The organism is Neisseria dentiae (genome assembly GCF_024580525.1).
In the GTDB taxonomy this organism is placed as follows: Bacteria; Pseudomonadota; Gammaproteobacteria; order Burkholderiales; family Neisseriaceae; genus Neisseria; species Neisseria dentiae_A.
This window is the reverse complement of the sequence record NZ_JANIKQ010000009.1, coordinates 56,171-110,994: the sequence shown is the minus strand read 5'-3', so window position 1 is coordinate 110,994 and position 54,824 is coordinate 56,171. Positions and strand designations below refer to the sequence as shown.

42 protein-coding genes (1 of these 42 cut by a window edge) are annotated in these 54,824 nt (G+C 54.4%); 23 read left to right on the top strand and 19 right to left on the bottom strand.

Going from position 1 to position 54,824, the window contains the following annotated elements:
• Positions 1-345 precede the first annotated feature (345 nt).
• From NQ012_RS07205 to NQ012_RS07185, 5 genes are all read left to right on the top strand, one after another.
• On the top strand, positions 346-741 hold the full coding sequence (locus NQ012_RS07205; protein ID WP_373566644.1) for a VOC family protein: 396 nt from the start codon (positions 346-348) through the stop codon (positions 739-741).
• A gap of 187 nt (positions 742-928) precedes the next feature.
• On the top strand, positions 929-3,535 hold the full coding sequence (gene acnD, locus NQ012_RS07200) for a Fe/S-dependent 2-methylisocitrate dehydratase AcnD (RefSeq protein ID WP_257066926.1): 2,607 nt from the start codon (positions 929-931) through the stop codon (positions 3,533-3,535).
• Positions 3,536-3,961: 426 nt separating this feature from the next.
• Positions 3,962-5,086, top strand: a complete 1,125-nt coding sequence (locus NQ012_RS07195) for an ABC transporter ATP-binding protein (RefSeq protein ID WP_085366975.1) — start codon at positions 3,962-3,964, stop codon at positions 5,084-5,086.
• A 16-nt stretch (positions 5,087-5,102) separates the two neighbouring features.
• Entirely contained in the window at positions 5,103-6,080 is a 978-nt protein-coding gene (locus tag NQ012_RS07190) for an ABC transporter permease subunit (protein WP_257066924.1), read from the top strand.
• Positions 6,080-6,970, top strand: coding sequence for an ABC transporter permease subunit (locus NQ012_RS07185; RefSeq protein ID WP_085366973.1), 891 nt, complete (start codon positions 6,080-6,082; stop codon positions 6,968-6,970). The genes NQ012_RS07190 and NQ012_RS07185 overlap by 1 nt, the downstream gene beginning before the upstream one ends.
• 419 nt (positions 6,971-7,389) lie before the next feature.
• Here NQ012_RS07185 and NQ012_RS07180 read toward each other — a convergent pair whose 3' ends face one another.
• Together NQ012_RS07180 and NQ012_RS07175 are read right to left on the bottom strand one after the other, a co-directional pair.
• Positions 7,390-8,556: an NAD(P)H-dependent flavin oxidoreductase gene (locus NQ012_RS07180; protein WP_257066923.1), complete on the bottom strand. Its 1,167-nt coding sequence runs from the start codon at positions 8,554-8,556 to the stop codon at positions 7,390-7,392.
• Between the two features lie 270 nt (positions 8,557-8,826).
• Positions 8,827-9,762, bottom strand: coding sequence for a serine hydrolase (locus tag NQ012_RS07175; RefSeq protein WP_257066922.1), 936 nt, complete (start codon positions 9,760-9,762; stop codon positions 8,827-8,829).
• Between the two features lie 375 nt (positions 9,763-10,137).
• Here NQ012_RS07175 and clpX point away from each other — a divergent pair, with 375 nt between their 5' ends.
• On the top strand, positions 10,138-11,394 hold the full coding sequence (clpX, locus tag NQ012_RS07170) for an ATP-dependent Clp protease ATP-binding subunit ClpX (RefSeq protein ID WP_257066921.1): 1,257 nt from the start codon (positions 10,138-10,140) through the stop codon (positions 11,392-11,394).
• A gap of 138 nt (positions 11,395-11,532) precedes the next feature.
• Here the strand turns inward: clpX and ybaK are convergent, their stop codons facing one another.
• Positions 11,533-12,012, bottom strand: coding sequence for a Cys-tRNA(Pro) deacylase (gene ybaK / locus NQ012_RS07165; protein ID WP_257066919.1), 480 nt, complete (start codon positions 12,010-12,012; stop codon positions 11,533-11,535).
• A gap of 140 nt (positions 12,013-12,152) precedes the next feature.
• Here ybaK and NQ012_RS07160 point away from each other — a divergent pair, with 140 nt between their 5' ends.
• The gene (locus NQ012_RS07160) at positions 12,153-12,509 is read left to right on the top strand and encodes a RidA family protein (RefSeq protein ID WP_257066918.1); all 357 of its coding nucleotides are present in this window, start codon (positions 12,153-12,155) and stop codon (positions 12,507-12,509) included.
• A 369-nt stretch (positions 12,510-12,878) separates the two neighbouring features.
• Here the strand turns inward: NQ012_RS07160 and recN are convergent, their stop codons facing one another.
• From recN to prmB, 4 genes are all read right to left on the bottom strand, one after another.
• Positions 12,879-14,540, bottom strand: coding sequence for a DNA repair protein RecN (gene recN, locus NQ012_RS07155; RefSeq protein ID WP_257066917.1), 1,662 nt, complete (start codon positions 14,538-14,540; stop codon positions 12,879-12,881).
• Between the two features lie 340 nt (positions 14,541-14,880).
• On the bottom strand, positions 14,881-17,043 hold the full coding sequence (locus tag NQ012_RS07150; RefSeq protein WP_257066916.1) for a heavy metal translocating P-type ATPase: 2,163 nt from the start codon (positions 17,041-17,043) through the stop codon (positions 14,881-14,883).
• 34 nt (positions 17,044-17,077) lie between these two features.
• Entirely contained in the window at positions 17,078-17,287 is a 210-nt protein-coding gene (locus NQ012_RS07145; RefSeq protein WP_257066915.1) for a heavy-metal-associated domain-containing protein, read from the bottom strand.
• 279 nt (positions 17,288-17,566) lie between these two features.
• Entirely contained in the window at positions 17,567-18,466 is a 900-nt protein-coding gene (gene prmB / locus NQ012_RS07140) for a 50S ribosomal protein L3 N(5)-glutamine methyltransferase (RefSeq protein WP_257066914.1), read from the bottom strand.
• Positions 18,467-18,610: 144 nt separating this feature from the next.
• Here prmB and glmM point away from each other — a divergent pair, with 144 nt between their 5' ends.
• The 3 genes from glmM to speB all read left to right on the top strand — a co-directional run bounded on the left by glmM (position 18,611) and on the right by speB (position 21,973).
• Entirely contained in the window at positions 18,611-19,972 is a 1,362-nt protein-coding gene (gene glmM / locus NQ012_RS07135; RefSeq protein ID WP_257066913.1) for a phosphoglucosamine mutase, read from the top strand.
• 191 nt (positions 19,973-20,163) lie between these two features.
• Positions 20,164-20,856, top strand: a complete 693-nt coding sequence (locus NQ012_RS07130; RefSeq protein ID WP_257066912.1) for a DedA family protein — start codon at positions 20,164-20,166, stop codon at positions 20,854-20,856.
• Between the two features lie 97 nt (positions 20,857-20,953).
• Positions 20,954-21,973 (top strand): agmatinase, encoded by a 1,020-nt coding sequence (gene speB, locus NQ012_RS07125; RefSeq protein ID WP_257066911.1) that lies wholly within the window; start codon positions 20,954-20,956, stop codon positions 21,971-21,973.
• 241 nt (positions 21,974-22,214) lie between these two features.
• Here the strand turns inward: speB and NQ012_RS07120 are convergent, their stop codons facing one another.
• Both NQ012_RS07120 and tsaE read right to left on the bottom strand, forming a co-directional pair.
• Complete coding sequence (locus NQ012_RS07120) at positions 22,215-23,516, bottom strand: N-acetylmuramoyl-L-alanine amidase (RefSeq protein ID WP_257066910.1); 1,302 nt, start codon at positions 23,514-23,516, stop codon at positions 22,215-22,217.
• Positions 23,504-23,974, bottom strand: a complete 471-nt coding sequence (gene tsaE / locus NQ012_RS07115; RefSeq protein WP_085365756.1) for a tRNA (adenosine(37)-N6)-threonylcarbamoyltransferase complex ATPase subunit type 1 TsaE — start codon at positions 23,972-23,974, stop codon at positions 23,504-23,506. Before tsaE ends, NQ012_RS07120 begins: the two co-directional genes overlap by 13 nt.
• 234 nt (positions 23,975-24,208) lie before the next feature.
• Between tsaE and murI the strand changes: the two genes are divergently transcribed.
• A complete protein-coding gene (gene murI / locus NQ012_RS07110; RefSeq protein ID WP_257066929.1) occupies positions 24,209-25,021 on the top strand; it encodes a glutamate racemase in 813 nt (270 codons plus the stop codon).
• Between the two features lie 162 nt (positions 25,022-25,183).
• On the opposite strand, the gene NQ012_RS07105 is transcribed toward murI, so the two are convergent.
• Positions 25,184-27,397: a RelA/SpoT family protein gene (locus tag NQ012_RS07105; protein ID WP_257066909.1), complete on the bottom strand. Its 2,214-nt coding sequence runs from the start codon at positions 27,395-27,397 to the stop codon at positions 25,184-25,186.
• A gap of 181 nt (positions 27,398-27,578) precedes the next feature.
• Positions 27,579-28,055, bottom strand: coding sequence for an FxsA family protein (locus tag NQ012_RS07100; RefSeq protein ID WP_257066908.1), 477 nt, complete (start codon positions 28,053-28,055; stop codon positions 27,579-27,581).
• 219 nt (positions 28,056-28,274) lie between these two features.
• Between NQ012_RS07100 and NQ012_RS07095 the strand changes: the two genes are divergently transcribed.
• A complete protein-coding gene (locus tag NQ012_RS07095; protein ID WP_257066907.1) occupies positions 28,275-28,985 on the top strand; it encodes a M23 family metallopeptidase in 711 nt (236 codons plus the stop codon).
• 468 nt (positions 28,986-29,453) lie between these two features.
• On the opposite strand, the gene NQ012_RS07090 is transcribed toward NQ012_RS07095, so the two are convergent.
• Complete coding sequence (locus NQ012_RS07090; protein ID WP_257066906.1) at positions 29,454-30,452, bottom strand: hypothetical protein; 999 nt, start codon at positions 30,450-30,452, stop codon at positions 29,454-29,456.
• Between the two features lie 391 nt (positions 30,453-30,843).
• Between NQ012_RS07090 and NQ012_RS07085 the strand changes: the two genes are divergently transcribed.
• The 3 genes from NQ012_RS07085 (at position 30,844) to NQ012_RS07075 (ending at position 34,427) form a co-directional block, all read left to right on the top strand.
• Entirely contained in the window at positions 30,844-32,190 is a 1,347-nt protein-coding gene (locus NQ012_RS07085) for a DUF2868 domain-containing protein (RefSeq protein WP_257066905.1), read from the top strand.
• Positions 32,191-32,277: 87 nt separating this feature from the next.
• Positions 32,278-33,609, top strand: a complete 1,332-nt coding sequence (locus NQ012_RS07080) for a DUF3482 domain-containing protein (protein ID WP_257066904.1) — start codon at positions 32,278-32,280, stop codon at positions 33,607-33,609.
• A 137-nt stretch (positions 33,610-33,746) separates the two neighbouring features.
• Positions 33,747-34,427 (top strand): IS1595 family transposase, encoded by a 681-nt coding sequence (locus NQ012_RS07075; protein ID WP_257066902.1) that lies wholly within the window; start codon positions 33,747-33,749, stop codon positions 34,425-34,427.
• A gap of 211 nt (positions 34,428-34,638) precedes the next feature.
• Here NQ012_RS07075 and NQ012_RS07070 read toward each other — a convergent pair whose 3' ends face one another.
• From NQ012_RS07070 to lgt, 6 genes are all read right to left on the bottom strand, one after another.
• Positions 34,639-36,030, bottom strand: coding sequence for a calcium-binding protein (locus NQ012_RS07070; protein WP_257066901.1), 1,392 nt, complete (start codon positions 36,028-36,030; stop codon positions 34,639-34,641).
• A 226-nt stretch (positions 36,031-36,256) separates the two neighbouring features.
• Entirely contained in the window at positions 36,257-37,126 is an 870-nt protein-coding gene (gene accD, locus NQ012_RS07065; RefSeq protein ID WP_257066900.1) for an acetyl-CoA carboxylase, carboxyltransferase subunit beta, read from the bottom strand.
• 26 nt (positions 37,127-37,152) lie between these two features.
• Positions 37,153-37,947: a tryptophan synthase subunit alpha gene (trpA, locus tag NQ012_RS07060; protein ID WP_257066898.1), complete on the bottom strand. Its 795-nt coding sequence runs from the start codon at positions 37,945-37,947 to the stop codon at positions 37,153-37,155.
• A 188-nt stretch (positions 37,948-38,135) separates the two neighbouring features.
• Entirely contained in the window at positions 38,136-39,167 is a 1,032-nt protein-coding gene (gene trpD, locus NQ012_RS07055; RefSeq protein WP_257066896.1) for an anthranilate phosphoribosyltransferase, read from the bottom strand.
• Between the two features lie 56 nt (positions 39,168-39,223).
• Complete coding sequence (locus NQ012_RS07050; RefSeq protein WP_257066894.1) at positions 39,224-39,808, bottom strand: aminodeoxychorismate/anthranilate synthase component II; 585 nt, start codon at positions 39,806-39,808, stop codon at positions 39,224-39,226.
• Positions 39,809-39,876: 68 nt separating this feature from the next.
• Positions 39,877-40,734 carry a prolipoprotein diacylglyceryl transferase gene (lgt, locus tag NQ012_RS07045; RefSeq protein WP_257066892.1) on the bottom strand — a complete coding sequence of 286 codons (858 nt, stop codon included), beginning with the start codon at positions 40,732-40,734 and terminating at the stop codon, positions 39,877-39,879.
• Positions 40,735-41,487: 753 nt separating this feature from the next.
• Here lgt and putP point away from each other — a divergent pair.
• Entirely contained in the window at positions 41,488-42,984 is a 1,497-nt protein-coding gene (gene putP, locus NQ012_RS07035; RefSeq protein WP_257066891.1) for a sodium/proline symporter PutP, read from the top strand.
• A 328-nt stretch (positions 42,985-43,312) separates the two neighbouring features.
• On the opposite strand, the gene NQ012_RS07030 is transcribed toward putP, so the two are convergent.
• The gene (locus NQ012_RS07030) at positions 43,313-43,969 is read right to left on the bottom strand and encodes an OmpA family protein (protein ID WP_257066890.1); all 657 of its coding nucleotides are present in this window, start codon (positions 43,967-43,969) and stop codon (positions 43,313-43,315) included.
• 306 nt (positions 43,970-44,275) lie between these two features.
• Between NQ012_RS07030 and glyQ the strand changes: the two genes are divergently transcribed.
• The 7 genes from glyQ to glyS all read left to right on the top strand — a co-directional run.
• Positions 44,276-45,181: a glycine--tRNA ligase subunit alpha gene (gene glyQ, locus NQ012_RS07025; protein ID WP_257066889.1), complete on the top strand. Its 906-nt coding sequence runs from the start codon at positions 44,276-44,278 to the stop codon at positions 45,179-45,181.
• 79 nt (positions 45,182-45,260) lie between these two features.
• Positions 45,261-47,111 carry a lipid A export permease/ATP-binding protein MsbA gene (gene msbA, locus NQ012_RS07020; RefSeq protein ID WP_257066888.1) on the top strand — a complete coding sequence of 617 codons (1,851 nt, stop codon included), beginning with the start codon at positions 45,261-45,263 and terminating at the stop codon, positions 47,109-47,111.
• 92 nt (positions 47,112-47,203) lie between these two features.
• Positions 47,204-50,791, top strand: a complete 3,588-nt coding sequence (locus NQ012_RS07015; protein ID WP_257066887.1) for a glycosyltransferase — start codon at positions 47,204-47,206, stop codon at positions 50,789-50,791.
• Between the two features lie 66 nt (positions 50,792-50,857).
• Entirely contained in the window at positions 50,858-52,222 is a 1,365-nt protein-coding gene (locus tag NQ012_RS07010) for a DUF2142 domain-containing protein (protein ID WP_257066886.1), read from the top strand.
• Positions 52,223-52,235: 13 nt separating this feature from the next.
• A complete protein-coding gene (locus NQ012_RS07005; protein ID WP_257066885.1) occupies positions 52,236-53,183 on the top strand; it encodes a glycosyltransferase in 948 nt (315 codons plus the stop codon).
• Positions 53,176-53,592 (top strand): GtrA family protein, encoded by a 417-nt coding sequence (locus tag NQ012_RS07000; protein ID WP_257066884.1) that lies wholly within the window; start codon positions 53,176-53,178, stop codon positions 53,590-53,592. The genes NQ012_RS07005 and NQ012_RS07000 overlap by 8 nt, the downstream gene beginning before the upstream one ends.
• Before the next feature lie 449 nt (positions 53,593-54,041).
• Positions 54,042-54,824: the 5' end (the start) of a glycine--tRNA ligase subunit beta gene (gene glyS / locus NQ012_RS06995; protein ID WP_257066883.1), read on the top strand. The gene runs 1,278 nt beyond the window's last position; only the first 783 of its 2,061 coding nucleotides appear in the window; the start codon lies at positions 54,042-54,044; its stop codon lies off the right edge, out of view.

Genomic DNA, 54,824 nt, shown 5'->3' with positions numbered 1-54,824 from the left:
AAGCTGCGGGAGGAGGCGACGGTGGGGGCCAAGGAGGCGAAGAAGGCGCAGCCTGCGGTGAAAAAACCGACCGCTAAGTAGTGAAGCTGCCGGCAGGCTGCGTATGGTAACAGATGCAGAGGCCGTCCGGACGTATCGTTTCGGACGGCATCTTCGCAGTTATATTTTGTATATGAGACTTTTGTGAAATTCACTCAGGCCGTCTGAAAATATCTCACTGCCGTTATTCCTGTCTATACGGGAATAACGGCAAATAAGTTTTTAGGGATATGCTCTGAGTTTGGCAATTACAATTACTTTTATCCAGCAATGATATCGTTTTTTAAGTAATGAAATTAGGAGAGGATATGGATCAGCACATCAATTTCATCACGTTGGGAGGGCGATATTCATGTTTCCCGTTGTTTTTATCGGGATGTTTTCGGTTGGGAACCAAACGAAAGTAGCAATGAGCATATTGCGTTTTATCAAACGGGTAGTGCGCTGCTTTTTGCGTTGTTCGGCAAGCATGCTTTGGCAGAAGATGCGGGGGTAAGTGCGGAAGGTAGTGGTTTTGCACGTTTCACGCTGGCGCATAATGTTAGCAGTGAAGCCGAAGTAGATGAGTTGTTTCGTACTTTTTCTAAGAAAAACGTTACGGTTGTGAAGCAGCCGCAAACAGTATTTTTTTGGGGGGGTATAGCGGCTATATTGCCGATCCGGACGGCTTTTTATGGGAAATCTGTTACAACCCGTTTTTAGAAAAGTTGCGTTAAGGCGGAATTCGGGAGAAATGATAAGTTATAAATAAAAATTTATTTACCCCTTTCGGTTGAGCATATCAGCGATTACAATACACTACATTCAAACGGCCTGAGGCCGTCTGAAAAATAACAGTTAGCTTTGAACGCTGTTTAAACAAGAAAAATATTCACAAAGGATTAAACTCATGAGCACCAACCAAATCTACCGCAAACCCCTGCCCGGCACTAATTTGGAATACTACGACGCGCGCGCGGCGTGCGAAGCCATCAAACCGGGTTCCTACGATACCTTGCCTTACACCTCGCGTATTCTGGCTGAAAACTTGGTCAACCGTGCAAGTAATGTTGACTTGGAAACACTTAATTCCTGGCTCTCGCAATTAATCGAACGCAAACAGGAAATCGATTTTCCGTGGTTCCCTGCGCGCGTGGTGTGCCACGATATTCTGGGGCAGACGGCATTGGTGGATTTGGCCGGTTTGCGTGATGCGATTGCCGAAAAAGGCGGCGATCCGAGCAAAGTCAATCCTGTTGTTCAAACCCAATTGATTGTTGACCACTCGTTGGCGGTAGAGTGCGGCGGTTACGATCCTGATGCCTTCCGCAAAAACCGCGAAATCGAAGACCGCCGTAACGAAGACCGTTTCCATTTTATCAATTGGACCAAAACCGCCTTTGAAAATGTGGACGTGATTCCGGCGGGCAACGGCATCATGCACCAAATCAATCTGGAAAAAATGTCGCCGGTGATTCAAGTGAAAAACGGCGTGGCTTTCCCCGATACCTGCGTCGGCACCGACTCGCATACGCCGCATGTGGATGCGCTGGGCGTGATTTCGGTGGGTGTGGGCGGTTTGGAGGCCGAAACCGTGATGCTCGGCCGTGCTTCGATGATGCGCCTACCCGATATCGTCGGCGTGGAGCTGACCGGCAAACGCCAGCCCGGTATTACCGCTACCGATATCGTGCTCGCGCTGACCGAATTTTTGCGCAAAGAGCGCGTAGTCGGCGCATTTGTCGAATTTTTCGGCGAAGGTGCCGACAGTTTGTCGATCGGCGACCGCGCCACCATTTCCAATATGACACCCGAATTTGGCGCCACTGCCGCGATGTTCTCCATCGACCAGCAAACCATCGACTATCTGAAACTCACCGGCCGCGACGACGAGCAAGTGAAATTGGTAGAAACTTATGCCAAAACCGCCGGTTTGTGGTCTGATGCGCTGAAAACCGCCCTCTATCCTCGCGTACTGAAGTTCGATTTATCCACCGTGGTGCGCAATATGGCCGGCCCCAGCAATCCGCACGCCCGTTTCGCCACCGCCGACTTGGCTGCCAAAGGCATTGCCGCATCTTACGAAGAGCCTTCAGACGGCCAAATGCCCGACGGCGCGGTGATTATCGCAGCGATTACCTCGTGCACCAACACTTCCAACCCGCGCAACGTGGTCGCTGCCGCCTTGCTGGCGAAAAAAGCCAACGAATTGGGCTTAACCCGCAAACCGTGGGTGAAGTCTTCATTCGCACCGGGCTCGAAAGTGGCAGAAATCTATCTGAAAGAAGCCGGTTTGCTGCCTGAATTGGAAAAACTCGGCTTCGGCATCGTTGCTTTTGCCTGCACCACGTGTAACGGTATGTCCGGCGCGTTGGATCCGAAAATCCAACAGGAAATCATCGATCGCGATTTGTACGCCACCGCGGTATTGTCGGGCAACCGCAATTTCGACGGCCGCATCCACCCCTATGCCAAACAAGCTTTCTTGGCTTCGCCGCCGCTGGTGGTGGCCTATGCGATCGCCGGCAGCATCCGCTTTGATATCGAAAACGATGTGCTGGGCGTGGCTGATGGCAAAGAAATCCGCCTGAAAGACATTTGGCCGAGCGACGAAGAAATCGACGCCATCGTGGCCGAACATGTGAAACCGCAGCAGTTCCGCGATGTGTATATCCCGATGTTCGACACCGGTGCAGCGGAAAAAGCACCGTCGCCGTTGTACGACTGGCGGCCGATGTCCACCTATATCCGCCGCCCGCCTTACTGGGAAGGCGCATTGGCGGGCGAGCGCACGCTCAAAGGCATGCGCCCGCTGGCGATTCTGCCCGACAACATCACCACCGACCACTTGTCGCCCTCCAACGCCATTTTGCCGACCAGCGCGGCCGGTGAATATTTGGCCAAAATGGGCCTGCCTGAAGAGGACTTCAACTCTTACGCCACCCACCGCGGCGACCACTTAACCGCACAACGCGCCACTTTCGCCAACCCTAAACTGTTTAACGAAATGGTGAAAAACGAAGACGGCACGGTGAAACAAGGCTCGTTGGCGCGTGTGGAGCCGGAGGGCCAAGTGATGCGGATGTGGGAAGCCATCGAAACCTATATGAACCGCAAACAGCCGCTGATTATCGTGGCCGGCGCCGATTACGGCCAAGGTTCGAGCCGTGATTGGGCCGCCAAAGGCGTGCGCCTAGCAGGTGTGGAAGCGATTGTGGCCGAAGGTTTCGAGCGCATCCACCGCACCAACCTGATCGGCATGGGCGTACTGCCCTTGCAATTCAAAGAAGGCGTGAACCGCCGCACGCTCGAACTGGACGGTACAGAAACCTACGATGTCATCGGCAAACGCGAACCGCGCTGCGACTTGACGCTGGTGATCCACCGCAAAAACGGCGAAACGGTCGAAGTGCCTGTTACCTGTCGTTTGGACACAGCCGAAGAAGTGCTGATTTACGAAGCAGGCGGCGTGCTGCAACGCTTTGCACAAGACTTCTTAGAGGGCAATGCGGCATAAAAAACCGTTTGAAAATAGTGCTATCGTGCAACATAACAGGCCGTCTGAAATGATTTCAGACGGCCTGTTGCTAATGATAAGGTGCCCAGGCTGTGGTTATGAAAAACCTTTCGTTTGTTCTTTGCCTGTATTGATCGACTGTATCAATATAAGCAGGAAGTTTTTCCAACGGTTCAAAAGCTTAATTTTGTATTGCCCCATTTAGGCATAGGCTAATATAATTACAGATTCAGGCGGGGCTGTCGGCAACCTTAACGGGTTTTCCACAGCCCTTAGAAATTTCCATGCTGCCCGTGCGCTTTTTAAAGAAAACCGTTTTGTTTGGATGCGTTTTAAAACGGTTTTCATCAGGCAATCAAACAGCTTTATTTTCACCCTTTGCGAAACCCGTTTCGCCGGTACCCGTTATCGATTGGAGTATTGCTTATGAACGCAACCACTGCGTCTTCCACCCAGCCTTATCTGCAAATTCAAGGTTTGGTGAAAAAGTTTGGTGACAATTATGCTGTCGATCACATCGACTTAGATATTGAAAAACATGAAATTTTCGCCCTGTTGGGCAGCTCGGGCAGCGGCAAGTCCACACTGTTGCGTATGCTGGCGGGCATGGAAACACCGAATCAGGGCAAAATCATTCTCGACGGCCAGGATATTACCCGCCTTGCGCCCTATGAGCGCCCGATTAATATGATGTTTCAAAGCTATGCGCTGTTTCCGCATATGACGGTGGAGCAGAACATCGCGTTCGGTTTGAAGCAGGACAAAGTGCCCAAAGGCGAAATTATCGACCGTGTCGAAGAAATGCTGCGTTTGGTGCAAATGACCAAATTCGCCAAGCGCAAGCCGCACCAGCTTTCAGGCGGCCAGCAGCAGCGCGTGGCTTTGGCGCGCAGCTTGGCCAAGCGCCCGAAAATCCTGCTGCTCGACGAACCTTTGGGCGCATTGGATAAAAAACTGCGCCAACAAACCCAGCTTGAGTTGGTTAATACGTTGGAGCAAGTGGGTGTAACCTGCATTATGGTAACGCACGACCAAGAAGAAGCCATGACCATGGCCACCCGCGTGGCGATTATGTCGGAAGGCAAGCTGCAACAAGTAGGCACGCCTAGTGATGTGTATGATTTCCCCAACAGCCGCTTTACTGCGGAGTTTATCGGGGAAACCAATATTTTCGAAGGCGTGGTTTTGGAGGACCATGCCGATTACGCCGTTATCGAATCGCCCGAATTGGAAAACAAAGTGCGCATTGACCACGGTTTGGGCGGCCGCGCCGAGCAGAATTTGTGGATCAGCATCCGCCCTGAAGACATCGACGTGCATAAAGAACAGCCGGCGGAAGAGGGCGGCTTCAACTGGGAAAAAGGCATTATCAAAGAAATCGCCTATCTGGGCAGCTTTACCATCTACCACATACAGCTGGCTAACGGCCGCGTAATCAAGAGCCAAGTGCCTGCGCCGTATTGGTATGTGCGCAATATCACGCCGCCCACTTGGGATGAAACCGTTTATGTAAGCTGGCCCGAAAACCAACCTACCCCTCTGTTCAGCTAAGTTGCAAGGATACGCGATGAAACTGAAAAAACTGAAACGCAAACTGCTGCGCCGGCCGGGGCAGCGGGCGGTGATTGCCGTACCCTATATCTGGCTGTTGGTGCTGTTTTTGGTGCCATTTGCGATTGTGCTGAAAATCAGCTTTGCCGAGCAGGAAATTGCCATTCCGCCTTATTCGCCGCTGATTACCACCGATCCCGATATGGGAAGGATGAATATCGCGCTGAGTTATCAAAACTATTCGGATATTTTCCAAAATTTCTGGAGCAGCCTGGGGCAGATGCTCAACCCGTTTGCAGCGGGAAACGGCAACAATATTTATCTGCTCACTTATTGGCTGTCGATTAAAACCGCGCTGACCACCACCTTAATCTGCCTTGCGCTCGGTTATCCGATTGCCTACGCCATTTCGCGCGCCAATCCCGCTTACCGGAACGGCCTGCTGCTGGCGATTATGCTGCCTTTCTGGACTTCGTTTCTGTTGCGTGTTTACGCTTGGATGGGGTTGTTGGGGCACAACGGCATCATCAACAACTTTTTGTTGAAATACGGCGTAATCAGCGAGCCGCTAAACCTGTTTTACAACTCGTTTTCGCTGAATCTGGTGATGGTTTACGCCTATCTGCCGTTTATGATCCTGCCGCTCTACACCCAACTGGTGAAACTTGACGGCAGGCTGCTGGAGGCCGCATCCGATTTGGGCGCGGGGCCGGTAAAAGCCTTTTTCGCGATTACCTTGCCGTTGTCGAAAACCGGCATTATCGCAGGCTCGATGCTGGTATTCGTGCCGGCGGTGGGCGAATATGTGATTCCCGAACTGGTAGGCGGCTCGGAAAACCTGATGATCGGTAAAGTGTTGTGGCAGGCGTTCTTCGATCAGAACAACTGGCCGCTGGCTTCCGCCGTTGCCGTGGTGATGGTGATTCTGCTGGTGATTCCGATTGTGCTGTTCCACCGTTATGAAAACCGTGAACTTGAAGAAGGGGCCAAATAATGTCGTCAAACAGATTGTCTTGGTTTCTCAAATTGATGCTGGGTTTGGGTTTGGCCTTCCTGTATATCCCGTTGGTGGTGTTGGTGGTTTATTCGTTTAACGAATCCAAGCTGGTAACCGTTTGGGGCGGCTTTTCAACCAAATGGTATGGTGCGCTGATGAATAACAGCACCATTCTCGAAGCGGCTTGGCTGTCGTTGCGGATTGCCGTAGTGTCGTCGTTGGCCGCCGTTGTGCTCGGTACATTGGCAGGTTATGCGCTGGCACGCATCAAGCGGTTCCGCGGCAGCACCTTGTTTGCCGGCATGGTGTCGGCGCCGATGGTGATGCCTGATGTGATTACCGGCTTATCCATGCTGCTGCTGATTATTCAGGTGCAGATGTTTTTGCAAAGCAGCGATTTGCTGAGTTGGCTTTATTTCGACCGCGGCTTTTTCACCATTTTTCTGGGGCACACCACCTTGTGTATGGCCTATATCACCGTGGTGATCCGCTCGCGTTTGATCGAGTTGGACCAATCGCTGGAAGAAGCGGCTATGGACTTGGGTGCCCGCCCGTTAAAAATCTTTTTTGTGATTACCCTGCCGCTGATTGCACCGGCCATCGCTTCGGGTTTTTTACTCGGCATTACCTTGTCGTTGGATGACTTGGTGATTACCTCGTTCCTTTCCGGTCCCGGTTCTTCCACCTTGCCGCAAGTGATTTTCTCTAAAATCAAACTCGGCCTCGATCCGCAGATGAACGTGTTGGCAACCATCATGATTACCATCGTCGGCACATTGGTGATTCTCATCAATTACTACATGATGCGCCAAGCCACCAAACGCGAACGCGAAGCCGCCGAAGCCTACCGGCAGGAGAAATTGGCTTTGGAGAAAGTGGGCCGCTGATGAGGCAAGCCTGCCTGTAATAAAAAAACCGAACCGCCTGATAAACACGGGCGGTTCGGTTTTTTTATTGAGGGGAATAAACGGGTAGGGCGGGAGCGGTATTGATTAAACTAAGCTTAAAGAGACTTTGAGCAGACCGCAGGCCGTCTGAAAATATTTTGCAGCTTTATAGTGTTTGAGCCAAATTTATTTTCAAACAGCCTGAGACCTTTGCAAAATTCAAATTGCTATCTAAAAAATCTGAACTCCGTCATTCCCGCGTAGGCGGGAATCCAGACGCTTGGCATCCAAGTATTTGTTTTAATCAATGCTTCAATATTTCCATCTGGATTCCCGCCTACGCGGGAATGACGGTATTTAAGCATTTCAGACGGCCTTAAGGGTATTTTTGCAAAGGTCTCGGCCTGTATTGACACGGCTTAACCTTGCTGTACGGGGTGGCCTTGCAACAGATATTGAATGGTTTCGCGCACGCTTTTGATGGCATTGCCGAAAGGAAGCGGGTCTTTGCCTCTGAAGAACAAACCCTTATCGACTTCGCCGCGCCAAGCGGCGGCCAGTTGGATGTCGATGCAGAACTGGCCTACTTTTTCCAAGCCGTCGCGCAAGCCGCATACCGACAAGCAATTGATACCCTGCGTGCAACGGCGGGGGTCGGCTTTGGCATTGGCCTGAAGTTTGGCTTCACGCTTGATGTAGCTGTCGAGAAATTTGGTGCGCACACCGCGCGCAGGCAGGCCCGCCACCGACATAAATTCCACCACTTGCTCTATCGGCGCGCCCGCAAGCGTTTGTTTGAAGTTCAGATGGGCGTCGCCTTCTTCGGTAACGGCGAAAGCGGTGCCGATTTGCACGGCGGAAGCGCCCCAGCTTTTCAGCGCTGTGGTGATTTTTTCAAAATTAGCCATGCCGCCGGCCAGCACCAACGGGATTTTTTCGCTTTCCAAACCGAGTTTCTTAAACACTTCAAACGTTTCTTCGATCACGCGCTTAAACTCGAATTTTTCATCGTTTACACCATCTACCGTCATCGCGCCCAAGTGCCCGGCGGCGTGGGCAGGGTGTTCGATAACGATGGCATCGGGCAGAATGCCTTTTTTCATCCAGCGTTTCAACACGATGTTGATGCCGCGCGATTCGGAAAGAATCGGCAGCAGGGCAACGTTTTGGTGGTAGCCCTCGGTCATTTCGGGTAAGTCGAGCGGCAGCCCGGCGCCCATCACAATGGCATCGGCACCCGACTCGCAGGCTTGGCGCACCAAACGCTGGTGGTCTTTCACCGCTTTCATCACATTCACGGCAATCATGCCTTTGCCTTGCGCATCTGCTTTGGCTTTTTGAATTTCACGGTCGAGCGCAATGTGGTTGAGCTTGGCGTATTTTTCTTCGGAAGGATTGATTTTGGATTCGGCCAGCAGATCGTCGTGCAGGTGGCGCAAGTCCACGCTGGCGATGGTGCCCAAGCCGTTTTCCCGAGCCACGGCGCTGGATAATTTGGATGCGGATACGCCTACGCCCATGCCGCCCTGTACGATCGGAATCAGCGATTTGCCGCGGATAACCAAAGGGTCGAAGCTGTGCTGCATATATATTTCCTTAGTTGTTCAATGTGTTGCATAAACTTGAGCAGTTGTTTGCCGTTGGCCGGCAGTGCAACGCATCAATGTGTGCGTATGATGTTTAGGCATTATACTCTAGCTTTGCCTAAAATTAGAGTAAAACTATAGTTATTTTATTGCAAGTTGCAGTAAAAACGCTTTGTTTAAATAAAACAAAGGCTTTGTTGTGGTATGCGCACAAAGGCCGTCTGAAATATTTCAGACGGCCTTTGTTTGGCGGGCAGATTTGCATTGTGCTTAAGAGCGGCGCTGCAACATCCACGATTCGATTTTGCGCGCATCGTTTACGCGGCTGAGGGAGGAGGGTGCATTCAGCAAAACGATGGTAACCGGCTGGTTTTGCACATTGGCGCGCACCACCATCGAGCGGCCTGCTTCGCGGATATAGCCGGTTTTCTGCAATTCGATATTCCAGCCGCCTTCGCGCACCAGCGAATTACTGTTTTTATAGCTGGTTTGGCCGCGGTTGGTGTAAACCGAGCGGTAGTTGGAAGTGCTGTCGCGGCGGATAACCGGATATTTGCTGGCGGCCTGCACCAGTTTGTTCAAATCGTTGGCGGTGGAAACGTTGCGGAAATCCAAGCCGGTCGGCTCGTAAAAACGGGTGTTGGTCATGCCGAGACTTTGGGCTTTGCGGTTCATGGCGCTCACAAATGCGCCCATCCCGCCGGGATAGCTGCGGCCGAGTGCGTGGGTGGCGCGGTTTTCACTGCTCATCAGGCTCAGGTGCAGCATTTCGGCGCGCGTCAGCGTGGTGCCCACGGTTAAGCGGCTGCCGGTGCCTTTGAGACGGTCGATTTCGGCTTCGGTGATGGTGATGCGCTCGCTCATGTTTTGGTCGGCATCAAGCACCACCATTGCCGACATCAGTTTGGAAATCGAAGCGATGGGCATCACGCGGTTGGGGTTTTTCTGAAACAGAATTTCGCCGGTTTTGTTGTTCACGATCAGTGCCGACTGCGAAGCGAGCAGCGGGCCGGCATAAGCGGCTTGCGCTTCCACCTGTTCGGCGGCATTCATGGCGGCAAACGCGCCTATCGGATCGCTTTCTACCGGAAAGTTTTGTTCCAAAAACTGGCCGAGCACATCCAAATCATCGGCGGCGGCAGGCAGGGAAAACGCGGCCAAACCGATGCTCAGGCAGGCGGCGGCGATTTTTTTGCTGAAATTCATTTTGCAGGATTCCGTATGTGTTTCGTGGAAAGGTTCGAAAGCAAACAGCGGCGGTCGTGCCCGAAAAATATGTGCGGCGCAATCGGCGGCGGGGTGCGGGTTTATGACAAATCGGCGCTGTTTTGAAATGATTGACGGATTATCGTGGAGCGGGGAATGCTTGTAAAGTAAATAAAGTATATTTTTCATTAGTTTGCGCCATTTTTTACGTTTCCGTTGCATTTTTTTATGCAAAAAAGGCCGTCTGAACGGTTTAAAAGGCAAATTAAGCGGCGCGGTTTGATAAACGGGCGGATAGTATTTATACTAAACCGTTTTGGGGCGGTCTGCACCGGCAGGCGGCTCCGCATACAGTTAATGGTTGAAGAATAGAATATGTCTGACGAAAAACGTTATTGCTCGTTTTGCGGCAAGCCCGAGCATGAAGTAAAAAACCTGATTGAAGGCGAACACGCCTACATCTGCAACGAATGTGTGGAAACCTGCGGCATCATGCTGCAAAACCCTAACGATGATTTTATGCAGGAAGCGGGTGCGGGGGAAGACAAACTGCCCACGCCCGCCGAAATCGTGGCCAACCTCAACGACCACGTTATCGGGCAGGAACAGGCGAAAAAAGCGCTGGCGGTGGCGGTGTATAACCACTATAAACGTTTGCGCCATCCCAAAAGCAGCGACAAAGTGGAATTATCGAAAAGCAATATTCTGCTGATCGGCCCCACCGGTTCGGGCAAAACCCTGCTGGCGCAATCGCTGGCGCGCAAACTCGATGTGCCGTTTGTGATGGCCGATGCCACTACGCTCACCGAAGCGGGTTATGTGGGCGAAGATGTGGAGCAGATTATTACCAAGCTTTTGGGCAAATGTGATTTCGATGTGGAAAAAGCCCAGCGCGGCATTGTGTATATCGATGAAATCGACAAAATTTCACGCAAGAGCGACAACCCTTCGATTACCCGCGACGTATCGGGCGAGGGCGTGCAGCAGGCGCTGTTGAAACTGATTGAAGGCACGGTGGCTTCGGTGCCGCCGCAAGGCGGGCGCAAGCACCCGAATCAGGAATTTATCAATGTCGATACCACCAATATCCTGTTTATCTGCGGCGGCGCGTTTGCCGGTTTGGAGAAAGTAATCCGCCAGCGCACCGAAAAAGGCGGCATCGGTTTCGGTGCGGTGGTGAGCAGCAAAGATGAAAACGCCGACATCACCGCCCTGTTTGAAACCGTGGAACCGGAAGATTTAATCAAATTCGGCCTGATTCCCGAATTAATCGGCCGCCTGCCTGTGATTGCCACGCTGGCCGAGTTGGACGAAGATGCTTTAATCAATATCCTCACCGAGCCGAAAAACGCGCTGGTGAAGCAATATCAGGCTTTGTTTGCGATGGAGGGCGTTGAGTTGGAAGTGCTGCCTTCCGCTCTGCGCAGCATTGCCAAGCAGGCGATGGAGCGTAAAACGGGTGCACGAGGTTTGCGCTCGATTGTCGAACGCTGTTTGCTTGATACCATGTATATGCTGCCTGATTTGCAGGATGTGAAAAAAGTGGTGGTAAACGAAAACGTGATTGAAAAAGGAGAGGCGCCCAAACTGCTGAAAGCGGACGGCAGCGAGTATCTGCAAACCGCTGCGTAAAACGCAAAACGGTATGGGCAGGCCGAGACTGTTACAAAATCCAAAAAAGCACCGCCGTTTTAAAATACAAAAACATCAGGCCGTCTGAAAACCTTTCAGACGGCCTGATGTTTTTGAAAAAAGAAGTTTAAAACAGGCTCAAACCGCTACATCCACACTTTGCGGATCCAGCGTTTTCAGGGCGGCACTCGGCACCGCTACCAAAAAACCGCGTTTGCCGCCGTTGATATAAATTGTTTCCAGATCCAAAATGCTGCGCTCCACATACACGGGCAGCGCGGTTTTTGTGCCGAAAGGGCTGGTGCCGCCCACTAGATAGCCCGTCCATTTATTGGCCTGTTTCGGGTCGGCCGGTTCGATGTGTTTCATGCCCAATTGGCGCGCCAGATTGCGGGTGGAAATCTGTTTGTCGCCGTGCATCAGCACAATCAGCCCCTGCTTTTGTTCGTTTTGCAGAACGATGGTTTTAATAACCCGATGCTCGGGCACGCCCAAACAGGCGGCAGAATGCGCGGTACCGCCATGTTCTTCGTAGGGGTAAAGCTGCGGTATGAAATTTATTTGGTGTGTGCGCAGAAAACGCACGGCGGGGGTAACGGGGTAATCGGTTTTGCTCATAACAGGCCGTCTGAAAATAAATGTGGTGGTTGCCGTGAAATATTTTGCCATATTGGGCACGAAACCGCGTGTGCGGGGGAAGTGTTTCTGCCGTCTGTGCTACCATACGCTTTTTCAACACACTCTGCAAAGGAAGCAAAATGACTGTGCAATATTTCGGCCAAACAGCGCGCTTGTCGGAAGCCACCGTGGCCAACGGTTTCGTTTTTCTGGCGGGCATGGTGCCCGAGCGAACCGATGTGGGCGTAACTGAGCAAACCCGCGATGTGCTGGCTCAGATCGACAATTGGCTGGCGCAATGTGGTTCCGATAAGAAGCATATTTTGGAAGCTACGATTTTTCTGCCGGATTTGGCCGACTACGACGCGATGAACGAAGCTTGGGATGCTTGGGTTGCGCCCGGCCACGCTCCCGCCCGCGCCTGCGTGCAGGCTAAATTGGCCAAACCGGAATGGAAAGTGGAAATCAAGGTTTCTGCGGTGCAAACCGGCAAATAGGCGCACATGGCTTGCATGGGGATGCCGGCGGAAATTGAGGATTTTCTGCTTGTTGATTTTCAAGGCGCCGTTTTTCTGTTCCGATAGCATCTTTCCGACTGCACGCCCTAAAATGCGGGATAAAAATTCAGGCCGTCTGAAATATGGGTTTTCAGACGGCCTGAAATTTTTGCGAGTGATTTCGGCATCTTCAAACATCTGCATCATATTCGGGCTTGCCAAGAGTACCTTGTCGGTTCAAAAAATAGCAGATGCTCGGGCCAAGCCCGAGTATGACGGGTGTAAAGTATGACGGGGCATAAATATTTTCAGGGTTGGAACGGATTTCGCAAAGGTTCCGGTTGGTCTGGCTGCCTTATCCGATGCCAATTATTCCGCCGCCAGAGCCAGCATTTCTTCGGCATGTTTGCGTGTGGTGCCGGTAATCACTTCGCCGCCGAGCATACGGGCGATTTCTTCGATGCGGCCGCTGTTATCCAATACTTTGATTTCGCTAACGGTTTGCTCGCCTTCGCTGTGTTTGTGCACCTGCCAGTGGTTTTCGCCGCAGGCGGCCACTTGCGGCAGGTGGGTAACGGCCAGCACTTGGTGCCGTTTGCCCAGCGCGCGCAGGGCGCGGCCTACGGTTTCGGCCACGCCGCCGCCGATACCGGTATCCACCTCGTCGAAAATCAGCGTCGGCACTTGGGTGTACCGGCTGGTAACCACTTGGATGGAAAGGCTGATGCGGGCAAGTTCGCCGCCGGAGGCCACTTTGTTGAGCGGGCGCAGGGGGCTGCCTTTGTTGGCGGCCACTTGGTACTGCACTTGCTCCAAGCCGTGCGGCGCGGGCGGGCAGGGCGGCAGTTCGATGTGGAAGGTTGCGCCTTTCATTGATAAATGCTGCATGTGTCCGGTGGTTTCGGCGGCCAGTTTGGCGGCGGCCTCACGACGCATGGCCGACAGTTTCTGCGCGGCGGCGGTGTATTCGGCCTCGGTGCGCGCAACGGCGGCTTCGAGGGCGGCGATGTCGGCGGCTTCGTGCAGGCTTTGCAGGGTGCGGTTCAGCTCTTCGAGTTTGGCGGGCAGCTCTTCGGGTTCGACGCGGTATTTGCGCGCCATGCCCATCAGTTCGCCCATGCGCCGTTCTTGTTCGGCCAATTCGCCGGGGTTGATTTCGACGCGGTTGGCTACGTCGCGCATATTGGAGCTGATTTCGCCCAATTCGGCTTCGACGGCGGCGAGCATTTCGAGGCTTTCGGCAAAGCGCGGTTCGATGTTTTGCAGGCTGCCCAAGAGTTTTTGGCATTGGTAGAGTTGGCGCTGCATACCGTTGTCGCCGTCGATGTGTTCCGAAACCTGCTCGGCGGCCTGCAACAGTTCTGCGGCGTGGGCGAGGCTGTGGTGGCTTTGGTTGAGGCTTTCCCATTCTCCGTGGCGCAAATCGAGCTGATTCAGTTCGTTATATTGCCATTCCACCCGTTCGCGTTCGATGGCGATGTTTTCGGCATGGTTTTGCGCTTCGTGGAGGGCTTTGCGGGCGTCGTTCCAGTTTTGGTAAAGATTTTTTACCGAGTCTGTCTGTTCTTGCGCGCCGGCGAAAGCATCAAGCAATTGCCGCTGGGCGGATTCTTGGTTGAGCGAATGGTGTGCGTTTTGACCGTGGATATCGATGAGCTGGCTGCCGATTGCTTTCAATTGCGCCAGCGTGGCGGCCTGGTTGTTGATGAAGCTGCGGCTTTTGCCTTTGGCGTCGATAATGCGGCGTACGCTCAGCTCTTCGCCGCCTGCTTCCAGCAAACCCTGTTCATACAGTTGCGCCTGCAATGCGGGCAGGCCGCCGATGTCGAACAGGGCGGAAAGTTGGGCTTCTTGGGCGCCGGTGCGTACTTGGCTGAAGTCGGCTTTGTCGCCCAACAATAAGCCGAGCGCATCGAGCGTGATGGATTTGCCCGCACCGGTTTCGCCGGTGAGCACGGTGAAGCCGGTTTGGAAGTTGAGGTTGAGTTTTTCTACAATCACGAAGTCGCGTAATGAAAGCGCCAGCAGCATGGGGGTTCCTCGGTTGGGGCCGTCTGAAACGGGAATTGAGATGGTTGTGCGGGATTATAACTAAGATTTTTCGTAGTTAAAATAAGATTTTTTATAGTTTTCTTAGAATTTATTTATTTTTTTAATTGATGTTGTTGATTTTATTAGGTTTAGGCCGTCTGAAAGATGTTTTCAGACGGCCTGAACTCATGTTAGGGACCTTTGCAAAACCCCCGGCTGTGGATGCAGTTCAAGGCGCAGCAGCGCAGCGAGCGCAGACATATCAAGTACAAGGCTAAGCGAGCGAAAGGGCATAAACGCACAACGAAGAAATGCGCCGCAGATGGGGGCAAAGGTCTCGTTAATCAATCCTTACCCGCTTCAGGCGCAAAGCATTGCCAAGCACCGAAATCGAGCTTAAGGCCATGGCCGCGCCGGCAATCACCGGGCTGAGAAAGCCCAAGGCGGCTAACGGAATGCCCAATGTGTTGTAGAAAAAGGCGAAAAACAGGTTTTGCTTGATGTTTTTCAGGGTGGCGCGCGAAATCAGCAGGGCATCGACCATTTGGTCGACCGAGTGCTGCATCAGGGTGGCCGAGGCGGTGTGTTCGGCCACGTCGGCTCCGCCCTTCATGGCGAAGCTGACATCGGCGGCGGCGAGTGCGGGGGCGTCGTTGATGCCGTCGCCCGCCATCGCCACGGTTTTGCCTGCGGCTTTCAGCTTCTGCACTTCGGCGGCTTTGTCGCGCGGACTCATGTTGCCGAAAGCGCGGTCTATGCCCAGTTGCGCGGCGATGTAGCCGGCCACGCCCTGATTGTCGCCGCTCATCATATACACTTCGATACCGTGCGCTTTCAGACGGCCTACCGCCTGTTTGCTGTCGTTTTTGAGACGGTCGGCCAGCGCGAAGGCGCCGAGGGCGCGGCCGTTTGCCGACACGGCGACGATGCTGGCGATTTGCCATACTGAATCAAGGTTTTCGGGCAGTGTGAGGCTGCAATAGGCGGGTTTGCCCACTTTCACTTCGCCGATGCCGTCGATATCGGCTTTTACGCCCGCACCGGCTTCGGTTTGCACATTGCGGGCTTCGGGCAGGGCAATGCCGCGCGCCAAGGCCGTCTGAACGATGGCGCGTGCGAGCGGGTGGGCGGCGTTTTGTTCGACGGCGGCGGCAAGGCGGTAGAGTTCGTTTTCGTCTGTGTTTGCAGACGGCCTCAGATACACCGCCGCCACTTCGGGTTTGCCTTCGGTGAGGGTGCCGGTTTTGTCGAGCACCACTGCGTTTACATGGGCGGCGGCCTCCATGGCGGCGGCGTCTTTAAACCAAATGCTGTGCCGCACCGCCTTGCCCATGCCGACCATAATCGCGGCGGGCGTGGCGAGGCCGAGCGCGCACGGGCAGGCAATCACCAACACCGCCACGGCGTTCATCAGCGCGGGTATCCAATCGCCTTTGAAGAGCCAAGTCAAAACAAAAGTGAGCGCGGCGATGCCGACCACGGCGGGCACGAACACCGCCGCCGCTTTGTCGGCCACCCGCGCAATCGGCGCTTTGCTGCCCTGCGCTTCGGAAAGGGCGGCCATCATGTCGCCGAGCAGGGTTTGGCTGCCGAGCTGGCGGGCGCGGTAAACGATGCTGCCGTCGGTAATCATGGCGCCGGCCAGCACTTTGCTGCCGGCGGTTTTCGCTTCGGGCTGCGATTCGCCGGTCAGGTGGCTTTCGTCGGCCCAGCCGCTGCCGCTCTCGACAATGCCGTCGGCCGCGATGCGCTCGCCGTGGCTGGCGCGGATTAAATCGCCGATTTGCACCTGATCGAGTGGCAGGCTCTGCCATTGGCCGCCGCGTTCCACGTTCACTTGGCGCGGCGTGAGTTTCAGCAGCAGGCCGAGGCTGTTGAGGCTGGATTTTTTCGCGCGGTGTTCGAGAAATTTGCCCAGGCTCACGAAACCGACCACCATCACGCCCGCCTCGAAATAAACGTGCGCCATGCCGTCGTGGCCCATCGCGCGGTGGGCAAACATCATATAGGTTGAATAAAGGTAAATCGCCACCGTGCCGACGGTAACCAGCACGTCCATATTCGCCAGCCCGCCTTTGATGCTTGCCCATGCGCTTTTGTAAAACGGAGCGGCCAGCCAAAGCTGCACTACGCTGGCCAGCGCAAACTGCCACATAACGGGCATCATCCAGTCGTGCCGGCCCGCCATCATGCCCGCCATGCCGATGAGAAACGGCACGTTGATGGCCAGCAGCAGCCACAAACGCCAGCCGATATGGTTTTCAGACGGCATCGGGGCGGCAGCATCGGTTTTTTCCACCGCTTCAAAACCTGCTTTGGCGATGATTTCCGCCAGCGCGGCGGCATCGGTGCGGCTGTCGTCGAACACCACCTGCGCTTCTTCGCTGGCGAAGTTCACCGAGGCCGCTTCAACAAAATCTTTTTTGTTCAACACTTTTTCGATGCGGCTGGCACAGGCTTGGCAGGTCATGCCGCCGATTTGGAAACGGGCTTTCTGCTGCATGGGTTTTCTTTCTGTTGGGGCGTTTCAGCCTGTGTTACAGCGAGGCATCGAAGCCCGCGTCTTCCACCGCTTCGATTAAGGCGGCGGTTTGGATTTTGCCGGCATCGAAAGTAATCACGGCATTGGCGTTTTCCAAGCTCACTTCGGCCTTTTCCACGCCGTTTAGGTTTTCCAAAACTTTGGTAACGCTGCTAACGCAGCCGCCGCAGGTCATGCCGCCGATGTTGAGGGTAATGGTGTTCATAATGTTCTCCGTGATAAGTGGGGTGAGGGTTTAACTATAAACCTTGACGTATGGTGAAGGTCAAGCGGGCAGAGGGTTAGGGTGTGTTGCGAAAAAACGCAGCGGTTTTTAAAGCATCTGTTGCCTCCAAACTTGAGCCGGGTATAACGAAAAACAAGGGTTTCGTGCTTCGATAAGGTTTGGCGGCAAAGGTATTTGGCTGTGGAAACCGAAAGGCCGTCTGAAATATTCAGACGGCCCGGGCATATTTTGCATATGTTTTTGATATTTGGGTGAGGACTATTCTCCACCCAAAAGCTGTTCGCGCGTGAGCAGGAACACGAAGCCGTCGCCGCCGCTGGTTTCCAACCAAGTGAACGGCAGTTCGGGATAAGCAGCTTCCAGCACGTCGCGGTTATGGCCGATTTCAACCAGCAGCACACCTTTGGGGTTTAAGAATTTGGCGGCCTGCAAGATGATTTCGCGGGTGGCGTCGAGACCGTCCGAACCGCTGCCCAGGGCCAGTTCCGGCTCGTGCAGGTATTCTTCGGGCAGTTCGGCCACCGATTCGGCATCAACATAAGGCGGGTTGGAAACGATTAAATCGTATGTGCCTTCCAACCCTTCAAACAAATCGGTGTGGATCAGGTTGATGCGCTCTTCGAGGCCGTAGCTTTCGATGTTGACGGCGGCCACTTCCAAGGCATCAAGGCTTAAATCGACCGCGTCGATTTCGGCGGCGGGGTAGTGGTGCGCCATTTGGATGGCCAGGCAGCCGCTGCCGGTGCACAAATCCAGCGCGCGGTGCACCAGCTCTTCGTGTTCTATCCACGGCAGCAGCGGTTCGCCTAAAAGCTCGTAAACAAACGAACGCGGCACGATAACGCGCTCGTCGACATAAAAATCAAACTCGCCCTGCCAAGCCTGATGGGTGAGGTAGGCCACGGGGATGCGTTCGGTTACGCGTCGCTCGATCAGGCCGAGCACTTCTTCTTTTTCGGCACTCAGCAGCTTGGCGTCGAGATAGGGTTCGAGCGTGTCTAACGGCAGGTTGAGGGTGTGCAGTATCAGATAGGCGGCTTCGTCGTGGGCGTTGTCGCTGCCGTGGCCGAAATGCAGCCCGGCTTCGTTGAAACGGCTTACGGCAAAGCGCAGGATGTCGCGCACGGTGGTGAGGTGTTTGGCGGCTTCGGAAAACATGGGGCAATCCGTGGGTTGGAAGAAAACGCGATTATAGCCGATTCGGTTTCAGACGGCCTGCAAACAGCAAAACCTTGTAAACCGCTGGATACCGCGGCAGGGCTGCTTTACAATAGCAGCTTCAATTTAACGGAGGTTTTTTATATGGCAAAGAAATATTTTGGCACCGACGGTGTGCGCGGCGAAGTGGGTCAGTTTCCGATTACCCCCGATTTTGTATTGAAGCTCGGTTATGCCGCAGGCCAGGTGCTGGTTCAGCACGACAGCGAACACAAGCCTACCGTGATTATCGGTAAAGACACCCGTATTTCCGGCTATATGCTCGAAGCCGCATTGGTGGCCGGTTTTACCGCCGCCGGCGTCAACGTTATCCAAACCGGCCCGCTGCCCACGCCCGGCGTGGCCTATCTCACGCGCGCGCTGCGCCTGTCGGCCGGCGTGATGATTTCCGCATCGCACAATGTTTATTCCGACAACGGCATCAAATTTTTCGCCGAAGGCGGCGTGAAACTTTCCGACGAAATCGAGTTGGAAATCGAAGCCAAACTCGACGAAGAAATGAAAACCCTGCCTTCCGACAAACTCGGCCGCGCCCGCCGCGTGAACGGTGCCGACGACCGCTATATCGAATTCTGCAAATCCACTTTCCCCGCCAACCTCGATCTGCGCGGCCTGAAACTGGTGGTGGACACCGCCAACGGCGCGGGTTACGACGTTGCACCCAAAGTATTCCACGAGCTGGGTGCGAAAGTGGTGGCCATCGGCAACGAACCCGACGGCTACAACATCAACGAAAAATGCGGCGCCACCCATCCGAAAGCCTTGCAGGCGGCGGTGCTGCAAAACGAAGCCGACTACGGCATTGCGCTCGACGGCGACGGCGACCGCCTGATTATGGTGGATAAAAACGGCAAGGTTTACGACGGCGACAGCCTGATTTACGTGATTGCCAAAGCCCGCGCCCGCGAAGGCGTGGAAATCGGCGGCGTGGTCGGCACCGTGATGACCAATATGGCGATGGAGCTGGCCCTGAAAGAGCAGGGCGTTGCCTTCTGCCGCGCCAAAGTGGGCGACCGCTATGTGCTCGAGCAGTTGCACCAGCGCGGCTGGCTGATCGGCGGCGAAGCCAGCGGCCATATTCTGTGCATGGACAAACACAACACCGGCGACGGCATCATTTCGGCCCTGCAAGTGTTGGCCGCGCTGCGCATTCTGAAGCAGGACCTGATGACCGTGTGTTCCGACTGGCAGGCGTTTCCGCAAACCATGATCAATGTGCGCATTCAAAAAGGGCAGGATTGGCAGAGCGCTTCGAAAGATGTGCTGGCCGAAGTGGAAAAAGAGCTTGAAGGCAAAGGCCGCGTGGTGTTGCGCGCTTCGGGCACCGAGCCTGTGGTGCGCGTGATGGTGGAAGCCCGCCAGATCGATCAGGCCAAGAAAGGGGCGGAACGCATTGCCGCCGCCATTCAGGGCGCGGCGGAGCCTGCGGCAAAAGCCAAGAAATAAGCACGGCTTGTTTTCAGACGGCCTGCGGGAAAAATTTGGAAAGATTGTTTTCAAACCGCAGTTGCCCGAAATGCGGTGCGGCCGTCTGAAAAAAAGCGGCAAAGCAGGGAAATGGTGGTATGAACTAATCCACTTTAAAAAATAAGTACAGCAGATTCCATACAATCAAACCAATAAGGAACACAAGCATTATGCTTGCGATTTTAGAAGCGTTTTTTATCCAATACGGTTACGCGGCGGTGTTTTTGGTGCTGCTGGCGTGCGGCTTCGGCGTGCCGATACCCGAAGACGTTACTTTGGTGGCCGGCGGCGTGATTTCCGGCCTGGGCTATACCAACGTGCATATTATGGTGGCGGTGGGTATGCTCGGCGTGTTGGTGGGCGACGGCCTGATGTTTGCCGCCGGCCGCGTGTTCGGCCATAAGATTTTGAAAGTGCGCTTTATCGCCCGCGTGATGACGCCGAAACGCTATGCGCAAGTGCAGGAAAAATTCGATAAATACGGCAACCGCGTTTTGTTTGCCGCCCGCTTCCTGCCCGGCCTGCGCACGCCGATTTTTATCACCGCCGGCATCAGCCGCAAAGTTTCTTACCTGCGCTTTTTGATTATGGACGGCCTGGCCGCGCTGATTTCGGTGCCGGTGTGGGTGTATCTCGGCTCGTACGGAGCCGAGAACCGCGAATGGCTGATGCACAAAGTGCACCAGTTCCAATCGGGGCTGTTCGTTTTAATCGGCATTGGCGCGGTGGTGCTGCTGTATTTCTGGTGGAAGAAACGCCAACGCCAACGCTTTTTCCGCGAGCATATCCGCAGCATCCGTGCCAAACGCAAAGAGCGCAAGGCTGCGCGCAAGGCGGCGGAAGCGGAAAAACAGGCCGATTGACAGTGTATTCAAAAAAAGGGTTTTCAGGCCGTCTGAAAGCCTTTTTCTCTTTTCAGACGGCCTGAACATATTTATTTTTTGCAAGAGGGCAGACAACATGAACGGAAAAATCTACGGCGACGGCGCGTTCCGCCGCGAAACGCTGCAAGGTTCCACCATCGAAAACACCTATGCCGGCGCCTTATCGTTTATGCGCCGCCGCTACACCCGCGATTTGGCCGGTGTCGATGTGGTGGTGTCGGGCGTGCCGCTCGACCTGGCCACCACCTTCCGCCCCGGCGCACGCTTGGGTCCCGCCGCCATCCGTGCCGCCAGCGTGCAACTGGCCGAACTGAACCTGTTTCCGTGGGGGTTCGACCCGTTCGACGATTTGGCCGTTATCGATTACGGCGACTGTTGGTTCGACGCCCACCAACCGTGGACGATACGCGAAACCATCAAACAGCACGCGCTCGACATTATCACCAACAGCAACGCCAAAATGCTCACTTTCGGCGGCGACCATTTCATCACCTATCCATTATTGCAGGCGCACGCCGAAAAATACGGCAAGCCCTTGAGCCTCTTGCATTTCGACGCCCATTGCGACACTTGGCCCGACGACGCGCCCGAATCGCTCAACCACGGCACCATGTTTTACAAAGCCATTAAAGACGGCCTGATCAACCCGCACACTTCCGCACAAGTCGGCATCCGCACTTGGAACAGCGACTTTATGGGCATGAATATGCTGTTTGCGCCGTGGGTGAATGAAAACGGTATCGAAGCCACCGTCAAACGCATTTACGACATCATCGGCAACCACCCCGTTTACATCACCTTCGATATCGACTGCCTCGACCCCGCGTTCGCCCCCGGCACTGGCACTCCCGTTCCCGGCGGCCTCAATTCGCACACCGCGCTGGGCATTATCCGCGCGCTGGGCAATTTGAATATCGTCGGTATGGACGTGGTGGAAGTTTCACCGGCCTACGATAACGCCGAAATCACCGCCATCGCCGCCGCCCACGTTGCCGCCGATATGCTGTGCTTGATGCGCAATAAGAAAGTGGAAAGTGGCGGGGGCGCTGTAACCGTGCCGTTTTTCCGGCAGGCTGGCGAAATCTGCCCCAACTGAGGCTTTTTCAGAATCGTTTCAATACCCGGCAAACGCTTATGTGCCGTCATGCCCACCAGAGGGGAATGACGGCACATAAATTTTTTGTGATGCTTTTTTGGGTTTTATAAAGTTTCAGGCCGTCTGAAAATACCTGTTTGCCGTTATTGGCTTGGCAAGGCCGCTGTACTGCCTCTGTATAAACAGGAGTAACGGCGGCGGATATTTTCAGACGGCCTGATCAGGTCTTGCAGAGAGGCTGCTACCTGCGCGCCAAAACGGCTTTGTTCAAATAAGCTTTCACGCCGTCGGCGATGGCCTGCGCGCTTTTCTGGCGGAATGAAGAGCTGGCCAGCAGGCGCTCCTCGGTGGGGTTGGAGATAAAGGCGGTTTCCACCAGAATCGAAGGGATGTCGGGCGCGCGCAAAACGGCGAAGTTGGCCTGATCGACATGGCCTTTGTGCAGTTTGTTGAGTTTGCCCAACTCGCCCAACACGTTGCGGCCGAGCGCCATGCTGTCTTTGATGGTGGCGGTTTGGGTCATATCGAGCAGGGCGCTGTCCACTTGGCGGTTGCCCACTTTTTGCACGCCGCCGATCAAGTCGGCGCTGTTTTGGGTTTGGGCGAGAAAGCGGGCGGCGGCGCTGGTGGCGCCTTTGGTGCTGAGTGCGTAAACGCCGGTGCCGCGTGCGCTGGGGCTGGTGAAGGCGTCGGCATGGATAGACACGAACACGTCGGCCTTAAGCTGGCGGGCTTTGGCCACGCGCACGCCCAGCGGGATAAAGATGTCTTCGTTGCGGGTCATGTAGGTGCGGTAGCCCATGGCATCGAGGCGTTTTTTGGTTTCGCGGGCGATGGAAAGCACCACGTCTTTTTCGCGCAGGCCGCTGCCGCCGATGGCGCCCGGGTCTTCGCCGCCGTGGCCGGGGTCGAGCACGATAACGGGGCGGCGGTCGTGGCGGCGCGGGGAGGAAGGCGTGGAAGGCGGCGGGGTGTCGTCGATGATAACGGGCTGCCGCTCGCGCACGGGCGGGGTGCTGCCGGTGCCGTCGCTGCGGATTTTACCTTGCGAATAATCGTTCAAGAGCGCCATCAGGGGGTCGTCGGCTTCGGCTGCCAGCGCGGTGGCGGCGGAGGGGTATAAATCCATCACCAGGCGGTGGCGGAAGTTGGCCACGGGGGCGAGAGTGAACACCTGCGGGTTGGCGGGTTGTTTGAGGTCGATAACCACGCGCACGGTGGTGGCGGTGTTTTGGCCGACGCGTATGCTGCGGATGTAGGGGTCGTTGCGCTGCACTTTGGTGGCCATGCCCTGCAATACGCTGTTGAGTGTGGCGCCTTCGATGTCGACGACCAAACGGGCGGGGTTGTCGAGCGCGAAGTGTTTGTATTTGAGGGATTGCGAAGATTCGAGCGTGATGCGGGTGTAGGCGCTGGCGGGCCAGATGCGCACGGCTACGAACTGCGGGGCGGCGGCTTTGGCGAGCGCGCCGATAGGGGTAAGGGTAAACAATAAGCCCGCCGCAGCGCGGCGGACGATTTGGCGGCGTGTTAATTTAACCATGTTTCTAAACTTTTCTTGCCTTTTTCGGTGTGTGCGGTCAGCGTGCATTTGCGGCCCGTGCCGTCGTGTTCGAGCATAACCGTAAGGTCGGCGGCGGGCACGAAAGTTCCGCCCTGTTGCGGCCATTCGATCAGGCACAGGCAGTTGGAGGCGAATAAGTCGTCCAAGCCCGCATCCTGCCATTCTTCGGGTGAAGCGAAGCGGTAGAGGTCGAAATGGTGCAGCAGGGTGAAGCGGGGCAGGGGGTAGGATTCGACGATGGTGTAGGTGGGGCTTTTTACCGCACCTTTATAACCGGCGCCGCGCAGCAGGCCGCGGGTGAAAGTGGTTTTGCCTGCGCCCAAATCGCCTTGCAGATACACCACCAAGGGCGGCATAACGGTGGCGGCCCAGCTTTCGCCCAGTTGCAGCGTGGCATCTTCGTCGGGCAGGAAACGGGTAATCGTTGCCAAATCCATATCGGTTTCTCGCTTGCGGTCAGTATTGATGAAAATATCAGGCCGAATTATCCGTCAATTCAGATGGCTTGGAAACCGTAAAAAACGATAAATTGGATTAAGAAGCCGTTACGGCGGCCTTCGGCGCCAACCGAAGCGGGTATGGCGGGGGGCGGAAACGGTGTACAATCGCACACCGTAAATCAATCACAGAAAGGCCGTCTGAAAAAGTTTTCAGACGGCCAAACCGCAAATATGAACAACACCACCAAACAACGCCCCATCGGGGTATTCGATTCCGGCGTGGGCGGCTTAACCAACGTGCGCGCGCTGATGGAGCGGCTGCCGATGGAAAACATCGTTTATTTCGGCGACACCGCCCGCGTGCCCTATGGCGTGAAATCGCGCGCCACCATTGAAACCTTCACTTCGCAAATCGTTGATTTTCTGCTGCAAAACGAGGTGAAGGCATTGGTGATTGCCTGCAACACCATTGCCGCCGTTGCCGGGCAGAAAGTGCGTTCGGCGGCGGGCAATATGCCTGTGCTCGACGTGATCACCGCCGGAGCCGAAGCGGCGCTGCAAACCACCCGCAACGGCCACATCGGCATCATCGCCACCAGCACCACCGTTAACAGCAACGCCTACGCCCGCGCCATCCACAGCCGCAACCCCGATGCGCGCGTACAGTCGCAGGCCTGCCCGCTGCTGGTGCCGCTGGTGGAAGAGGGCTGGCTCGATCACGAAGTTACCCGTTTGACCGCCCGCGAATATCTGAAACCCCTGCTGGCCGACGATATCGACACGCTGGTGTTGGGCTGCACCCACTATCCGCTGTTAAAGCCGTTGCTGCGAGAAGAAGCGCTGGGGGTAACGCTGGTGGATTCCGCACTAACCACCGCCGAAGCCGCCGCCAAAGCACTGGCCGGGGCCGACTTGCTCAACACCTGTAATACCGCACCCGACTACCGCTTTTATGTGAGCGACATCCCCTTGCGTTTCCGCACCATAGGCGAGCGCTTTTTGGGGCGCAGCATGGATCAGATTGAAATGGTTTCGCTGGGTTAGGGCATTTGGATTTTGATTGGCAACAGGCCGTCTGAAAAAGTTTTCAGACGGCCTGTTGCATTTAATATGGCAAAACCACTTGCTTAATAACCGTTTCGTCATACTCGGGCTTAACCCGAGTATGACGGCGGTTGGGTATTTCAGACGGCGGTTGCCTTTAAATCACAGCCGCGTAACGCTCAACACGCCTTTTACCTCGGCCAGGCTGGCCAGCACGCGCGGCAGGTCGCCTACTTGGCGCACTTCCAGCGTGAAACGCATACTCGCTTCCAAATCGCGGCTTTGGGTTTGCACGGCGGTAACGTTGAGTTTGTGGCGGGCGAGCGTGTCGGAAACGTCGCGCAGCAGGCCGCTGCGGTCTTGGGCGCGGATTTCCACGTCCACGGCGAAAACCTGCCCTTCCTGAGCCTGCGCCCAAGCGGCGGTGAGCACTTTGTCGGGCGACTGTTCGGCCAGATGCTTGAACGAAGGGCAGTTGCTGCGGTGCACCGAAATACCCCGTTCGCGGGTAACGAAGCCGACGATGTCGTCGGGCGGGGCGGGTTTGCAGCATTTGGCCAGCGTGGTCATCAGGCCGTCTTCACCGTCGATCAGCACGCCGTTTTTGCCGCCTTTTTTGATTTTCGACTGTTTGACGATGGTGGTTTCGTTCAGGGGCGGCGGGGGCGGCTCGACCAGCGTACCGCAGGCTTTCTGAATGGCGCGCGGCGACACTTCGCCTTGGCCGACGGCGGTGTAGAGGTCGTCGATTTTCTTAAAGCCCAGCTTTTCGGCCAAGTCTTGCAGGTTGGGTTTGGGCGACACTTTAACCAGTTGTTTTTCAAGCTGGTTGCGGCCGTTTTCGCGTACGGCGTCGGCATTTTGCTGGCGGATGAAGGCGCGGATTTTGCTGATGGCTTTGTTGGATTTCACCCAGCCTTCGTAAAGCCAGTTCACCGAGGGCGAGCCTTCTTTGGCGGTGATGATTTCTACGCGCTGGCCGTTTTCGAGCGGGGTGGAAAGCGGCACGATCTGGCCGTCGACTTTGGCGCCGCGGCAGCGGTCGCCGACGCTGCTGTGCAGGGCGTAGGCAAAGTCGATGGGGGTGGAGCCGGTGGGCAGCGACAACACTTTGCCGTGCGGCGTGAGCACATAGATGGTATCGTTGAAAAGCTCGGTTCGGAAGGCACCGGCCAAATCTTCGCGGTCGTTGTCGGCCATGTTTTCGCGCCATTCGAGCAGTTGGCGCAGCCAGGCGATTTTCTGCTCGTAGGCGCTGTCGCCCCTGCCGCCTTCTTTATAGCGCCAGTGGGCGGCCACGCCGAATTCGTTGAACTGGTGCATATCGAAGGTGCGGATTTGCACTTCCACGCCTTTGTCTTCGGGGCCGACCACCACCGTGTGCAGGCTTTTGTAGCCGTTGCCTTTGGGTTGGGCGATGTAGTCGTCGAACTCGCCGGGCACGGGCTGCCATAAGCTGTGGACGATGCCGAGCGTGGTATAGCACTCGGGGATGGTGTCCACCAGAATGCGCACGGCGCGGATATCGTAAAGCCCGTCGAAGCCGAGCTTTTTCTTCACCATTTTTTTATAAATGGAATAAATGTGCTTGGGGCGGCCGGCTACGTCGTAGTGGATTTGGTATTTATCAAGCTCGGTGCGCAGGGTTTTCAGAAAGTGTTCGATATATTCGAGCCGCTCGGTGCGTTTTTCGTCGAGCAGGCGGGCGATTTCTTTGTATTTTTCGGGATTTTGGTGGCGGAAGCCCAAATCTTCGAGCTGCCATTTGAGCTGCCACACGCCCAGGCGGTTGGCGAGCGGGGCGAAAATATCCAGCGTTTCTTTGGCCAGCGCGCGTTTGTCTTCGCTGTCGGGCAGCGTGCCGATAAACTGCATGGTGCGGGTGCGCAGCGCAAGTTTGATGAGCACCACGCGGATGTCGCTCACCATCGCCAGCAACATTTTGCGCATGGTTTCGGCCTGTTGGGCGCGCTCTTCCGGCGTGGCGAGGCTGTCGACGCGGGCGAAGTGGGTGAGTTTCTGCACTTCGTCGATGCCCTTCACCAGGCTGCACACGGTGGCGCCACATTTTTCGGTAACCGTTTCCTGCCAGTTGGCGGCGAACGAAGAAATATCGGTGAGTATGGTGGCGGCCATCGCTTCAGGCAGCAAATCCATATCGGCCACCATCTGCGCCGCGCCCAGCACGTTGCTTAACAGCGGTTCGCCGTTGGGGGTAAGGGCGTCGACAGGGTAATGCGCTTCGGCCAGTTTGCGGGCGTTGAGCAGGATTTGGGCATCATTGTCGTTTAAGCCGGCGATGTAGCCGCCGAGCCATTTGTGGTAATTATCGAGATCCGGCGCGATGCTGCTGGGTGCTTGTTTGACGTTATTCATAGAATTCCCCGATAAAGCTGATATGGAGCGGCTATTGTATAGCATAGCCGGCGGGTTTTGAACCGAGGCCGTCTGAAATAACCCGATGCCGCCGTATGGCTTGGCGTCTTTGAAAAGTTGCAGGCCGTCTGAAAAAGTTTTCAGACGGCCTGTGTATGTTGTTTCAAATGCGGCGTAACAATCAATCGGGTTTGTGTTCGATGTAATCCTGTTTTTGTTTTTCAGACGGCGTGGTAACGGTGTATTCGCCTTCGATGATGTCGCCGCCGCCCGGGGCGTGGCGGAAAGGGTTGTTGGCGTTGCCGAAAGTGCCGCCCATGGTATTCATTTGGGCAATCGGCTTGCCTTTGATCGGCAGCAGCAGAACCAGGGCGATAACCAGCGACACGAAGCCGGGACTCATCAGCAGCAGCGCCGCAACCGCATAACGGATGGGCCACAGCATTTGGTAGAGCGAAATTTCACCGCCGTTTTTCATGGCGGAACCGGCCAGCAGCACGCCCGAGATGCCGGTGTGGCGCAGCATCATCACGCCTGCGATAAAGCTCAACACCATCAGCGCAAGTGTGGCGCCGCCGCCCAGCCAGTCGGCCACCCATACGATAGACATGATTTCCAAAAACAACAGCACCAGAAAACCGATACCGAAAAATCGCATTGTGCAAACTCCTTGTTATTTATTGTGTTGCCGCGCAAAAAGCAGAACGGCGGCGCGGCCGGGGTGCCGCTTTCGGTAAAATAAAGCCTGAAAGGCGCGCTTTCAAGCATTTTTGATGTGAAAACGGGTAAAATACGCGCGGTAAAAACAAGTAAAGCCTCAAACAAAAGGCCGCGCGGGCATTCGGGCGGCCGCCGAAATTTGCTATCCTTACGCCCCATGAATACACAAACAGCTTATCCGTCTAAATTGAAAACCCTCCTGCTTGCCGCTGCCGTGTCGGTTTTGGCAGCCTGCGCAGGCACTTCTTCAACCGCCACCGGCCCCGTTCCCGAAGGGCATTACCGCGTGCAAAGCGGAGACAACCTTTACCGCATCGGCCTGCGTTTCGGCCAAAGCGCGCAAACGCTGGCCGCTTGGAACAATTTGAGCGACCCCACCAAAATCGAAGTCGGCCAAGTGTTGCGCGTGCGCCCGAAAGGCGGCTCCGGTTCTGCTTCAACCTCGGCGCGCGCATCGGCCGACGTTTCTGCAAGGGAAACCACCGTCGCCCCCACCAACCGCCTGAACCTGCAATGGCCGGTGGACAACGGCAGCGCCAACGTTATCGCGCCTTATAACGGCGGCTCCAACAAAGGTATCGACATCGGCGGCGAAGCCGGCACGCCGGTGAAATCGGCGGCGGCAGGCAAGGTGCTGTATGCCGGCGAAGGTTTGCGCGGCTACGGCAAGCTGATTTTAATCAGCCACAACAGCAGCACGCTGACGGCCTATGCCCACAACCAGAGCATTTCGGTGCAGAAAGACCAAACCGTGCAGGCGGGGCAGGTTATCGGCACGATGGGCGACACCGATGCCGACCGCGTGAAACTGCACTTCGAGGTGCGGATTAACGGCAAGGCAGTCAATCCGATGCCTTATCTGAATTAGCCTTTTCCAATCTTTCAATATTTATTCAGGCCGTCTGAAACGTTTCAGACGGCCTGAGGCTTTTATAAAATTAAATTCATGAACACTTTAAAAATCTGCGTCATACTCGGGCTTGACCCGAGTATCTTTTGTTAAAAAAAGAAACAGCAGATACTCGGGTCAAGCCCGAGTATGACGGGATTTAAGTATTTCAGACGGCCTGAGACCTTTGCAAAAAACCAAGTCAAACCTAAAAACGTTTGCATCTCGTCATTCCCGCGCAGGCGGGAATCCGGTCTTAAAGCCATCAAGTATTTTATTTCAATAACTTATGAAAAAAACGACTGGATTCCCGCCTGCGCGGGGGGAGCGCAGCGGACTTGCGAAGCTAATGACGGTAATTAGGCGTTTCAGACGGCCTAAACAACTTGCAAAGGTCTCGGCCTGAATGAATTTTGCCTTCCGGCATAACCGGGCTGTTTGGGCGGGTTAAAACAAAGCCTCCACCCGCAGCAGCGTGCCGATGTGGTGGCTGCGGTTTTCTTCGCGGTTGTTCAGATAATTGACTTCGGTTTGCACAAACAGCCAGTCGCGCCAAACGGGCTGGCGCCAGCCTGCAAACGGGCCGTAGCTGTTGAGTTTGGCTTTTTTGGCTTCGATGTTGCCGCCCGTGTAAATGCCGTAGGTTAACCGTTTGTGGCCGGGCAGGTTGTGCTGGCGGTAGAGGCTGTTGCCCCAAGTCCATTCTTCCTCGTCGTCGTGGGTATATTGCAGGTGGAGCTGGTTGGCGGTGAAGGTGTTGCCTTCGGGAAAACGGCGCACTTCCCAGTTGGTGCGCACATAATGTTTGCTGTCGATGCCGTAGCGGTAGATTTGTTCGAGGCGGGTGCTGAAATCGCCGCCGAGCTGCCAGTCTTTGCTGCCTTTGAGGCGCAGGTAGATGTCGTCGCCGGAGCGTATGCCGATGTCGGCGTCGGTGTCGATGCCGGTGCGTTTGCTCACGTCGGACCAGCGCAGCGCCAGCGACGAGTTGCTTTCGCGGCTTTGGGTTTTATCGAAGGTTTTGCCTTCGGGGTGGATGTTTTCTTCGTAGAGGTGGGCGTTGTTGCGCGGTTCGTTATCCAGCGAATCGTCGCCGAACACCACGTTTAATTTTTGCTGCAACACGGGCAGTTTCACCCGGCCGCGTATGCGCGGTTTCACCGAAAAGTTGTCATATTTGTTCCACTCGGTGTCGAGCATCACGCGCAGGTTGGCATCGGCGGGGTTGTCGGGATCAGGTTCGCCGAACCAATCGTCCATACTGTGCGCCCAAGATTTCAAACGGCTTCTCACCGCACCGTGCCGGCGGTCGACCCAAGTGTTGTTTTCGGGCGCAGGTTCGGCTTCTGCGGCGGGGTTAACGGGCACATATTCGGCGGCTTCATAAGCCCATGCGGCACAAGGCGCGGCAAGCAGCAGCGGGATAAGCAGGCGGCGGGTGTTCATGTTGCGCTCCTTTACAGGTTTTAATGTGGCGATAGATAAACTTTAATGCTTTTAACAGTGAAAGCATACTGCATTTGCCGGCAATATGCCATCGGGCCGCTTGAAAACTGCCGCACAGGCCGAGACCTTTGCAAAAATACCCTGAGTGCCGTCTGAAATGCTTAAATTCCGTCATTCCCGCGTAGGCGGGAATCCAGCCTTTAAACCATCAAGTATTTTATTTCAATAGCTTACGAAAAAAACGACTGGATTCCCGCCTACGCGGGAATGACGATAATCTGATGTTTCAGACGGCCTAAATGAATTTTGCAAGGGTCTCAGGCCGTCTGAAAGCACATGGCGCTGTGTTAGAATAAACAACTTTTTTCAGACGGCCTTACCTCTCGAAACCATGCTCACACCGCCCCGCCAGCTCACCGAACTGGTGCGCCTTTTGCAGGAGCGCGGCTATATTTTCGCCGCCGATCCGCAGCCGCTCACCGAAGGCCTGCGCCATGCCGAAGGCAGCGCCGAAGCCAAACTATGCCGCCGCGCAGAAATGATAGACAGCGACCGCAAGCTGCACGACAGCCTCGAGCGCGTACGCAGCCTGTTTGCCTGGCTGCTGCTGGCCGCCACATTGTTTTGGCTGGTCAGCGGCTTTGCCGGCACCGCAACGCTGATGCAGCAGTCGGGGCTGAACTTCTTCTTCGTGCTCTTTGGCGTGCTCGGTGTGCACACGCTGATGCTGCTGTTATGGCTGGGCAGCGTGCTGCTGCCGCACTTCAAACCGCACGGCTTGTTCGCCAACCCCGCGTTATGGATACGCGGCAAAGACCCGGTTAACCAAGCCATCTTGCGCTTGTATAGCGACGAATGGGGCAAGCCCGCCACCCGCTGGCTGATCGGCCGCACCAGCCACCGCCTGTGGCTCTCCGCCTTAACCGGTATGTTGGCCGCCGTGGTGGTGCTGCTGGCCGTACGCCAATATACCTTCAACTGGGAAAGCACCATTTTAAGCGACGCCGTTTTCGTGCAGGCCGTGCAGGCGCTTGGTTGGCTGCCCGCCCAACTCGGCTTTCCCGTGCCCGATACCGATGCTGTGTTAAACAGCCGTCTGAACAACGACCTTGCCGCCTCACGCCAATGGGGCGGCCTGCTAATCGGCAGCATCGTCTGCTACGGCCTGCTGCCCCGTTTCGCCGCTTGGCTTGCCTGCCACATCCTTTCCCGCCGCAGCATGAGCACGCTGCCGCTCGAAAAACCCTATTACCAGCAAATCATCCAGCAATGGCAGCAGCGCGTGGTAGATGCCGACACCCAAAGCGAAACCGTTGCCGCCGCCCCGCAAATCAGCCTCAGCAACGCCCCCAAATGGGCGGTGATGCTCGATGCCGAATGGACCGACAAAACCTGGTTCCAACACGTTTTAGGACAAGAGTGGCTCGATAAAGGCACCGCCGCCGGCCGCGATGCCGTCGCCGCGCTGAAAGCCGATTTGCAAAATCACCCCGCCCAACTGCTGATCGGCGTGCGCGCCCGCAGCATGCCCGACCGCGGCATCTTGCGCCAACTCACCGCCTTGGCCGAAGCCGCGCAGGGCGGGGCGGTGGTGCAGCTTTTGGCCGAAAAAAACATTTCAGACGGCCTTGAAGACTATTTAAACCAATGGCACGCCGCCCTCACCGAACGCCGCCTGCCGTGGTTGGATCCGCCGCGAATCAGCCAAAGGGAAAGGCTGGGGCAAGAGGCCGTCTGAAAATCCAGGCTGTGGCAATAGGCAGAACTAAAGCTCGATTTACTGCCTACCCAAACCGTTTAAAACAGATTCCGAACAGTTGTCTTTATGCAAAACAAACCCCTATCCCTGGCCGTGGTCGGCCACACCAACACCGGCAAAACCTCGCTGTTGCGCACGCTGTTGCGCGACAGCCGTTTCGGCGAAGTGAAAAACGCGCCCGCCACCACCCGCCATGTGGAGCAGGCGGCGATTAACGACGGCGGCGAGACGCTGGTGTATCTTTACGACACGCCCGGGCTGGAAGATGCGGGCGGCGTGCTCGACTGGCTGGAAGCCAACACTTCTAGCCGTTCGGACGGCATCGAGCGTTTGCAGCAGTTTCTCGAAAGCCCGGAAGCGGCGGGCGATTTCAATCAGGAAGCCAAAGTGCTGCGCCAGCTGCTGCAAAGCGATATGGCGCTGTATGTGGTGGACGCGCGCGAGCCGGTGCTGAACAAATACAAAGACGAACTAACGGTTTTGTCGTGGTGCGCCAAGCCGGTGATGCCGGTGTTCAACTTTATCGGCGGGCAGGATTTGGGCGAATGGACGACGATGCTGGCGCGGCGCACGCTGCACGTTTACAGCGGCTTCGACACCGTGGCCTTTGATTTCGAAGGCGAAATCCGCCTGTGGGATAACTTGGCCACCATGCTGCCCGAACGCGGTATTATTGACCGCCTGATTGCGATGCGCCGCCGCGAATGGCAGCAGCTTGACCGCGAGGCACGCAGCGACATCGCCCATTTCTTGCTCGATGTGGCGGCCTACAAGCAGGAAATCGATGAAGAAGACAATCCCGAGCCGGTGCTGCAAACCATGCAGGCGGTCGTGCGCCAGCTTGAGCGGCAGCTTCAGCAGCAACTGTTCCAAACCTACCGTTTCTACCATAACGAAATCGACACCGGCGAATGGGCGCTTAAGGCGTTCCGCCAAGACCCGTTCGACGCCGATTTGCTGAAAGAATATGGCATCCGCACCGGCACCGGCGCGGCAACAGGCGCGTTAATCGGCTTGGGCGTGGACATGGTTACGCTTGGCGGCTCGCTCGGCTTGGGCACCGCCATCGGCGGCGTGCTCGGCGGCGTGCTGCCGAATATGCAGACGATTACCGACAAACTGTCGGGCAAACAAACCCTGCACATCGACCCGGAAACCCTCACCCTGCTGGCCGCCCGCGCCCTCGATCTGCTCGCCGCCCTGCAAACGCGCGGTCATGCGGCGCAGGCTGAAATCCGGATGCAGAGCGGCAAAACCCCGTGGCAGGCCGCGAAACTGCCGGCCGAACTGAATAAGGCCCGCAGCCAGCCGAAATGGTCGTCGCTTAACACCCATCAGCCCGAACTGAGCCGCCGCGAGCGTGCGGACGCGGTAAAAGGGCTGGCGGCGAAGTTATAAACGGCATAGGGCGTTGGCCGGGTTTGATGGTTCGTTGTTTATATATATATCGTCATACTCGGGCTTGACCCGAGTATCTTTATTTTCTTTTGGGGCTTAGGAAGCAAAATTACCGAATACAGTGATAAGCTTCTGAAATGAAATTAAAAAATAAGTATCAAAAGTTCAGCAAAATTACCGAGCCAAAATTCCGGCAAATCCTACGGCTTTTCTCTTTGGATCTGACAGCTTCCGACACCGCCAAACTGACAGGGATTAGCGCCAGAAGCATCAACAGCCTGTACCTGAAACTACGGCGGCGATTGGCTGGCGAATGTGGGCGGCAGACACCTTTCTGCGGCATAGTGGAGTTGGACGAATCCTATTTCGGTGCAAAACGTATCCGAGGCAAACGCGGGCGCGGTGCAGGCGGTAAAACGATTGTTTTCGGCATACTTAAACGAGGAGACAGGGTTTATACCGAAATCGTTTCCGATGCTTCAAAAGCAGCGTTACAAAAGGTTATCAGAGGACATATCTCTGTCGAGGGCGTCATTAATACTGATGGATGGCGCGGTTATCAGGGGTTGGTCGATATGGGCTTCGCGAAGCATTTCAGAGTGCGTCATGGTGATAATGAATTTGTTCGCGGTACCCGGCATATCAACGGTATCGAATCCTTTTGGAGCTACGCGAAGCATCGCTTGGTACAGTTTAACGGCGTGCCGAAGCATACGTTTTACCTGCATTTAAAAGAAACCGAGTTCTGCTTCAATCACAGGCATGATGATTTGTACAAAGTGCTGTTGGGAATGTTGCGGAAAGATCCTTTAAAATGAATTTTGCTTCCTAAGCCCCTTCTTTTACGCCTTGCTTTGATGGCTTCCAAGGGTTTTTCTAATTTGATAACAAGATACTCGGGTCAAGCCAGATAATGACGGAGTCAAACATTTCAGACGGCCCGAGTGAGTTTTGTAACGGTTTGGGGTTTCATAAAAATCAGGCCGTCTGAAAAATTCAGACGGCCTGTTTGTTTAAGCTATTTCAAACTTAAATAATGCCTTGGGTTTGGGTTTGCTGGGCAATCTGCTCTTGGCTCACCGCAGCATAGCCGGTGTCGATACCGTAGCTGCCGATGGCTTTGTCGATGGCGGCGCTGTTCCATACGGTGCCGTCGTCGAAGTTGAATTCTTCGATGCGGTAGGCGGCGCTTTTAAACCAGTTGCTCACCGTTAAAATATCCTGGCTGTTGGCAGAGATGGTCAAATCGTTGCCTGCGCGCGAGAAGCTCAAATCAGAGGCTTGCAGGCCGTGCCAGAATTCGATGACGTCGTGGTTGCACGGGTCGGTATCGAAATCGCAAATGGTGTCGTGGCCGTAACCTTTGTTGAACACATAGGTGTCGTTGCCTTCGCCGCCATCGAGATAGTCGTTGCCTTCGCCGCCGTCGAGCCAGTCGTTGCCGCCTTTGCCGATGAGGCGGTCGTTGCCGTCCATGCCGCGCAATTTGTTGTTGCCGCCGTTGCCGAGGATTTCGTTGTCGAGGCTGTTGCCGGTGCCGTTGAGGTTGGCCCATTCCATCAGAATCAGGTTTTCAACGTTGTCGGGCAGTTCGTAATCGATGTAGGTGCGCACGGTGTCGGTGCCTTCGCCGGCGTTTTCGATAACGCAGTCACCTGTTTGCTCGACCATGTAAACATCGTTGCCCAAGCCGCCGCGCATGATGTCGTCGCCTGTGCCGCCGTTGAGGTAATCGTTGCCGTTGCCGCCGTAGAGGGTGTCGTTGCCGGCTTGGCCGTAGAGGGTGTCGCCGTTGTTGTCTCCGTGGAGGGTGTCGTCGCCCGCGCCGCCGTAAATTACGTCGGGGCCTGTGTGGCCGAAGATTTCATCGGCTTGGTTAGTGCCGTAAATGGTGTCTTTTTGATCGGTGCCGTGGATTTGGCCGATTTCGTTGGGAATGCCGTTGAGCACGTTACCCGGGTTTTTATCGATGCTGCCGAAGCTGTTGGTGGGGTTGTCGTTGTTGTCTTTGCAGTCTACGCAGTTATCTTTGGAATCGGGATTCGGTTTCGGCTCGGGCTTAGGCTCGGGTTTGGGTTCCGGTTTCGGCTCGGGCTTAGGCTCGGGTTTGGGTTCCGGTTTCGGCTCGGGCTTAGGCTCGGGCTTAGGCTCGGGTTTGGGTTCCGGTTTTGGTTCGGGCTTGGGTTCCGGTTTCGGTTGGGGTTTGGGTTTTACAGGCGGGCAGTGGGGGATGTAGTCTTTGGGAAAGCAGAAAATGTCCCAACCGCCTTTGCCGCCTTTGCCGCCGTGCTGATGATAGCCGTGACCGAAGTGGCCGAAGTAGCTGCCGTAGCTGCCGCCTTGGTAATAGCTTTTGGCCGACGGTGCGCAGAATGCGGCGCTGTAACCTTTATAGCCGTAAGAAGAATAGCCATAGTTCATAATAACACTCCCAAAATGTAGGTTTTGTTGTAAAAGCTGCCCGCAGAGCCGAAGCCTTTACGGGCGGTGTACTTTGAACTTTTATTCTATTCCATCCTTACGCGGATTAGGGATATTCCGATTGAATGGTTTGTTTTTGGAATAAATGGCAATGTATTAACTTATATGAATATTATGCCATTTATTTTATGACGTTGATTTTTCGATATGATGTTCCGGTTAAAGATCAGGCGGCGTGAACAGGTTCTTCGCGGCGCAGCAGGGTAATCAGGTCGGTGATGCGCTGCTTCATTTCTCGGCGGTCGACGATTTGGTCGATGGCACCTTTTTCGAGTAGGAATTCGGCGCGCTGGAAGCCTTCGGGCAGGGTTTCGCGCACGGTCTGCTCAATCACGCGGGGGCCGGCGAAGCCGATCAGGGCATTGGGTTCGGCCATGACGATGTCGCCCAAAAAGGCGAAGCTGGCGGATACGCCGCCCATGGTCGGATCGGTGAGCACCGAAATAAACGGCAGGCTTTTTTCGGAAAGCAGATGCAGGGCGGCGCTGGTTTTGGTCATCTGCATCAGCGAGTTGAGGCCTTCCTGCATACGCGCACCGCCGGATGCGGCCACGCAGATGAAGGTGCAGCGGTCGGCTACGGCGCGGCGCACGCCCTGAACGAAGCGTTCGCCCACCACCGAACCCATCGAGCCGCCGATAAAGCGGAATTCGAAAGCGGCCACGACCACGGGCAGGCCGTTCATGGTGCCTTTCATCACCACCAGTGCATCGTCTTCGCCGGTGGATTTGCGTGCGGCGGTGAGGCGTTCGGGGTATTTTTTGCTGTCTTTGAATTTCAGCATATCTACGGGTTTGACGTTGGCGCCGATTTCTTCGCGGCCGTTTTCATCTAAAAGAATATTGAGGCGCTCGCGGGCGGAAAGGGCGTTGTGGTGGCCGCATTTGGGGCACACTTGCAGGTTTTGCTGCAAATCGGTCGAGTAAAGGGTGGCGGCGCACGAAGGGCATTTGTGCCACAAGCCTTCGGGCACGTTGGATTCGCCTTTGTCGGCGCGCTTGATTTTCGGGGGGAGGATTTTGTCTAACCAGCTCATGTTTGCTCCTTAGTTAGAAGATGTTTTCAGACGACCTGTGCAACGGCGTCTTTTAGCTGTTTCACCAACGCGCCGACGGCTTCTGCTTCGCGGCCGGCGTTGTTTTCGATTTCTTGCACAATGCGGCTGCCGACGATGGCGGCATCGGCAACAGCGGCGATTTTGCGGGCGCTTTCGGCGTTGCTGATGCCGAAACCCACGCCGATGGGCAGGGCAGTATATTTGCGTAAAAGCTCGATTTTACGCGAAACGGCTTCGGTGTCCAACTGTGCGGAGCCGGTTACGCCTTTGAGCGATACATAATATACGAAACCGCTGGCGAGCTTGCCGATGGCGGCCATGCGTGCTTCGCCGGTGGTGGGGGCGACCAGAAAAATGCAGTCCAAGCCGTTTTGCCGCAGGGCATCGTGCAGCGGGGCAATGGTTTCGACGGGCGAATCTACGGTTAACACGCCGTCAACGCCTGCTTCGGCGGCGGCGCGGGCGAATTCGGTATAACCCATTTTATGCACGGGGTTGAGATAGCCCATCAATACCACGGGGGTGGTTTGGTTGGTTTGGCGGAATTCGCGCACCACGGCCAGCACGTCTTTCAACGAAACGCCTTGCGCCAAAGCCCGTTCGGCGGCGCGTTGGATGGTGGGGCCGTCGGCCATCGGGTCGGAAAACGGCACGCCCAGTTCGATTAAATCGGCACCGTTGGCAGCCATACTGTGCATGAGTGCGAGTGTGGTGCGGGTGTCGGGGTCGCCGACGGTGATATACGGAATCAGGGCTTTGTTACCGCCCAGCGCGTTGAAGGTTTGCTGGATTCTGCTCATGGTTCAAGGTGCGGCGGCCTGCGTTTCAGACGGCCTGAAGATAAGGAATAGGAAAGCGGCAAGTATAACATTGCTTTGATTTTGCCTGAACGATAATTTACACAATCCGCGCGCAGGCCGAAAGGCAGGCGGTATGCGGATTGTGGTTTCGATATTTTTAATTTTTTCAGATGGTTATATTGATACGGCTATTGCGCGCAGCTTTGCGTGTAGGCCGTAAATTCGGCCTGCTTGGCTTTGGCTTTGCCCGAGTCGATGGCTTCGGCGGCGGCTTGAACGCCGCTTGCCAGCGAGGGGACTACATTGCCCGCATACAGGCAGGCGGCGGCGTTGAGCAGCACGATGTCGCGCGCGGCACCGGATTCGCCGGCCAAAACGTGGTTCATCAGGGCGAGCGATTCGGCGCTGTTGTTGACGCGTATGCCGTCGAGGTTGGGATAGATGGTCAAACCGAATTGCTCGGGGGAAATATCGTATTCGCTGATGGTGCCGTTATGCAGCTCAGCCACGCGGGTGGGGCCGGTAACGGTAATTTCGTCGAGGCCGTCGCTGCCGTGCACCACCAAAACGTGCTGCGAGCCGAGTTGTTGCAGCACGCGCGAGAGTATGCCGCACAAGTCGATGTGGAACACGCCCAAAAGTTGGTTCGGTGCGCCTGCGGGGTTGGTGAGGGGGCCTAAAATGTTGAAAATGCTTCTGAAGCCCAGCGAGCGGCGCACAGGGGCGACGTGGCGCATGGCGCTGTGGTGGTTGGGGGCAAACATAAAACCGATGCCGATACCGTCGATGCTACGGCCGACTTGTTCGGGCGTTAAATCGAGGTTGGCACCCATTTGTTCGAGCACGTCGGCGGCACCGCTCGACGACGATACCGAGCGGCCGCCGTGCTTGGCCACTTTTGCGCCGGCGGCGGCGGCTACAAACATGGCGGTGGTGGAAATGTTGAACGTTTTGGCGCCGTCGCCGCCGGTGCCGACGATGTCGACCAAGTGCGCTTTGTCGAGAACGGGCACGGGTGTGGCGAACTCGCGCATCACGGCGGCGGCGGCGCTGATTTCGGATACGGTTTCCACTTTGATGCGCAGGCCGGTCAGAATGGCGGCAAGCTGTTCGGGCGGCACTTGGCCGCTCATGATCTGACGCATCAGGGCGGTCATTTCGTCGTAGAAAAGTTCGTTGTTGTCGATCAGGCGGGCGATGGCCTGTTGGGGGGTAATCATCGGTTTTCCTTGAGAGTGGGGCGTTTCAGACGGCCTGTGTTTGTTTGGGTAAGGTTTCAGGCCGTCTGAAAGCCTGCAAATTCTTTTAAGAAATTAGCCAGCATTTCATGGCCGTGCTCGGTGAGCAGGGCTTCGGGGTGGAACTGTACGCCTTCGATAGGCAGCGTTTTGTGGCGCACGCCCATGATTTCGCCGTCGTCGGTCCAGGCTGTGATTTCGAGGCAGCTAGGCAGTGTGGGGCGGTCGATAACGAGGCTGTGGTAGCGGGTGCAGGTTACGGGGTTGGGCAGATTGCGGAACATGCCTTTGTTCAAATGATGCACGGGCGATACTTTGCCGTGCATCAGCGTTTTTGCGCGCACGACGTTGCCGCCGAAGGCTTCGCCTATGGTTTGGTGTCCCAAGCAGATGCCCATAACCGGCAGTTTGCCGGCGAAATGCTGCATGGCGGCCACGGAAATGCCTGCTTCTTTGGGCGAGCAGGGGCCGGGGCCGATAACCAGATATTGCGGTTTGAGGGCGGCGATTTCTTCGAGCGTGATATCGTCGTTGCGGCGCACTTCCACTTCTTGGCCGAGTTCGGCGAAATACTGCACGATGTTGTAGGTGAAGCTGTCGTAGTTGTCTATCATTAAAAGCATGATGTTTCAGCCTGTTATCGTTTTTAAAGATGCCGTCTGAAACGGCGCGGCGTTTGATAAAGCGATTTTCAGACGGCCTTTTCGTTGCGTTTGCCGAAATAGATAAAGCCGATGATGCCGATAATAATCATCGGCAGGCTCAGCCATTGGCCCATCGACAGGCCCAGCGTGAGCAGGCCGAGATAGTCGTCGGGCTGGCGGGCGAATTCGGCGATAAAGCGGAACACGCCGTAGCCTGCCAAAAACACCATCGAAACTTGCCCGACGGGGCGCGGTTTGCTGGAAAACAGCCACACAATCACAAACAAGCAGATGCCTTCGAGCGCAAATTGGTAAAGCTGCGAAGGATGGCGCGGCAGCATACCGTATTGCGCCAGCCAGGCAGCCCATTGTGGGTTGTGGGCGGCGGCTGCGGCGTCTTCATAGGCGGCTTGCGGAAAGCCCATCGCCCAAAAGGCGTTGATGTCGGTTACGCGGCCCCACAGTTCGCCGTTGATAAAGTTGCCGATGCGGCCGGAAGCCAAACCCAAAGGCACCAGAGGGGCAACGAAATCGGCCACGCGCCAGAAGCCGGTTTTGTATTTGCGGCCAAACAGCCACATGGCAACCAACACGCCCAAAAAACCGCCGTGGAACGACATGCCGCCTTCCCACACTTTCAAGATATCGGCGGGGTGTTCCATATAATATGAAAACTTATAAAACAAAACATAACCCAAACGGCCGCCGAGAATCACGCCGAGCACGCCCCAGGTGAGGAAATTGTCGAGCATTTCTTTGGTAAACACTTGGCCGCCGCGGTCGATGCGGCGCCGGCCCAGCCAGATAAACAGAACGAAGCCGACGATGTAGCTGAGCGCATACCAGCGTATCGCCAACGGGCCGATGCTGATTAATTCGGGGCTGAACTCTGGGTGTATCATCATAACGGAATACCTTGTGCGGGTGCGTTTGCGGGCAGCCATTATATAGCGGAAAAACTTATTTTTGCCACAAGGCAGCACGAAGCCTTTGTAAAACTCATTGAGGCCGTCTGAAATGTTTGATTCCGTCATTATCGGGCTTGACCCGATAATCCAGCATTTGCGTTTAGGAGAAAGGTGAATATTTCAGAAATATCCGGCGCTGGATTGCCGGGTCAAGCCCGGCAATGACGGGCTGGTGCTGCCGGAAACCGTATATCTGCGTTAGGTTTTCAGATGGCCTGAAGGAAGTTTTGCAAAGGTCTCGGTACAAGTAGTACAGCAAGGCGCAGCAACGCCGCGGCAGAAATAAAGTTTTTCGCGATAACAGAGGCCGTCTGAAACGCAGGAAGCAGGTTGAAACGTGCGGGCTTGTGCTGTGGCCGAACGGTGTGTTTTCAAACGGTTAACTTCGTCTAACCAATCTTGACGGATAGCGGCGCTTCGGGTTAAATGCCGCAGCAATACCCGCCGCAACATATTGCGGCAGGCATTGCCCGCCGTTTCAGACGGCCTGAGACCTTTGCAAAACCCCCATCTGCGGTGCATTTCTGCGTTGTGCGTTTATGCCCTTTAGGGTACTGCCCGCTCGCTTGCCTAACTCCCTGTTATGTCTGCGCTCGCTGCGCTGCTACGCCTTGAACTGCATCCACATCTAGGGGTTTTGCAAAAGTCTCGGCCTTTTCAGAAAAATATTTGAGAATTCAAGAGGTTTTTATGGGTGCATTTAATCCGATGTACGTTACTTTCGGCATCTATCTGGTGGCCGTGTTGCTGATTGGTTTGGCAGCGTACTTTTCTACCCGCAATTTCGACGACTATATCCTCGGCGGCCGCAGTTTGGGCAGCTTCGTTACCGCGATGTCGGCGGGCGCTTCCGATATGTCGGGTTGGCTGCTGATGGGCCTGCCCGGCGCGATTTACGCCTCCGGCCTGAGCGAAGCGTGGATTGCCATCGGCCTGACCGTAGGCGCGTATTTCAACTGGCTGTTGGTGGCCGGCCGCCTGCGCGTACACACCGAATACAACAACAACGCGCTCACGCTGCCCGATTATTTCTTCCACCGTTTCGGTGCGGGCGGCAGGGCCATGAAAGTGATTTCCGCCTCCATCATTCTGTTTTTCTTCACGATTTACTGCGCTTCGGGCATCGTGGCGGGTGCGCGCCTGTTTGAAAGCCTGTTCGACGTTACCTATACCCAAGCCATGTGGCTGGGCGCGGGCGCAACCATTGCCTATACCTTTATCGGCGGTTTTCTGGCCGTGAGCTGGACGGATACCGTGCAGGCTACGCTGATGATTTTCGCCCTCATCATTACCCCGGTTATGGTGTATCTGGCCTTGGGCGGCGCCGATGAAATGAGTGCCGCCATCCAAAGCGTGGCCGCCACCACCGGCAAAGAATACGGCAGCCTGCTGGCCGGTACCACACTGATGGGCATTATTTCCACTGCCGCATGGGGCTTGGGCTATTTCGGCCAGCCGCACATTCTCGCGCGCTTTATGGCCGCCGAAAACGTGAAATCGCTGGTGTCCGCCCGCCGCATCGGCATGACTTGGATGATTCTGTGCCTCGCAGGCGCGTGTGCCGTGGGTTATTTCGGCATCGCCTATTTCGGCGGCCACCCCGAACAGGCGGGCGCGATGGCAGGCAACAACGAGCGCATCTTTATCGCCCTGACCACCATTTTGTTCAACCCGTGGATTGCCGGCGTGATTCTTTCCGCCATTCTCGCCGCCGTGATGTCCACCCTGTCGTGCCAGTTGCTGGTGTGCTCGAGCGCAATCACCGAAGACTTCTATAAAGGCTTTTTGCGCCCCAACGCGCCGCAACAGGAATTGGTATGGATCGGCCGCATTATGGTGTTGGCCGTGGCCGTGATTGCCATCGTCATCGCCGCCGACCCCGAAAGCAAAGTGTTGGGCTTGGTGTCTTACGCTTGGGCAGGCTTCGGCGCCGCATTCGGCCCGGTGGTGATTTTGTCGGTATTCTGGAAACGTATGACCGCCGCCGGCGCACTGGCCGGCATGATTGCCGGTGCCGTTACCGTGGTGGCGTGGAAGCCCTTAACCGGCAGCAGCCTCTATGAAATCGTGCCCGGATTTATTGCCTGCTTTATCGCTATCGTAGTGGTGTCGCTGATGGGCAAGGTTTCAAAAGAAGTGGAAAACAAATTCGAAGAAGCCGACAAGGCTTATCAGGCCGCAAAATAAGCGGATTGGCAGGCCGTTTGAAGTTCAGACGGCCTGAACGATCTGCAAAGTTCTAGACCGAGGCCTTTGCAAAAATACCTCAAGGCCGTCTGAAATGCTTAAATTCCGTCATTCCCGCGTAGGCGGGAATCCAGCCTTAGAATTATCAAGCATTTTATTTCAATAACTTATGAAAAAAACGACTGGATTCCCGCCTGCGCGGGAATGACGGGAAATAAATTTTTTGTGATGTTTTTTTAATTTTGCAAAGATCTCAAGCCGTCTGAAAAATAAAATAGAAAAAGCCCGGGTATAACAACCGGGCTTTTTCTATGAGACAAACAACAGCTTATTCCAGAACCACTTCCACACGGCGGGCTTCGGCGTTGTTGCCGCTGCCTTCTGCATTTTCAGGTTTGCGCAGCTCGATTTGCGATTCGGGCACACCCAAACCCAACAGGGCATCGCGCACGGCAAAAGCGCGTTTTTTCGACAGCTCTTCGTTTTTCGTGCGGTTGCCGGTGGCATCGTGGAAGCCCGAAACCACGGCTTTTTTGCCTTCTTTCGCGCCGGCCAGCACGTCTTTCAGGGCTTCTTCGGCATTGGCGGCCAAATCGGCTTTGCCGGTGGCGAAGTAGAATTTCACCACGCCGTTTTCAACCACTGCTTGTGCGCCGTCGCTCACCGTAACGGTTTGGGTGTCGGCCAGAATCTGTTCGGCGGCGGCGCCGGAAGCAGAAGACTCGGCAGCGGATGCGGCGGCAGGTGCGGCAGCCGAAGCCTCAGAAGGTGCAGAGGCCTGCATTTCGGGAGCGGAAGCAACCACAACGGTTTCCTCAACTACTACCGCCGAAGCTTCTTGGCCGTAGCCGGGCGAGCCTTCGATTTTGCCGTTTTCCCAACCCCAAACGGCGTAAAAAAGAATCGACAATACCGACAGTGCCGCTGCGCCGCCGGCAATCCATAAACCGATGCGCTGTTCTTTGTGGTCGTTGTTGTCCGACATTTCCTTTTCCTTTGAATAGATTATGAATAGATGAAAAACCTGCCGCATTATACCCAAAAATCCGCGCAAAGAAAGTATGAGACCTTTGCAAACAGCTATCTGCGACGCATTTCTTCGTTGTGCGCTGCCACGCCTTGAACTGCATCTGCATCTGAGGGTTTTGCAAAGGTCCCGGTATGGCGGCCGCACCCGTGCACGCCGCATCGGGCGGCAGGCTGGGACAGGCTGTGCCGCAAGCCTATCCAAAAACCTGCCGAAACAGTAAAATGCAGGCTTTTCTTGATTATCTGAACTCCGGCAACCATCATGCTCACCTTCCAACAAATCATTTTCAAACTGCAAACGTTCTGGGCCGACAAAGGCTGCACCATCATCCAACCTTTCGATATGGAAGTGGGCGCGGGCACCAGCCACCCGGCCACTTGCCTGCGCGCGCTCGGTCCCGAGCCGTGGTTCGCCGCTTATGTGCAGCCTTCCCGCCGCCCCAAAGACGGCCGCTACGGCGACAACCCCAACCGCCTGCAACACTATTACCAATTTCAGGTGGCCTTAAAACCTGCGCCGGCCGATATTCAGGATTTATATCTGGATTCGCTGCGTGAGCTGGGCATCGATCCTAAAGTGCACGATATCCGCTTTGTGGAAGACGACTGGGAAAACCCCACCCTCGGCGCATGGGGTTTGGGCTGGGAAGTGTGGCTCAACGGCATGGAAGTTACCCAGTTCACCTATTTCCAGCAGGTGGGCGGCATCGACTGCTCGCCCGTGCTCGGCGAAATCACCTACGGCATCGAGCGTTTGGCCATGTATCTGCAAGGCGTGGAAAACGTGTATGACTTGGTGTGGAGCCGCACGCCCGACGGCCAAACCGTTACCTACGGCGATGTGTACCACCAAAACGAAGTGGAGCAATCCACCTATAACTTCGAATACAGCGATGCCGAATGGCTGCTGCGCCAGTTTAACGACTACGAAGCCCAGGCCAAACGTTTGCTTGAAGTGGAAGACGCGGGCCTGGCGCTGCCCGCCTACGAATTGGTGCTCAAGGCCGGCCACACGTTCAACCTGCTGGATGCGCGCGGTGCGATTTCGGTAACCGAACGCGCCGCCTATATCGGCCGCATCCGCGCCTTAAGCCGCACCGTGGCGCAGAAGTTTGTGGAAAGCCGCGAGAAACTGGGTTTTCCGCTGCTGAAACGGCAAGCCGCTTAAAACAAGGTTTCAGACGGCCGCAAGCCTTTGCAAGCCGTCTGAAAACGCCTTGCAACATTTTTCAAACGGCTCGGACTTTATGATAGAAAAACTCACCTTCGGCCTCTTTACCAAAGAAGATTCGCATAACTTTATGCGGCTGATGAAATATGTGCGCCCGTATAAAGGCCGCATCATTTGGGCATTAATCGCCATCTTCGGCGTGGCCGCCACCGAAAGTTATCTGGCCGCCTTTATCGCGCCTTTGGTCAACCAGGGTTTCGCCCCGCCCAGCGCCCCGCCGGAACTCAACACCGCCACCGGCATCATTGCCACCCTGCAAAACTGGAAAGCGCAGTTCACCTATATGATTTGGGGCACGCCCGAAAAAGTTTGGGTGGTGCCGGTGTTTTTCATCATTTTGGTGATGATACGCGGCGTTTGCCGCTTCGCCAGTACTTACCTGATGACTTGGGTTTCGGTGATGGCCATCAGCCATGTGCGCCGCGATATGTTTGACAAAATGCTGTTGCTGTCGTCGAAATTCCATCAGGAAACACCGTCGGGCCATGTGTTGATGAATATGGTTCAGATGGCCGAACAATCCATCAGCAACGCCAGCAACGTGTTTATCACCCTTACGCGCGACACCTTGATCGTTATCGGCTTGGTGTGCGTACTGCTGTATCTCAACTGGCAGCTCAGCCTGATTGTGGCGCTGATGTTTCCGCTGCTGTCGCTGCTATCGCGCTATTACCGCAACCGCCTCAAAAGCATCATCGCCAGCTCGCAGCAAAGCATCGGCACGTTGAATAACGTGGTGAACGAAGTCCATCAGGGGCACCGCGTGGTGAAACTGTTCGGCGGCCAAAAGCAGGCGGCCGACCGCTTTGCCGAAGTGAACAACACCATCGTGCGCTTGGGCAAAAAAATCACCCAAGCCACTGCCGCCCGCTCGCCGTTCAGCGAGTTAATCGCCTCTTTCGCTTTGGCGGTGGTGATTTTCATCGCCCTTTGGCAAAGCCAGCAAGGCTATACCACCATCGGCGAATTTATGGCCTTTATCGTGGCCATGCTGCAAATGCTCAGCCCGATTAAAAACCTCGCCAACATCAGCATCCCCATGCAAACCATGTTTCTGGCTTCAGACGGCGTTTGCCAGTTTTTAGACACCGAGCCGGAAAAAGACACCGGCACACAAACCCTGCAAAACGTTTCAGGCCGTCTGAAATTTGAAAATATCGACGTGCGCTACCATGAAGACGGCAAAAAAGCCTTGGACAACTTCAATCTGGAAATCCGCCCTGGTGAGCGCGTGGCTTTGGTGGGCCGCTCCGGCAGCGGCAAAACCACCGTGGTGAACCTGCTGCCGCGCTTTGTCGAACCCAGCGCCGGCACGGTTTACCTCGACGGCACCAATATCGCCGACCTCACCCTGACCAATCTGCGCGCGCAGTTTGCGCTGGTGTCGCAAGACGTGTTCCTGTTTGACGACACCCTGCTGGCCAACGTGCGTTACAGCCGCCCCGAAGCGAGTGAAGAAGAAGTGCTGGCCGCGCTTAAAGCCGCCAACCTGCAAGACTTGGTGGACAACTCGCCGCACGGCCTGCACCAACCCATCGGCGCCAACGGCAACCAACTCTCGGGCGGTCAGCGCCAGCGCGTTTCCATCGCCCGCGCCATTTTGAAAGATGCACCGATTTTATTATTGGACGAAGCCACCAGCGCACTCGACAACGAATCCGAACGCCTGGTGCAGCAAGCCTTGGAAAACCTGATGCACGGCCGCACCAGCATCATCGTCGCCCACCGCCTGACCACCATTGAGCAGGCCGACCGCATCATCGTGATGGACGACGGCCACATCATCGAGCAAGGCTCGCATCAAGAACTGATAAACAAAGGCGGCTATTACGCCGCATTGAGCAATATGCCGAAAACGGGCGGTTAAGCCAGCCCTCTTTGTTTTAACCGCCATATTGTATTTTCAGACGGCCTTACCGTTGCATAAAAGGCCGTCTGAACCTCAACCGAAAGCATGTCATGAATACCACCAAACAACCGCTCGTTTCTGTGATGATTCCCTATTACAACTGCGAGCAATACATCGCCGAAACCATCGCATCGGTGGAAGCGCAGCACTATCCCAATATCGAAATCATTATCGTAGACGACGGCTCAAGCGCAGAAAGTGCGGCATTCTTGGCCGGATTGCTGAAGAGCAAACCCGCCATACGCCTGGCCGCCCAAAACAACCGCGGCGCCGCCGCCGCCCGCAACCACGCCGCCCGCTTGGCCAAAGGCGAATATTTTCTGTTTCTCGACGCCGACGACCAAATCCTGCCCGACTATATTCAAAAAAGCGTAGCCGTACTGGAAGGCAACCCTGATTGCAAGCTGGTGTATCCGCAGGCGGAATTTTTCGATGCTAAAGAAGGTTTTTGGCAGCTGCCGCCTTACGAAGGCATCAAAAGCCTGTTGACCGGTAACCGCTTCCCCTCATCCGTTTCCATGCACAGAGCAGCCGATTTCAAGGCTTTAGGCGGATTCGACGAAAATTTTGCCACCCATGAAGACTGGGATTTCTGGATCCGCCTGTTAAGCGGCGGCGGCAAGGTTTACCAAATACCCGAAGTGCTGTTCCGCTACCGCAAACGTCGAGACGGCTCGTCGCTGATAGACCAATTGGAACAAAATACCGACCTGATCCGGGAAGACTGGCAGCATATTTACGAAAAACACCGCAACTTGTTTCTGCAATACCATTTGGGCTATTGGGACCATATCCAAACATTGATGCAGGCTTGGCAGCTTGCCGCCGACAACGGCCGCCTGCAAAAACAAAACGAAGCAGAACAAGAGCACAACCGGCAATTACAGGCTGACTTATCCCAAGCCTTGCAGCAGGCCGACTCTTTACAGCAACAATCGGCAGATTTGCGCCAACAACTTAGTACCTTACAACAGGAATCAACAAATTTGCACCGACAGCTTGATGCTTTGCAGCAAGAAAAACACCAGCTTGAACAAACCGTTACCGAATTAAACAGCCAAAACACCACTTTAAGCCAACGTATCCAGCACGAACTGCAAAACCTCGCAAAATATAAAGGCTTATGGACCGTCAAAGCATTCAAACCCATTGTCAAAACCGAGCAGGCCATCAGTTCGGCTAACCGCTACCGCAAGGGCTTCCGCTTACTGGTGCGTGAAAAAGGCAGTATCGGCAAAGCATACCAATATTTGCGTAGGAATTATAAACAAACCCGCTCAATTAAAAGCCTGAAACAGATTTTAAAACTTGCCGGCTCGAACCAAACATTCAGAGAGCAAACACCGATGCCGGAAGTTTTCAAACAAAAGTTAACAAAGCAGGCCGATAAAATATTTTCCCAAAAAGTAGCGATTATTGCCGAGTTGAGTATCCCGCAATGTAAAAAGTACCGCGTTATTCAAAAGCAGGAAATGTTGCAGGCAATGGGTATTCCTTGCTCGGTAACATCGTGGACAGATTTTGATGAAGCCAAAAAGCAGATTTCTTTAGCCAGCTTGGTTATTTTTTACCGCGTTCCGGGGTTTGATTCTGTGATGGCATTAATTGATGAGTGCCGCCGTTTAAATATCAAAACGTTATGGGATGTGGACGATTTGATTTTTGATGCGGAAACCTTGCAAATCAGCAGCACTATCAATTCGCTCGACAAAGCAGAGAAAGAAGGGCTGATCAATGGAGCCGGGCTATACCGAAAAGCCATGCTCGCCTGCGATGAAGGTATTGCTTCGACTTCAGGCTTGGCCCAAGCCATGCGCGAAGCGGGTATGAAAAACGTTTATGTGGTTGAAAACGCACTTGATGAAGAAACTTTAGTTGCCGCACAGCATATTAATGGCCGTCTGAAAGATAAAACCGACAGCTTGGTACGGATTATTTACGGCTCGGGCACGAAAACCCACAATATTGACTTTTTGGAGGCCGCTCCCGCCCTTGCGGCAACATTGAAAGCCAACCCGAACGTTATGTTTAGAATCATCGGGTATTTGGAACTCCCTGAATATTTCGATAGCGTGAAAAACCAAATCGAGCGCATTCCTTTTTGCAACTACACAGAATACCTAACCTATTTGTCGGAATGCGATATCAGTATTGCACCGTTGGAAAATTTCATTTTTAACGATGCTAAAAGCAATATCAAATACCTCGAGGCATCCATTACCAAAGTTGCCTCTATTTGTTCGCCACGGGCCGCGTTTGCCGATGTAATCAATCATGGCGCAAACGGGCTGCTTGCCGATAACGAACAGCAATGGTTCGATGCATTCGATACTTTGATTAAAAATGCCGAATTACGCAAAAATATGGCCGAAGCGGCTTACCGAAGTGTAACCGATTCATATGGTTCGGCCGCTATCGGCAAACAAATCGCAGAGGCCGTAAATTTCGAGCCGGTTCGCAACGATGGCAAAACCAAAATTTTATCGTTTAATGTTTACTACTATCCGCAATCTTTCGGCGGAGCAACCGTTGTTGCCGAGCAGTTGAATAAATTATTGGCAGAACATGAAACCCATGAAGTTTATGCCGTTACCACTTTACCGCCAACAAGTTACCTGCCGCCTTATAATGTAATCCGCTACGAATATCGGAATGTAACCGTATTCGGCGTCGCCGTGCCGGGAGGAGACCAGGCAAGCTACGATAATCCGCGTTTCAGCGCATTAGCAAAAGACATCATCGAATTGGTCCAACCAGACATCGCCCATATTCATTGTATTCAAGGCATGGGAGTGGGTATTGTTGATTTATGCAAGCAAAAGCAAGTAAAAACCGTTGTTACGCTGCATGATGCTTGGTGGATTTGTTCCAATCAATTTATGCTCGATGAGAATAACCGCTTCCGCGAGCAATGGGATAACGAAGAAGACGAGCGCAGCCGGACGGTTGGAGCAGCATTGGGCAAAATCGATATGTTGCTTGCCCCAAGCAAATATTTTGCCGGGGTGCATGAAAGAAAGCTGGGGCGGTCTGTTTATGTTAATAAAAACGGAGTAACACGGCCGCTTGCGGATATGGAGAAACGCAGAAACGGTACTGTCCGTTTCGGTTATGTGGGCGGAATGACACCTATTAAAGGCGTACATTTGATTTTAGAAGCATTTAAGCGGCATAACTTTCAAGGAGCCGAATTGGTGGTTGTGGACAATATGCTTAATGTCGGCTCCCAATCATTTTTCGACCGGGATTTCAAAGGTATTCAAAACTACCGGATTGTTCCGGCTTACAATCAAGACACCATCGACCAATTCTTCTCTGAAATAGACGTGTTGCTATTCCCAACACAGTGGAAAGAAAGTTTCGGGTTAACTGTGAGGGAAGCTGTTTTACGCGATGTTTGGGTTATTGCCACCGATGCGGGCGGCGTTTCCGAAGACATTATCGACGGCGGGAACGGTACGATTATCCCGTTTGACAGCGATGCAGAAACTCTTGCCCAAGTCATACGCAACGTTTGCAAACGTTACGATGAAATACCCGAAGGTACGGTTATCAACCTGCCCAAAGACCATATCCGAACCTTTGCCGAGCAGCAGCAGGAATTGTCGGAAATGTATCGGAAGCTTTTGGCTGAATAAATGTTTCAGACGGCCTTGATGTTACAGGCCGTCTGAATCGGTTTCATTTTCAAAAACGGATAAACCATGAATGATTCCCTAGTAGGCAAAAACAGCAATACCGTTTTGATTGGATGGTTATTTTTTATCTCAGTAGTGCTGACTTTATTGGTTCCTTCTTTTCAAGCGCCCGACGAAATCAACCATTTCGGACGGGCTTTGGGTTTGGCTGACGGCCAAATTTTTGCCAAAGGTGGGGCAATCGAAGTCGATAGTACGTTTACCCGGATATTTTCCATGCAGTCTGAATTCAAATTCCAATATGATTTCAAAAACACGCGCGCATTGCAGCATCATCTTGAACACCTGCCTTGGACGCACCAAACTGATTTGCTCAGTCTCCCCAACACGGCGGTTTATTTTCCGCTGGTTTACGTTCCCCAAGCTATTGGGGTACTGATTGCCAAATTATTTGGTTTATTACCTTACGCCACTTATCAGGCAGCCAGATTGTCCGCCATCGCCATCAGCTTTTTGTTATTGCTGTGGGCAAACCGCATCCGCACCATCCCACCGTTGGTCATCATGCTGCTGGGACTGCCGATGTCACTGTTTCTAACCACCTCTGCCAGTCCCGATGGTGTGTCGTTTGCACTGACCACACTGGCAGCCGCACTGTTTTTAAAAATTTACCATCAGCAAAGTCAAGAAGGCCACCTGAAAACAGCCTGTTTGCTTGCTGCGGTAATTTTTGCCATCATCACAGCACGTATCAATACTTTTCCGATTCTGCTACTGTTTCCATTTTTGGCTCTATATCGGAAATTGTCGGCAAAACAAGCAGCAGTTGTGTTTTCCGCTACGTTTTTATCGGCGCTCGGCTGGGTGGTTTATGCTTTTAAAAGTATCGCGGCAGACGGAGGCTTTTTCGTTAATTCGGGCATGACAACAGGCCAAAAAGCGGTTTATTATCTGCAAAACCCTAGCAGGCTTGTGAAAATTTTCGCCGACACCCTGTCCCATCCCGATGTCAATCACGGCTATTGGACACAATTTATCGGCGTACTGGGCTGGCTGGATACCCCCTTAGTACGCGGTTACTATTTTATTTTTTCCGCCTTACTGGTTGTTGGTATGATTATTTATTACAACAAAGACAAGAGGTTGCTTGTACTTTCTATATTTCTCTTGCTTGTCATTAATCTGCTGACCCATTTTATCTTGTTGGTTTCATGGACCAATCTGAACGATTTGACCATCCAAGGCGTACAGGGCAGGTATTTTATTCCCATTTTTATTTTGGTAGCATATCTTTGTTCCGATGATGGCGCACATATTTTTGCAAAAAATCACATCACCGCCAAATTGAAGCTGTGGCTTCCGTTTGCGTTTATCTTTCTCTCCGGCATCGCACTCGTAAATGCCGTGACCAACCGATATTTATTGAATTAACTGAAAAAATACCATGAACCACTTATACAGAAACCAAAAAATCGCCCTGATTGTGCCCTGCTACAATGAAGGCGTAACCATCTACAAAGTCGTAACCCGTTTCAAACAAGCCATGCCGGAAATCGGGTTGTACGTGTTTGACAATAACTCCAAAGACAACACCATTGAAGAAGCCCTCCGTGCAGGAGCAGAAGTCGTATCTGTGAAGCACAAAGGCAAGGGTAACGTTGTGCGCCGCATGTTTGCCGATGTCGATGCGGATATTTATGTGATGGTGGACGGCGATAATACTTACGAAGCGGAAGCTGTGCATAAATTAGTCGATAAATTGATTGACAATAAGTTGGACATGGTGGTCGGCTGCCGTGAAGTTGCGCCGGAAATTGCTGAATTGGCCTACCGATCCGGTCACCAATGGGGTAATAAAATGCTCACGGGCACGGTAATGAAAATCTTCGGCGGCCAGTTTACCGATATGCTTTCCGGCTACAGGGCTTTCAGCCGCCGCTATGCTAAGTCGTTCCCTGCGCTGGCGCGAGGCTTTGAAACCGAAACCGAATTGACCGTACATGCGCTGGAATTGCGCATGCCTTACGGCGAAGTGATGACCGTTTATTCCGAACGCCCCGAGGGTTCGGAAAGTAAGCTCTCAACCTATAAAGACGGATTTCGCATTCTGAATATGATTATCCGTCTGTTTATGCGGGAAAAACCGGTATTGTTTTTCGGTATTATCGGCGCGGCGTTTGCCTTGCTGTCAGTATTGTTCGGTTTGCCAGTCATCGGTGAATTTATTGTAACGGGGCTGGTACCGAGACTACCCACCGCATTACTGGCTGCATCCTTAATGCTGATTGCCGTAGCTTGTCTGTTTACTGGTTTGATTCTCAACGGTATTACCACCGGCCGCCGTGAAAACAAACGCTTGTTTTACCTGAATACCGCCGTACGCCATGATTAAAACTGCTTTAAACCATTCTGCTTTGCGCCAAATCGTCTTGTTCGGTATGGTTGGCGGAATAGGTTTTATTGCCGATACACTGGTGCTTTACCTGCTAAAGGGAACTATCGGCCTGTATTGGGCACGCTTGTTTTCCTTTGTTGCCGCCGTATGGGTTACATGGCTGCTCAACCGCAGCTTTACGTTCCACGAAAAGCGCTATCGTCAATGGAATCAGGAATTTGCCTATTATTTTCTGTGTATGATAGGCGGCGGTATGATCAACTTAGTAGTTTATATACTTTTGGTTTCGCAAAGTGCCGCCTCTGCTCAATACCCAATCATCGGCGTAGCGGCAGGTAGTATTGCGGGCATGGTTGTAAATTTTTTAAGTGCCAAATTTTTTATTTTTAAAAGCAGGAAAAACTGACCGCTTCAGTTTACGTATAATCAGCCCATCTTTTTTCAGACTGCCTGCATCATAATCGGCCATAGGCTGTCTGAAAAACATATCGACAAACCCATAAAAAACACTTATGAATACGAGAAAACCCAAGTGGAAGTGCGCTTCGTCCAAGAAACCGTTTGGCTATCGCAGACACAGATAACACAACTGGTCGACAGAGACCAATCTGTTATTTCCCGCCATATCAACAATGCTGTTGATGAAAGCAAAATCAGAGAACAAAGCAATATGCAAAAAAAATACATATTACTTTTGCCAACCGCCCTGTTACCTTTTATGACCTTGAAACCATTATTTCAGACGTGTAGGTCGGATTCTTGAATTTGGCGAATCTTTGAATCAATAGAGAATGTCAGATACAAGTATCCGGCCTACGGCTTAACCGAACAAGCACGAAAAGAAAGCTAAAAGCAATGACCCAAACCCTTTTAATCGAACTCTTAACCGAAGAGCTGCCTCCCAAGGCCCTGAATAATCTCGGCAACCATTTTGCCGCCGCCATTGCCGAAGGGCTGGAAAAAGTGCAGTTAACCGATGGCGAAACCGACTACACCGCCTATGCTTCGCCGCGCCGTTTGGCGGTGCAGGTAAAAAACGTGAAGCCCGTGCAGGCCGACCAGCAGGTGGTGAAAAAAGGCCCGTCAGTGGCAGGCGGCATGAAAGACGGCGCGCCCACCAAAGCCTTGGAAGGTTTCGCCCGCGGCGCCGGTGCCAAAATCGAAGATTTGAAAATCATCAACGACGGCAAGCAGGACGTGTTTGCCTATGAATACACCCAAACCGGCAAGCTTTTGGGCGAACTGCTGGAAGACATTCTCAATCAGGCGGTAAAAAAACTGCCGATTCCGAAAGTGATGCGCTGGGGCAGCAGCACCCACACCTTCGTGCGCCCGGTGCACGGCTTGGTGGCGCTGCACGGCAGCGAAGTGGTGCCTGTCAACGTATTGGGTTTGCAGAGCCGCAACTTCACCCTCGGCCACCGCTTTCTTTCAGACGGCCAAATTGTGTTGGCCAACGCCGACTCTTATGCCGGACAACTGAAAAACGAAGGCAAGGTAATCGCTTCGTTTGCCGAGCGCAAAGCCGCCATTCAGACGGCCTTAAACCAGCAGGCAGGCCGCTTGAACGCCACGGTGGCCGCCGACGAAGCCTTGCTCGACGAAGTTACCGCATTGGTGGAATGGCCGGTGGTGCTG

What these genes read in the sequence shown, in the direction of transcription:
- prmB (WP_257066914.1), bottom strand. Translation starts at nt 18,466, where the DNA reads ATGTTTTCCGAAGCCGCCAAACACCTCACCACCGTGCGCGACATCCTG.
- NQ012_RS07175 (WP_257066922.1), bottom strand. Translation starts at nt 9,762, where the DNA reads ATGAATTTCAGCAAAAAAATCGCCGCCGCCTGCCTGAGCATCGGTTTG.
- glyQ (WP_257066889.1), top strand. Translation starts at nt 44,276, where the DNA reads ATGCTCACCTTCCAACAAATCATTTTCAAACTGCAAACGTTCTGGGCC.
- lgt (WP_257066892.1), bottom strand. Translation starts at nt 40,734, where the DNA reads ATGATGATACACCCAGAGTTCAGCCCCGAATTAATCAGCATCGGCCCG.
- acnD (WP_257066926.1), top strand. Translation starts at nt 929, where the DNA reads ATGAGCACCAACCAAATCTACCGCAAACCCCTGCCCGGCACTAATTTG.
- NQ012_RS07120 (WP_257066910.1), bottom strand. Translation starts at nt 23,516, where the DNA reads ATGGTTAAATTAACACGCCGCCAAATCGTCCGCCGCGCTGCGGCGGGC.
- NQ012_RS07005 (WP_257066885.1), top strand. Translation starts at nt 52,236, where the DNA reads ATGAACCACTTATACAGAAACCAAAAAATCGCCCTGATTGTGCCCTGC.
- trpD (WP_257066896.1), bottom strand. Translation starts at nt 39,167, where the DNA reads ATGATTACCCCCCAACAGGCCATCGCCCGCCTGATCGACAACAACGAA.
- NQ012_RS07050 (WP_257066894.1), bottom strand. Translation starts at nt 39,808, where the DNA reads ATGCTTTTAATGATAGACAACTACGACAGCTTCACCTACAACATCGTG.
- trpA (WP_257066898.1), bottom strand. Translation starts at nt 37,947, where the DNA reads ATGAGCAGAATCCAGCAAACCTTCAACGCGCTGGGCGGTAACAAAGCC.
- NQ012_RS07015 (WP_257066887.1), top strand. Translation starts at nt 47,204, where the DNA reads ATGAATACCACCAAACAACCGCTCGTTTCTGTGATGATTCCCTATTAC.
- NQ012_RS07145 (WP_257066915.1), bottom strand. Translation starts at nt 17,287, where the DNA reads ATGAACACCATTACCCTCAACATCGGCGGCATGACCTGCGGCGGCTGC.
- NQ012_RS07150 (WP_257066916.1), bottom strand. Translation starts at nt 17,043, where the DNA reads ATGCAGCAGAAAGCCCGTTTCCAAATCGGCGGCATGACCTGCCAAGCC.
- accD (WP_257066900.1), bottom strand. Translation starts at nt 37,126, where the DNA reads ATGAGCTGGTTAGACAAAATCCTCCCCCCGAAAATCAAGCGCGCCGAC.
- NQ012_RS07100 (WP_257066908.1), bottom strand. Translation starts at nt 28,055, where the DNA reads ATGCGATTTTTCGGTATCGGTTTTCTGGTGCTGTTGTTTTTGGAAATC.
- tsaE (WP_085365756.1), bottom strand. Translation starts at nt 23,974, where the DNA reads ATGGATTTGGCAACGATTACCCGTTTCCTGCCCGACGAAGATGCCACG.
- NQ012_RS07080 (WP_257066904.1), top strand. Translation starts at nt 32,278, where the DNA reads ATGCAAAACAAACCCCTATCCCTGGCCGTGGTCGGCCACACCAACACC.
- NQ012_RS07000 (WP_257066884.1), top strand. Translation starts at nt 53,176, where the DNA reads ATGATTAAAACTGCTTTAAACCATTCTGCTTTGCGCCAAATCGTCTTG.
- NQ012_RS07180 (WP_257066923.1), bottom strand. Translation starts at nt 8,556, where the DNA reads ATGCAGCACAGCTTCGACCCTTTGGTTATCCGCGGCAAATCGCTGATT.
- NQ012_RS07090 (WP_257066906.1), bottom strand. Translation starts at nt 30,452, where the DNA reads ATGAACACCCGCCGCCTGCTTATCCCGCTGCTGCTTGCCGCGCCTTGT.
- NQ012_RS07010 (WP_257066886.1), top strand. Translation starts at nt 50,858, where the DNA reads ATGAATGATTCCCTAGTAGGCAAAAACAGCAATACCGTTTTGATTGGA.
- NQ012_RS07105 (WP_257066909.1), bottom strand. Translation starts at nt 27,397, where the DNA reads ATGAATAACGTCAAACAAGCACCCAGCAGCATCGCGCCGGATCTCGAT.
- msbA (WP_257066888.1), top strand. Translation starts at nt 45,261, where the DNA reads ATGATAGAAAAACTCACCTTCGGCCTCTTTACCAAAGAAGATTCGCAT.
- NQ012_RS07030 (WP_257066890.1), bottom strand. Translation starts at nt 43,969, where the DNA reads ATGTCGGACAACAACGACCACAAAGAACAGCGCATCGGTTTATGGATT.
- NQ012_RS07160 (WP_257066918.1), top strand. Translation starts at nt 12,153, where the DNA reads ATGACTGTGCAATATTTCGGCCAAACAGCGCGCTTGTCGGAAGCCACC.
- speB (WP_257066911.1), top strand. Translation starts at nt 20,954, where the DNA reads ATGAACGGAAAAATCTACGGCGACGGCGCGTTCCGCCGCGAAACGCTG.
- NQ012_RS07195 (WP_085366975.1), top strand. Translation starts at nt 3,962, where the DNA reads ATGAACGCAACCACTGCGTCTTCCACCCAGCCTTATCTGCAAATTCAA.
- NQ012_RS07130 (WP_257066912.1), top strand. Translation starts at nt 20,164, where the DNA reads ATGCTTGCGATTTTAGAAGCGTTTTTTATCCAATACGGTTACGCGGCG.
- putP (WP_257066891.1), top strand. Translation starts at nt 41,488, where the DNA reads ATGGGTGCATTTAATCCGATGTACGTTACTTTCGGCATCTATCTGGTG.
- NQ012_RS07085 (WP_257066905.1), top strand. Translation starts at nt 30,844, where the DNA reads ATGCTCACACCGCCCCGCCAGCTCACCGAACTGGTGCGCCTTTTGCAG.
- glmM (WP_257066913.1), top strand. Translation starts at nt 18,611, where the DNA reads ATGGCAAAGAAATATTTTGGCACCGACGGTGTGCGCGGCGAAGTGGGT.
- murI (WP_257066929.1), top strand. Translation starts at nt 24,209, where the DNA reads ATGAACAACACCACCAAACAACGCCCCATCGGGGTATTCGATTCCGGC.
- recN (WP_257066917.1), bottom strand. Translation starts at nt 14,540, where the DNA reads ATGCTGCTGGCGCTTTCATTACGCGACTTCGTGATTGTAGAAAAACTC.
- NQ012_RS07185 (WP_085366973.1), top strand. Translation starts at nt 6,080, where the DNA reads ATGTCGTCAAACAGATTGTCTTGGTTTCTCAAATTGATGCTGGGTTTG.
- NQ012_RS07075 (WP_257066902.1), top strand. Translation starts at nt 33,747, where the DNA reads ATGAAATTAAAAAATAAGTATCAAAAGTTCAGCAAAATTACCGAGCCA.
- NQ012_RS07190 (WP_257066924.1), top strand. Translation starts at nt 5,103, where the DNA reads ATGAAACTGAAAAAACTGAAACGCAAACTGCTGCGCCGGCCGGGGCAG.
- NQ012_RS07070 (WP_257066901.1), bottom strand. Translation starts at nt 36,030, where the DNA reads ATGAACTATGGCTATTCTTCTTACGGCTATAAAGGTTACAGCGCCGCA.
- clpX (WP_257066921.1), top strand. Translation starts at nt 10,138, where the DNA reads ATGTCTGACGAAAAACGTTATTGCTCGTTTTGCGGCAAGCCCGAGCAT.
- NQ012_RS07095 (WP_257066907.1), top strand. Translation starts at nt 28,275, where the DNA reads ATGAATACACAAACAGCTTATCCGTCTAAATTGAAAACCCTCCTGCTT.
- ybaK (WP_257066919.1), bottom strand. Translation starts at nt 12,012, where the DNA reads ATGAGCAAAACCGATTACCCCGTTACCCCCGCCGTGCGTTTTCTGCGC.